57 protein-coding genes, 5 tRNA genes, 2 pseudogenes and 1 riboswitch (1 of these 65 cut by a window edge) are annotated in these 57,671 nt (G+C 40.5%); of the genes and pseudogenes, 11 read left to right on the top strand and 53 right to left on the bottom strand.

The genetic code is table 11. The features are described 5' to 3' along the window. Together MHI20_RS14465 and MHI20_RS14460 are read left to right on the top strand one after the other, a co-directional pair. Window positions 1-544: the 3' portion of a GNAT family N-acetyltransferase gene (locus MHI20_RS14465; RefSeq protein WP_213406349.1), read on the top strand. 224 nt of this gene lie to the left of the window's left edge; the window shows 544 of its 768 coding nt (coding positions 225-768); its start codon lies off the left edge, out of view; the stop codon is at window positions 542-544. A gap of 137 nt (window positions 545-681) precedes the next feature. Next, complete coding sequence (locus MHI20_RS14460; RefSeq protein ID WP_073415831.1) at window positions 682-1,059, top strand: hotdog domain-containing protein; 378 nt, start codon at window positions 682-684, stop codon at window positions 1,057-1,059. 53 nt (window positions 1,060-1,112) lie between these two features. Here MHI20_RS14460 and MHI20_RS14455 read toward each other — a convergent pair whose 3' ends face one another. Then, window positions 1,113-2,285 carry an MFS transporter gene (locus MHI20_RS14455; RefSeq protein WP_046527294.1) on the bottom strand — a complete coding sequence of 391 codons (1,173 nt, stop codon included), beginning with the start codon at window positions 2,283-2,285 and terminating at the stop codon, window positions 1,113-1,115. Between the two features lie 77 nt (window positions 2,286-2,362). Continuing rightward, a riboswitch (purine riboswitch) is annotated at window positions 2,363-2,462 on the bottom strand. 400 nt (window positions 2,463-2,862) lie between these two features. Here MHI20_RS14455 and proS point away from each other — a divergent pair. Further along, window positions 2,863-4,296: a proline--tRNA ligase gene (gene proS / locus MHI20_RS14450; protein WP_039169319.1), complete on the top strand. Its 1,434-nt coding sequence runs from the start codon at window positions 2,863-2,865 to the stop codon at window positions 4,294-4,296. A 291-nt stretch (window positions 4,297-4,587) separates the two neighbouring features. Beyond that, the gene (locus MHI20_RS14445) at window positions 4,588-4,764 is read left to right on the top strand and encodes a hypothetical protein (protein ID WP_164071373.1); all 177 of its coding nucleotides are present in this window, start codon (window positions 4,588-4,590) and stop codon (window positions 4,762-4,764) included. Window positions 4,765-4,816: 52 nt separating this feature from the next. Here the strand turns inward: MHI20_RS14445 and MHI20_RS14440 are convergent, their stop codons facing one another. The 7 genes from MHI20_RS14440 to MHI20_RS14410 all read right to left on the bottom strand — a co-directional run bounded on the left by MHI20_RS14440 (window position 4,817) and on the right by MHI20_RS14410 (window position 8,912). Further along, window positions 4,817-5,593, bottom strand: a complete 777-nt coding sequence (locus tag MHI20_RS14440) for a sulfite exporter TauE/SafE family protein (protein ID WP_008343880.1) — start codon at window positions 5,591-5,593, stop codon at window positions 4,817-4,819. A gap of 58 nt (window positions 5,594-5,651) precedes the next feature. Continuing rightward, window positions 5,652-5,882, bottom strand: a complete 231-nt coding sequence (locus MHI20_RS14435; protein ID WP_008343881.1) for a sulfurtransferase TusA family protein — start codon at window positions 5,880-5,882, stop codon at window positions 5,652-5,654. Between the two features lie 34 nt (window positions 5,883-5,916). Further along, a complete protein-coding gene (locus tag MHI20_RS14430; RefSeq protein ID WP_061417732.1) occupies window positions 5,917-7,044 on the bottom strand; it encodes an MBL fold metallo-hydrolase in 1,128 nt (375 codons plus the stop codon). Window positions 7,045-7,059: 15 nt separating this feature from the next. Beyond that, window positions 7,060-7,620: a sulfurtransferase TusA family protein gene (locus MHI20_RS14425; protein ID WP_340939096.1), complete on the bottom strand. Its 561-nt coding sequence runs from the start codon at window positions 7,618-7,620 to the stop codon at window positions 7,060-7,062. 52 nt (window positions 7,621-7,672) lie between these two features. Beyond that, on the bottom strand, window positions 7,673-8,029 hold the full coding sequence (locus MHI20_RS14420) for a rhodanese-like domain-containing protein (protein WP_039169331.1): 357 nt from the start codon (window positions 8,027-8,029) through the stop codon (window positions 7,673-7,675). A gap of 14 nt (window positions 8,030-8,043) precedes the next feature. Continuing rightward, window positions 8,044-8,526, bottom strand: a complete 483-nt coding sequence (locus MHI20_RS14415) for a DsrE/DsrF/DrsH-like family protein (protein ID WP_340939092.1) — start codon at window positions 8,524-8,526, stop codon at window positions 8,044-8,046. Between the two features lie 125 nt (window positions 8,527-8,651). Next, window positions 8,652-8,912, bottom strand: a complete 261-nt coding sequence (locus MHI20_RS14410; protein WP_003217059.1) for a metal-sensitive transcriptional regulator — start codon at window positions 8,910-8,912, stop codon at window positions 8,652-8,654. A 404-nt stretch (window positions 8,913-9,316) separates the two neighbouring features. Here MHI20_RS14410 and MHI20_RS14405 point away from each other — a divergent pair, with 404 nt between their 5' ends. Next, window positions 9,317-10,099, top strand: a complete 783-nt coding sequence (locus MHI20_RS14405) for a hypothetical protein (RefSeq protein ID WP_224562944.1) — start codon at window positions 9,317-9,319, stop codon at window positions 10,097-10,099. A 241-nt stretch (window positions 10,100-10,340) separates the two neighbouring features. Next, window positions 10,341-10,465 (top strand): annotated as a pseudogene (locus tag MHI20_RS19250) (DUF255 domain-containing protein); the annotation flags it as partial. A 68-nt stretch (window positions 10,466-10,533) separates the two neighbouring features. Here MHI20_RS19250 and MHI20_RS14400 read toward each other — a convergent pair. Continuing rightward, window positions 10,534-11,370 (bottom strand): helix-turn-helix transcriptional regulator, encoded by an 837-nt coding sequence (locus tag MHI20_RS14400; protein WP_340939088.1) that lies wholly within the window; start codon window positions 11,368-11,370, stop codon window positions 10,534-10,536. A gap of 103 nt (window positions 11,371-11,473) precedes the next feature. Between MHI20_RS14400 and fabF the strand changes: the two genes are divergently transcribed. Continuing rightward, window positions 11,474-12,706, top strand: a complete 1,233-nt coding sequence (fabF, locus tag MHI20_RS14395; RefSeq protein WP_340939087.1) for a beta-ketoacyl-ACP synthase II — start codon at window positions 11,474-11,476, stop codon at window positions 12,704-12,706. Between the two features lie 353 nt (window positions 12,707-13,059). On the opposite strand, the gene MHI20_RS14390 is transcribed toward fabF, so the two are convergent. Then, window positions 13,060-13,515 carry a hypothetical protein gene (locus MHI20_RS14390; protein ID WP_048002323.1) on the bottom strand — a complete coding sequence of 152 codons (456 nt, stop codon included), beginning with the start codon at window positions 13,513-13,515 and terminating at the stop codon, window positions 13,060-13,062. A 573-nt stretch (window positions 13,516-14,088) separates the two neighbouring features. Between MHI20_RS14390 and MHI20_RS14385 the strand changes: the two genes are divergently transcribed. From MHI20_RS14385 to MHI20_RS14370, 4 genes are all read left to right on the top strand, one after another. Then, window positions 14,089-16,152: a thioredoxin domain-containing protein gene (locus MHI20_RS14385; protein WP_340939082.1), complete on the top strand. Its 2,064-nt coding sequence runs from the start codon at window positions 14,089-14,091 to the stop codon at window positions 16,150-16,152. Between the two features lie 152 nt (window positions 16,153-16,304). Continuing rightward, entirely contained in the window at window positions 16,305-17,075 is a 771-nt protein-coding gene (locus MHI20_RS14380; RefSeq protein ID WP_008359353.1) for a SurA N-terminal domain-containing protein, read from the top strand. A 218-nt stretch (window positions 17,076-17,293) separates the two neighbouring features. Next, complete coding sequence (gene glpT, locus MHI20_RS14375) at window positions 17,294-18,628, top strand: glycerol-3-phosphate transporter (protein WP_008343899.1); 1,335 nt, start codon at window positions 17,294-17,296, stop codon at window positions 18,626-18,628. Between the two features lie 92 nt (window positions 18,629-18,720). Continuing rightward, window positions 18,721-19,602, top strand: coding sequence for a glycerophosphodiester phosphodiesterase (locus MHI20_RS14370; protein WP_340939076.1), 882 nt, complete (start codon window positions 18,721-18,723; stop codon window positions 19,600-19,602). Window positions 19,603-19,640: 38 nt separating this feature from the next. Here the strand turns inward: MHI20_RS14370 and MHI20_RS14365 are convergent, their stop codons facing one another. The 43 genes and pseudogenes from MHI20_RS14365 to MHI20_RS14155 all read right to left on the bottom strand — a co-directional run bounded on the left by MHI20_RS14365 (window position 19,641) and on the right by MHI20_RS14155 (window position 57,657). Further along, window positions 19,641-21,029, bottom strand: a complete 1,389-nt coding sequence (locus tag MHI20_RS14365; protein ID WP_041091711.1) for an amino acid permease — start codon at window positions 21,027-21,029, stop codon at window positions 19,641-19,643. Between the two features lie 219 nt (window positions 21,030-21,248). Further along, window positions 21,249-22,031, bottom strand: coding sequence for a DUF4097 family beta strand repeat-containing protein (locus tag MHI20_RS14360; protein WP_340939072.1), 783 nt, complete (start codon window positions 22,029-22,031; stop codon window positions 21,249-21,251). A 3-nt stretch (window positions 22,032-22,034) separates the two neighbouring features. Beyond that, a complete protein-coding gene (locus MHI20_RS14355; RefSeq protein WP_045034667.1) occupies window positions 22,035-22,706 on the bottom strand; it encodes a hypothetical protein in 672 nt (223 codons plus the stop codon). 28 nt (window positions 22,707-22,734) lie between these two features. Next, window positions 22,735-23,367, bottom strand: coding sequence for a TetR/AcrR family transcriptional regulator (locus MHI20_RS14350; protein ID WP_041508154.1), 633 nt, complete (start codon window positions 23,365-23,367; stop codon window positions 22,735-22,737). 130 nt (window positions 23,368-23,497) lie between these two features. After that, entirely contained in the window at window positions 23,498-24,388 is an 891-nt protein-coding gene (locus tag MHI20_RS14345) for a helix-turn-helix domain-containing protein (RefSeq protein ID WP_041508153.1), read from the bottom strand. Window positions 24,389-24,481: 93 nt separating this feature from the next. Continuing rightward, window positions 24,482-25,429, bottom strand: coding sequence for an alpha/beta fold hydrolase (locus tag MHI20_RS14340; protein ID WP_340939068.1), 948 nt, complete (start codon window positions 25,427-25,429; stop codon window positions 24,482-24,484). A gap of 55 nt (window positions 25,430-25,484) precedes the next feature. Further along, window positions 25,485-25,784, bottom strand: coding sequence for a hypothetical protein (locus tag MHI20_RS14335; protein ID WP_008343907.1), 300 nt, complete (start codon window positions 25,782-25,784; stop codon window positions 25,485-25,487). Further along, entirely contained in the window at window positions 25,781-25,996 is a 216-nt protein-coding gene (locus MHI20_RS14330; RefSeq protein ID WP_039176085.1) for a helix-turn-helix transcriptional regulator, read from the bottom strand. The genes MHI20_RS14335 and MHI20_RS14330 overlap by 4 nt, the downstream gene beginning before the upstream one ends. Window positions 25,997-26,180: 184 nt before the next feature. Further along, entirely contained in the window at window positions 26,181-26,786 is a 606-nt protein-coding gene (locus tag MHI20_RS14325) for an ABC-2 transporter permease (RefSeq protein ID WP_159145338.1), read from the bottom strand. Then, complete coding sequence (locus tag MHI20_RS14320) at window positions 26,770-27,645, bottom strand: ABC transporter ATP-binding protein (protein ID WP_327859513.1); 876 nt, start codon at window positions 27,643-27,645, stop codon at window positions 26,770-26,772. The genes MHI20_RS14325 and MHI20_RS14320 overlap by 17 nt, the downstream gene beginning before the upstream one ends. Before the next feature lie 5 nt (window positions 27,646-27,650). Continuing rightward, window positions 27,651-28,022 carry a GntR family transcriptional regulator gene (locus tag MHI20_RS14315; RefSeq protein ID WP_008343911.1) on the bottom strand — a complete coding sequence of 124 codons (372 nt, stop codon included), beginning with the start codon at window positions 28,020-28,022 and terminating at the stop codon, window positions 27,651-27,653. A 173-nt stretch (window positions 28,023-28,195) separates the two neighbouring features. Beyond that, window positions 28,196-29,323: a DUF418 domain-containing protein gene (locus tag MHI20_RS14310; protein WP_340939059.1), complete on the bottom strand. Its 1,128-nt coding sequence runs from the start codon at window positions 29,321-29,323 to the stop codon at window positions 28,196-28,198. A 146-nt stretch (window positions 29,324-29,469) separates the two neighbouring features. Next, window positions 29,470-29,667: a hypothetical protein gene (locus tag MHI20_RS14305; protein WP_144668347.1), complete on the bottom strand. Its 198-nt coding sequence runs from the start codon at window positions 29,665-29,667 to the stop codon at window positions 29,470-29,472. A gap of 23 nt (window positions 29,668-29,690) precedes the next feature. Continuing rightward, window positions 29,691-30,110, bottom strand: a complete 420-nt coding sequence (locus MHI20_RS14300) for a TlpA family protein disulfide reductase (protein WP_144668349.1) — start codon at window positions 30,108-30,110, stop codon at window positions 29,691-29,693. Continuing rightward, on the bottom strand, window positions 30,110-30,625 hold the full coding sequence (locus MHI20_RS14295; protein ID WP_144668351.1) for a HEAT repeat domain-containing protein: 516 nt from the start codon (window positions 30,623-30,625) through the stop codon (window positions 30,110-30,112). The genes MHI20_RS14300 and MHI20_RS14295 overlap by 1 nt, the downstream gene beginning before the upstream one ends. Before the next feature lie 18 nt (window positions 30,626-30,643). Continuing rightward, window positions 30,644-32,065 (bottom strand): sporulation killing factor system integral membrane protein, encoded by a 1,422-nt coding sequence (gene skfF, locus MHI20_RS14290; RefSeq protein WP_242731441.1) that lies wholly within the window; start codon window positions 32,063-32,065, stop codon window positions 30,644-30,646. Further along, complete coding sequence (locus MHI20_RS14285) at window positions 32,058-32,780, bottom strand: ABC transporter ATP-binding protein (protein WP_144668355.1); 723 nt, start codon at window positions 32,778-32,780, stop codon at window positions 32,058-32,060. The genes skfF and MHI20_RS14285 overlap by 8 nt, the downstream gene beginning before the upstream one ends. A gap of 17 nt (window positions 32,781-32,797) precedes the next feature. Beyond that, window positions 32,798-34,288, bottom strand: a complete 1,491-nt coding sequence (locus MHI20_RS14280; protein WP_242731439.1) for a CPBP family intramembrane glutamic endopeptidase — start codon at window positions 34,286-34,288, stop codon at window positions 32,798-32,800. Then, window positions 34,281-35,516, bottom strand: a complete 1,236-nt coding sequence (skfB, locus tag MHI20_RS14275) for a sporulation killing factor system radical SAM maturase (protein WP_138278025.1) — start codon at window positions 35,514-35,516, stop codon at window positions 34,281-34,283. Before skfB ends, MHI20_RS14280 begins: the two co-directional genes overlap by 8 nt. Window positions 35,517-35,580: 64 nt before the next feature. After that, a complete protein-coding gene (gene skfA, locus MHI20_RS14270; protein WP_017366484.1) occupies window positions 35,581-35,748 on the bottom strand; it encodes a sporulation killing factor in 168 nt (55 codons plus the stop codon). A gap of 262 nt (window positions 35,749-36,010) precedes the next feature. Continuing rightward, complete coding sequence (locus MHI20_RS14265; protein ID WP_079919441.1) at window positions 36,011-36,409, bottom strand: RidA family protein; 399 nt, start codon at window positions 36,407-36,409, stop codon at window positions 36,011-36,013. 125 nt (window positions 36,410-36,534) lie between these two features. Further along, window positions 36,535-37,047: a PadR family transcriptional regulator gene (locus MHI20_RS14260; protein ID WP_039169395.1), complete on the bottom strand. Its 513-nt coding sequence runs from the start codon at window positions 37,045-37,047 to the stop codon at window positions 36,535-36,537. A gap of 5 nt (window positions 37,048-37,052) precedes the next feature. After that, on the bottom strand, window positions 37,053-39,518 hold the full coding sequence (locus MHI20_RS14255; RefSeq protein WP_340939044.1) for an FtsX-like permease family protein: 2,466 nt from the start codon (window positions 39,516-39,518) through the stop codon (window positions 37,053-37,055). Next, window positions 39,487-40,206, bottom strand: coding sequence for an ABC transporter ATP-binding protein (locus MHI20_RS14250; RefSeq protein ID WP_335364761.1), 720 nt, complete (start codon window positions 40,204-40,206; stop codon window positions 39,487-39,489). The genes MHI20_RS14255 and MHI20_RS14250 overlap by 32 nt, the downstream gene beginning before the upstream one ends. 155 nt (window positions 40,207-40,361) lie before the next feature. After that, window positions 40,362-41,126: an ABC transporter permease gene (locus MHI20_RS14245; RefSeq protein WP_340939038.1), complete on the bottom strand. Its 765-nt coding sequence runs from the start codon at window positions 41,124-41,126 to the stop codon at window positions 40,362-40,364. Continuing rightward, window positions 41,123-42,040 carry an ABC transporter ATP-binding protein gene (locus MHI20_RS14240; protein WP_340939036.1) on the bottom strand — a complete coding sequence of 306 codons (918 nt, stop codon included), beginning with the start codon at window positions 42,038-42,040 and terminating at the stop codon, window positions 41,123-41,125. The genes MHI20_RS14245 and MHI20_RS14240 overlap by 4 nt, the downstream gene beginning before the upstream one ends. Before the next feature lie 14 nt (window positions 42,041-42,054). Next, a complete protein-coding gene (locus MHI20_RS14235) occupies window positions 42,055-42,246 on the bottom strand; it encodes a PLD nuclease N-terminal domain-containing protein (protein ID WP_144668365.1) in 192 nt (63 codons plus the stop codon). A gap of 302 nt (window positions 42,247-42,548) precedes the next feature. Next, the gene (locus MHI20_RS14230; protein ID WP_251211367.1) at window positions 42,549-44,297 is read right to left on the bottom strand and encodes a GTPase; all 1,749 of its coding nucleotides are present in this window, start codon (window positions 44,295-44,297) and stop codon (window positions 42,549-42,551) included. Next, on the bottom strand, window positions 44,297-46,144 hold the full coding sequence (locus MHI20_RS14225) for a GTPase (protein WP_340939365.1): 1,848 nt from the start codon (window positions 46,142-46,144) through the stop codon (window positions 44,297-44,299). The genes MHI20_RS14230 and MHI20_RS14225 overlap by 1 nt, the downstream gene beginning before the upstream one ends. Continuing rightward, complete coding sequence (locus tag MHI20_RS14220; protein WP_340939033.1) at window positions 46,141-46,455, bottom strand: hypothetical protein; 315 nt, start codon at window positions 46,453-46,455, stop codon at window positions 46,141-46,143. Before MHI20_RS14220 ends, MHI20_RS14225 begins: the two co-directional genes overlap by 4 nt. Window positions 46,456-46,742: 287 nt before the next feature. After that, window positions 46,743-47,896 (bottom strand): annotated as a pseudogene (locus MHI20_RS14215) (IS3 family transposase). Between the two features lie 722 nt (window positions 47,897-48,618). Beyond that, entirely contained in the window at window positions 48,619-50,421 is a 1,803-nt protein-coding gene (gene glmS / locus MHI20_RS14210; RefSeq protein ID WP_008360582.1) for a glutamine--fructose-6-phosphate transaminase (isomerizing), read from the bottom strand. Window positions 50,422-51,000: 579 nt separating this feature from the next. Continuing rightward, window positions 51,001-52,347 carry a phosphoglucosamine mutase gene (gene glmM, locus MHI20_RS14205; protein WP_008360584.1) on the bottom strand — a complete coding sequence of 449 codons (1,347 nt, stop codon included), beginning with the start codon at window positions 52,345-52,347 and terminating at the stop codon, window positions 51,001-51,003. Window positions 52,348-52,372: 25 nt separating this feature from the next. Beyond that, the gene (locus MHI20_RS14200; RefSeq protein WP_035704327.1) at window positions 52,373-53,779 is read right to left on the bottom strand and encodes a CdaR family protein; all 1,407 of its coding nucleotides are present in this window, start codon (window positions 53,777-53,779) and stop codon (window positions 52,373-52,375) included. Beyond that, on the bottom strand, window positions 53,772-54,593 hold the full coding sequence (gene cdaA, locus MHI20_RS14195) for a diadenylate cyclase CdaA (RefSeq protein ID WP_008344027.1): 822 nt from the start codon (window positions 54,591-54,593) through the stop codon (window positions 53,772-53,774). The genes MHI20_RS14200 and cdaA overlap by 8 nt, the downstream gene beginning before the upstream one ends. Window positions 54,594-54,796: 203 nt before the next feature. Further along, the gene (rsiW, locus tag MHI20_RS14190) at window positions 54,797-55,423 is read right to left on the bottom strand and encodes an anti-sigma-W factor RsiW (protein WP_008344028.1); all 627 of its coding nucleotides are present in this window, start codon (window positions 55,421-55,423) and stop codon (window positions 54,797-54,799) included. Between the two features lie 14 nt (window positions 55,424-55,437). Next, on the bottom strand, window positions 55,438-56,001 hold the full coding sequence (gene sigW, locus MHI20_RS14185) for an RNA polymerase sigma factor SigW (protein WP_007498553.1): 564 nt from the start codon (window positions 55,999-56,001) through the stop codon (window positions 55,438-55,440). 185 nt (window positions 56,002-56,186) lie between these two features. Further along, window positions 56,187-57,098: an arginase gene (gene rocF / locus MHI20_RS14180; RefSeq protein WP_326378356.1), complete on the bottom strand. Its 912-nt coding sequence runs from the start codon at window positions 57,096-57,098 to the stop codon at window positions 56,187-56,189. A 137-nt stretch (window positions 57,099-57,235) separates the two neighbouring features. Next, window positions 57,236-57,307 (bottom strand) — tRNA-Gln (locus tag MHI20_RS14175). A 4-nt stretch (window positions 57,308-57,311) separates the two neighbouring features. Then, window positions 57,312-57,396: transfer RNA gene (locus tag MHI20_RS14170), tRNA-Tyr, on the bottom strand. 28 nt (window positions 57,397-57,424) lie between these two features. Continuing rightward, window positions 57,425-57,497: transfer RNA gene (locus MHI20_RS14165), tRNA-Thr, on the bottom strand. Between the two features lie 3 nt (window positions 57,498-57,500). Further along, window positions 57,501-57,576: transfer RNA gene (locus MHI20_RS14160), tRNA-Val, on the bottom strand. Between the two features lie 6 nt (window positions 57,577-57,582). Continuing rightward, window positions 57,583-57,657, bottom strand: a tRNA-Glu gene (locus MHI20_RS14155). Window positions 57,658-57,671: the final 14 nt, after the last annotated feature.

Here is a 57,671-nt window from a genome sequence, read left to right as displayed (position 1 = left end):
CAGCACATGGATCACTCAAAGCCTGCTCCACCCCGATTGGTCGAATATCATGCAGAAATATGGGCTTCAAGAAGTGGAACGCAATACCATCATGATGCTTGAACATACAAACGACATCGATCAAAGGACCTCTCAATCGCTTACGATCAAGGAAGTGACTGACGATCAAACCTTTCTCGATTATCAACATTTATTTATCGAACTTTTCGAAGGATCACCTGAGGCAATCGCTTTAAACAGCTATTTCCAGCGCTTTTCGATTGAACGATTACACCCGAGTACCCGCATGTTCGTTGGATATGAACACAACAAACCGGTCACAACGGGCTTATTGATTGAAACAGCAGACAGCTACGGTATTTATGATGTCATCACAAAGGCAGAACACCGCGGAAGAGGACTTGGCAGTGACATGTTTCATTACCTTCTGACCCAAACAGATAACAAACAAAAGTGTGTGATGTTACAAGCCTCAAATGACGGCAAACATATCTATCAGCGTGCCGGATTTCAACCAATTGGAGAAATGGTTGTTTTTGAATAGAAGATGACATTTTTCCTGACTTATCGAGGGTAAAGAAAGGCATCCTGTCTCTTCTTTGCCTCTAACATCTCATCACAAAAATGAATGTACATTCATTCACTCCTTTGGTACATTTAAAAAAAGGAGCTGAAGAACAAATGGTTCGACCAGGCGATCAATTTCAAACAAGCAAAACCTATACGCATGAAGATGTGATTCAATTTGGCGAGATGACAGGTGATCTTGGCAAACATCATACCGAGCTAGATGATCAAGGCAGGCTCATGGTACACGGTTTTCTCACAGCAAGTCTAGCCACGAAGCTTGGTGGTCAGTTTCATTTTATCGGTCAAGAGATGACATGTACCTTCATACGCCCTGTTTATACAGGTGACACCATTACCTGTCAGATGGCCGTCACCAAGGTAGAACCCCTTGAAAAATACCATCGTGTCCACCTTTTTTCCCGTTATATCAATCAGCATGGAGAAGAAGTCATTACTGGTAAAAGTGAAGGTGTGGTTTTAAAAAAATAAAAAGCTGCCTATGATGAGGCAGCTAACTAACACGAAAATGTTCTTATTCTCTTCTATTCAGCCTGATGCTGACGATCCATATAAAGCGGCGGTCTCTTTAATGAAATCACTGCACAGCTAAAGGCAATCAGCACAAAAATAGCGCCGAATTTAGCCAAGTCAACGGATGAACCAGTCATTGTAAACATGACGCCGCCCACGGCTGATCCAATGGAAATCCCAATTTGCAAAGCGGATGTATTCAAACTCTGCTGAATATCAGACGTCACAGGGTCTGTTTGAATCAAATAGCTCTGCAAAGCAGGTGTCAGTGCCCAGCTAAGAGCACCCCATAGGACAACCATCACCATAAAGAGCATAAACACTCCTGCTGTATAAGGAAGGATAAACATCACAATGGCAAACGCGATTGTCACCAGCAAAATGGCTTTCCCTGATCCTAGTTTGTCACTCAGCCAGCCGCCAAACCCATTCCCGCCAATCGACGCAAGCCCGAAGACCAAATAACAAATACTAATCCAAAACGGAGTCATATGGAGAACTTCCATCAGAAATGGCGTGAAATAAGAATACAGCATATAATGACCAGCAAGCATAAACAAACTAATCAAATGTGCACTGAAAATTTTCGGATGCCCTAAAGAACGAATTTGTTCTTTAAGCGGCGTGACTTTTTCAACAGGCATTTTCTCCAATAGAAAATAAATGAGTACCATGGATATGGCTGACAGAATACTGATTCCTAAAAACATCACTCTCCAGCCAAAGCTCTCTGTAATAAAAATACCGATCGGTACACCGAGAACAAGTGATGAGCTAATCCCAATAAAAATCAGACCTAATGCTTTCGCTCGATGCGCCGGTTCCACCAGCTTGGCGGTAATCGTCAATGATAACACCACAACAAGCGCTGTACTCATGGCAATCAAGACCCTAGAGATCATGACAAGGGCAAAGGTGGAACTAAAATATGTGAATACATTGCCTAATGTAAAGACCAATAATGCGATTAAATAAAGACGCTTTCGTTCGATTTTGGCTGTGACGGTCAGTAGCACCGGTGCTGAAATAGCATACACAATCGCAAATACCGTGATCAGCTGCCCAGCTGTCGCAAGAGACACATTGAGATCCTCTGCTAAACTTGGCAAAATGCCTCCGACCACAAGCTCAACTAATCCAACCGCAAAAGTAGAAACAGCTAATAAATAAACTCTCCAGTTCATGTCTAACATCCCTTCTCTATATCATGGCTTTCACTTTTGATACAGGGTGCAGACAAACAAAAAAACCCTGATTACAAAAAAGGAAAGCGCGCTTTTGTAATCAGGATTTATCGGATCCTGGTAGAAACCCTCAAACCATATTATTGAGGTTATACAAGTCTATTTTTTTCTTCAAATATATTAGCATAGCCTTCCATAACGTGCAAGCTGCAAAAATAGAAAATGTTTGCCAATGGCTCTTCGACATAAACGACCTCAGAAAGGCATGAAATGAACTTGCGGACCAACTTGCTTTCTCCCCCATTTACAGGTAAACTGATGAAAAATCAACGAACAAGGATCAACGTAGATCTGGAATAGTAGCTTGAATTGACCTTTAACAGAGAGGGAACGGTGCTGAGAAGTTCCTACTGACATCTTCAAGTGAACCTGCCGATTTAGTTCTGTTTCATACAGCGGTTCATACCGTTATCATGATCGAGTGTAAAGCTGTGCTTTAAATTAGGGTGGTACCACCAGGAATGGTCCCTAACTTAAAGCACAGCTTTTTTGTTTTTTTAAAAGGAGGAAAAAGACCATGTCAAAGAAACAATTTGTTGAGAAAATTACAAGCATGGAAGACGACTTTGCCCAGTGGTATACAGATGTTGTCACAAAGGCGCGTCTCGTCGATTATTCAAGCGTTAGAGGCAGTATGATTATTCAGCCATACGGTTTTAAAATTTGGGAGAATATTCGCGACGAACTTGATCGTCAAATCAAAGAAACGGGTCACGAGAATGTCTATATGCCGCTCTTTATCCCAGAAAGCCTTCTCCAGCAAGAAAAGGATCATATCGAAGGCTTTGCTCCTGAAGTGGCGTGGGTGACTCATGGCGGTGATTCGGAATTACAAGAAAGACTCTGCGTCAGACCAACCTCTGAAGTGCTGTTCGCCGAGCATTATAAAAACATCATTCACTCCTATCGTGATTTACCGAAGCTATATAACCAATGGGCCAATGTCGTCCGCTGGGAAAAGACAACACGTCCATTCCTTAGAACCCTTGAATTCCTCTGGCAGGAAGGGCACACTTGTCACGAGACTGAGCAAGAAGCGATTGAAGAAACAGAAAAAATGCTCCATGTCTATGCGTCTATTTGTGAAGAGCTTCTAGCGATCCCTGTCATTAAAGGAAGAAAAACAGAGAAAGAAAAATTCGCTGGCGCTCGCTTCACCTATACGGTTGAAAGCTTGATGCATGACGGAAAAGCCCTGCAAACCGCCACTTCTCACTTCTTCGGCAACGGATTTGCCAAGGCGTTTGGCATTGAATTTTTAAATCGAGAAGGAAAATTAGAGCATGTCCAGCAAACATCATGGGGCTTCACCACAAGAATCATTGGCGCTATGATCATGGTGCATGGCGATGACAGAGGACTTGTCCTGCCGCCAAACATTGCGCCAACCCAAGTACGTGTTGTGCCAATTGCTTCTCATAAAGAAGGTGTCCTCGATCATGCCTATGAATTAAAGGATCGACTCGCCCGCATCGCACGCGCTGACATCGATGCAAGTGATAAACAGCCAGGCTGGAAATTCAACGAATGCGAAATGCAGGGCATCCCATTACGCGTAGAAGTAGGACCAAAGGATATGGAAAAAGGCCAGGTCATGCTCGCAAGACGAGACACAGGTGAAAAGCAAGCCGTCACGTTAGATGCACTTGAACAAACCATCACGGCCACGCTTGAAGACATTCAACAGACGATGTACGAAAAAGCAAAAGAACGATTACATGAAAAAACATCAAACGCCCATACAATCGAAGACATCGAGCAGCTTCTTGCCGAAGAAAACAGGTTGATCAAAGCCATGTGGTGCGGTGATGAAGACTGCGAAAACGACATCAAAGAGAGAACAGGAGCGACATCACGCTGTATCCCGTTTGAACAAGAATCCGTTTCTGACACATGTGTCTGCTGCGGGAAACCTGCTTCTGATATGGTGTTCTGGGCAAAAGCCTACTAATCATGCTTCAAATTGTTGACAAAGGGCTAAAATGAACTTTATTTTAGCCCTTTGTCTTCTTTTCAGCGTGACGGAAAGCCTTCGGACTCTTGCGAAGCGAAATTAAAAATCATGAGCGCCAGCATGCAGGGCTGACAAAGAATGCGAGGATTTGTCTATACGCTGAAGCATCTTATACGATGCTTCTTTTTTGTTAAAAAGAGCCAAATATCCATTGACCTCATTCACACAATCCCCTATAATTCATATTAATATAATCGGTTTTTAAGACTTTAACTGGAGTGGTGATCTATGAAGCGCTGGCTCTCAATATTTAACGAACGTTGTCCAAAATGTAAAACAGCATTAGATGTCTCGAAGTCCAATGCCTTGCAAGGCAAAGTCGTGAAAACATGCCCCAATCTTCATTATCAAAAAGAGTACCACCCTGCACTTGAAACGTATATCGAGCACGATGACATAAAATAAAAAAGACCAACACATGGAAAAGAGCCCTTGCTCTCAGTTGTTGGTCTTTTTCTTATAATAAATCCACCCAGATTTTGATCGCTGTGGCTGTAATCATCACGGCAAGCGCCCATTGCAAATAAACGGCATTGATTTTCTGGCCAATTTTCGCCCCAATCGGCGCGGCCATCAAACTGGCTACCATTAAGACAAGAGCAGGCATGAACATGACTTGACCAGTCAGCACTTTCCCAGCCGATGCGCCGATCGCGGAGAGAAACGTAATCGCCAGAGACGAGGCAATCGTCATCCGCACAGGGATTTTGAGAATCGATAGCATCACCGGCACTAAAATAAAGGCACCGCCTGCACCTAATACACCCGATACACTTCCGATCACAAAGGCAATACCAGCCGCCAGTCCTTTATGAAAGGTCACCTCTCCATCCGCTTCTGCCTGCTGACCTTTTTTCGGAACAAGCATTAAAATGACAGCGACAATGGCAAGCAGGCCATAGACTACATTGATGCCTTTCTCTGGAAGGAAATGTGATAAATAGCTGCCTAATAAACTCCCTGCCAATATACTGCTCCCCATATATAAAATCAATGGTCGATGTAAAAATCCGCTTTTTCGATACGCCAGCACACCGCCGAGTGTCGAAAATAGGACTTGAATGGCACCAATCCCTGAAACCTCGTGTGCCGATAATGCCATCACTCCGACTAGAGGCGGGATATAAAGCAGCATGGGATAGTTGATCACCGATCCTCCTATTCCGACCATTCCTGATAAGAAGGAACCAATAAATCCGATGATAAATAAAGTAATGAAAAATGCAAAATCCACGCTGGTCTCCTCCTTTGCAAAAGGAAAAGGGGCTCCCTCATAGATACCCCTCTCCCCTTTAGGACCCTTTTCTCACCCAGAACTTCAGCACATGCCCTTCATCTGTCTGCGTGATCAATTCATGTCCGCTTGACTTAGCCCATGCAGCCAAATCAGCTTTGGCCCCTTTATCTGTTGCATGTATTTCTAATACTTGGCCTTCTGCCAAGTCGTTCATTTTTTTCTTCGTCCGAATAATCGGCATTGGGCATGCAAGCCCGGTTACGTCTAAAATGTGATCTGATGTCATCTGATCATCCCTCGCTTCTTTATTTTATTGAACATTATCGAATCGCACAACGGTTTGGACCAATTTCCATGTCTCGCTGCGCTTCCTCGTCTGGATGCAGCTTCCCCATATTGGTAGACCGAATGTCTTGATAAGCGTTTGGTTGTGCAGGTAGATGCTGCGTGACCATTTGTCTAAATACGTCTTCATCTTCAATGTTCAGCCCGTGATTTTCTTCAAACAAAGCGCCTAGTTCCTTCCAAACGCTCCCGTCTTCATTAAGCTCATCCACGATCATAAAATGTGCAGGCAGCACAATCAATTCTGCCGAAAGCGCCGTATATCGTGTATAAAGGGTTTCTCTCAAATCACCTACCCAGTCCTCCGCCATACCGGCTAGGTCAGGTCTTCCGATCGAATCAATGAACAAAATATCACCTGAAAGGAGGTAACGACCGTCTACGATAAAAGAGGTTGAACCAATCGTATGGCCCGGTGAATAAAGGGCATGAATCTCAATCTCCGTCGCTCCAATCGTCACACGCTGTCCTTCTTCAAGGTGATTGTAATCAAATGTCACCTCTTCGGCGTCTTTTGGTGGTAGCCAATAGATAGCACCAGTCTGTTCAGACAGCTTTTTCCCGCCAGATATATGGTCCGCATGAAGGTGCGTATCAAACACATGCGTCACTGTGACTTGATGTTTTTTAGCAAATTGCGTATAGACCTCCGTCATTCTAGCCGCATCAATAATCGCAGCTTCCCCATTCGACATGATCATATAGGACAAGCACCCCTTGCCCATTCGCACAAATTGGTACAACTCTCCACCGCCAGTTAAATCACCGATCTTCACTGGCTCTAAATGCTCACTCCATGCCTTCATGCCGCCTTGCAAATAATGGACCGTTCTGCCTGCCTCTGACAACATCTCTGCCACCATAATAGAGGAGCCTTCTTTCGCACAAACGACCAGTACATCTAGGTCATCCGGTATGTTCTCCACCATATCCTCTACGCCATCAAGAAGCTCAAAGTAAGGCACATTTAAATATTCAACGGCTTTCCCTTCAATTTTCCAGTCCTGCACATCTGATTCGTTTCGTACATCCAACAAAAAGATCGGCTCTTTGTTGATAATCTTTTTTGTTAACTGTTCTGCTGTCATTGCTTTTACAGTCATTGGTTCATTCAGCTCCTATTTTTCAATCTCTCCTGTCCAGCTGTTCATGCCTGGCACTACATTGATCAATTGATGAAATCCTTTTTCTTTTAACTTTTGTGCGGCTAATTCACTTCTTCTGCCTGAATGACAGATGAGGCAAATGAGCGTCTCTCGGTTCAATTCTTCAGCACGTTGTTCCACCTCACCGAGAGGAATGTGAACAGCTCCTGGAATATGACCCGCTTCATATTCATCCGGCTCTCGTACATCTAAAATAAACAATGACTGATCTTCTTTTACCTTCTGTTGAAACATGTTCAACGACATTTCCGAAATCATTGACTGCTCCTCCTCCTGTTTCGCTCCGCCTTTACGAATCAAATGATGAAGCACCTGTCCTTCTACTTTTGTTCCTAAAAATTCATGACCGGCGCTTTTTGACCAAGCTGCTAAATCCGCTGTAGACCCTTTATCGGTTGCTTGCACTTCAAGCACATCTCCTGGCAAGAGCTCATTCATTTGTTTTTTCGTTTTGACAATGGGCATTGGGCATGCCAATCCTTTTGCATCTAGAATTGCTGTTGGTTGCTGCATTGTTTTTCCTCCTTTTATAGGGGTGGGGGTATATTTTAAAGCCTATTTATACCTATAATCGCCAAGCATTCATGCCACCCTTGATATTCGTAATGTGGGTAAATCCCTGTTTTTTTAACAATTTAGCCGCCTGCATACTTCTCATCCCGCTCTGGCAGATCACATACACTTCTTTGTCTTTCTCAAGCTCATGCGATCGATTCCTTAACTGTGGTAAGGGGATATTTTGAAAGCCTTTTATATGATTTGTTTGAAACTCTAAAGGTGATCGCACGTCTATCAGCTGTTGATGCCGACTATGCAATTTAGGTTTCAGATGAGCTGCGTCCATTTGTTTCACACCCCGTACGGGAAGAAAACGGCTCACAAGCAAAGCGATCACAATGATGAGCAAAAGCATTTGAATCATGTATGGACACCCCCCTAGATAAATAAGTTCACATTCCCGATTTCTGCCTCTGCTAAATACGCTGCCACACCGGCATATTGAATGTCTGCTAATAATTCATTCTCCTGCAGCCCTAAGAGATCCATCGTCATCGTACATGCCACGAGGTTGATCTCTTGTTCCTTCGCCATATCAATGAGCTGCGGCAGGGTCATGGCATTGTGTTTATTGATCACATGCTTGATCATCTTCGGTCCCATTCCTGCAAAATTCATCTTTGACAGCCCCATTCGATCAACGCCACGCGGCATCATTTTGCCAAACATTTTTTCTAAAAATCCCTTCTTCAGTGGCACCATCTCTTCCTTACGCAAGGCATTCAGCCCCCAAAAAGTATGAAAAATAGTCACCTCGTGATCATAAGCTGCTGCGCCATTTGCAATAATATAAGCGGCCATCGCTTTATCATAATCTCCACTAAATAAAACAATTGTTGTTCGTTTTTTCTGTTCCTCCATCATGATCCTCCTTACATAAATTACCCATGGGGGTATACAAACCGCAAAAAATATATACATATACCGGTAAGGGTATATTATAACAAGTAAAAAAATTCGTCAACCTCCAAAGGCTGAGGAATTTCTTACCGGCTTTTCACCAAGAGCTCAACCGCTTCTTTGACAAGCCCCTCTGTATCCTTGCCTTGTTCAAGACTTTCACGGACACATTGCTCAAGATTTGTACTCACAATCACACCCATTGCCCGATCAATGGCATTGCGTGATGCAGATAGCTGCGTCACCACCTCGCGGCAATCCTTTCCCTGCTCCATCATCGCAAGAACTCCTTTAATCTGCCCTTCAATCCGGCGAAGACGATTCTTCATCTGCTGATTATACTCCACGTTTAACACTCCTTTCTCTTTTCCCTATGATCAGATAGTATACCCTGATAGGTATTTAGTCAAACATGATGAATCAGTATAAAAGGCTAATGAGATAATTATCCCAGCAACTCTACTCATTACGCACTAGCTTCTTTCATAGAGTATATATTCACCTTATAAATAGAATAAAGAGCGAAACACACTATATGAAATAAAAATGAGATTAGGTTCACGTTATTGCTCTATAATATAGAAAATGGGTAGTTAAAATACGCTTTTATGGTATAATTTTACTTTGATAGGGTTAATAAAAGTTGCGACAAAATGAAGAGTCGTAAAAGGCATCTGATGATTGCTAATATGTAAATAACTTTTTCTATCCAAAAAGGAACCGAAATAATTAACAAAAAATAGGTGATGTTGTGGATAATTTTTTTGAACAATTAGATCTTAAAACAATTATAACAATCTTTGCTGGATTTGGCGCTGCTTCTACAGCCCAATTATTTTCACATCATTTCTCCCGAAAAAGGGAAGATATAAAATATCATAAAGAATCTCTTCAGAATTTATACTCTCCTGTAATTTTTGAAATAGAGAACTATATAATTGGGGAGTTTGTACATGCTAGAAATATTGAGATAAAACCATTAGAGTTATTATGGTTGCAATCAAAGAATCCAAAAAAGATTTTCAGAATGATATTAGAAAAAATAGGTTCTAATTTACAGTATGCAAAACCAGAATTAATCATGGATTATTTCAATCTGATTAATAAAGAACCAGATACTATCTATAAAAAGACAATTGATAAAGAGATAGCTCTTTGCAATACATTGTTATTAGACTATGTTCAGCTTTGCAAAAAACTTAAAATTAATTCTTATAAAGTAGACAAGTACATACAAGGACCCCTTATGTTTACTCAACTATATGAACTTTTAGGGCATACAGATCATTTTAATGCACAAGAGTTACTTATAAAACATTATTTTGAAGTTAGAGGTTTAGGATATGTTTATTTCAAAAAAATTATTAGGCTTAATCACCAATTCAAAAAAAATTTCACAATAGATAACTATTATAATGCAAAAAATAAATCGAACGAATTATTTACACAAATAGGTCAAAAACTTGGTTCAAAATCGGATTGGTGGTTCTCTGCAATCTCTAATCCATATGGATATCCAGATGATATCTCATGAAAAATAGATACCAGTTTATAATGTAAATTGTTTTTTGTTCTTGAGTATTAAAGCCTATTGTTAATTTATCAAATCTGATTATGCATCTATAATTTTGACATGCTTCAAAATATAAATGGCTCTTTTTTTAATAGTAAAATTTTACGTTTATTTTGAGTGAACGTTTACCAACTCTTTCTTGGAATAAAATAATAATCAGAAAGAAGGTGACCCATACCAAACAACTAATCCCAATCCACTCATCAATGAAAATTCAACATACTTCCTTCAACACGCTCACAAACAGTTCACTGATAACCGTGGGAGCAGCCCTTTGACAAAGCCAAACGTGAAAATAAACCCGTGCTCATCAGCATCGGTTATGCCCACTTCTCACTGACTGCATTGGATCTCTTTTATATTTAATGGCCATAATAACTTCATCCAAACGATACCTACCCTTCAATTAAACGTTTCAACTTAAGCTCCGTTCCAGTATCCTCAACTGGAGTATAGACACTGCATCTTAAATCAGTATCCCCGTACACTTGTAATGAAGTGAGATTAAACAACATTTTCCCTACCTTAGCATGACGAAATTCAATTAATACTTCAGGTGCATAACTGATCTCATTTTCATTCCATATTTTACGAAACTCAGGATATGCCTGCTCCATTTCTTCTATAAATTGCTCATACCAGTCATCCGCCACATACTGTCCATAATACGTTCTAAATATGGCGATATATCCTCTTACAAAATGCTCCCAATTCACGGCTAAACTTTTAAATTCCTTTCTTGCGAATAGTAAGCGGATGATATTTCTTTCTGCCGGGATGATTTGTTCAAAGTCCAAAAATACATTAGCTGCTGCTTGATTCCACCCAACAATCTGACTTCTTCTATCAGATACAATCGTTGGGCAATAACGAAGTTCCTGCAAAATTTTCACTAAAGCCGGACTGATTTCCTTCTCATTCTCAATGATATAGGATTGTTTCACACCTTCCTCTAACGCTAAAGCGTACAAATATCTCCTTTCATCGTTATTTAATTGTAATGCACTAGAAATCGCATCTAATACCGAAGTAGATACTTTTATATCTCTGCCTTGCTCTAACCATGTATACCAAGTAAGACTCACACCGGCTAGTTGAGCCACTTCTTCCCTTCTGAGTCCTGGTGTTCTTCGGCGGGTTCCTACAGGTAAACCAACCATTTGAGGCGTGATTTTTGAACGTTGGTTGTTTAGAAATTCTGATAATGCTTGAAGTCTTGTTTCAGGTTTCAATATGATCACCCTTTAAAATATTATTCATTATACTAGGATAAACAACAACTTGTAATAGGATAACACAATGGATAAAGTTAATAAAAACAAGGAGGGAATGATCATGAAAAGAGTTGTCATTACTGGAATGGGAGTTATTTCTCCACTAGGAAATGATATAGATAGCTTTTGGAATCAACTAGTTCAAGGACAATCGGGAATATCTCTCATTGATTCTTTTGATACGACTGATTATAAAACAAAAATAGCTGGAATCGTTCGTGATTTCGATGCAGATGAAATATTAGGGAGAAAAGAAGCAAAACGATTAGATCGTTTTAGTCAGTTTGCCTTAGCAGCAGCCGAACAAGCATTAGAACATTCACAATTACAGTTAGATCAAGTAGATCTTGAACGTTTAGGCGTATATGTTGGTTCAGGAATCGGGGGCATACAATCGCTTGTTGATCAGGTGAATGTATTAGATAAACGAGGTCCATCGAGAGTAAGCCCTAGCCTTGTCCCCATGATGATTTCAAATGCAGCTGCGGCCCAAATCAGCATCAAATTAGGCGCACAAGGGCCATCATTGGCACCAGTCACAGCTTGTTCTATCGGTAACACTTCTATTGGTGAAGCTTTCAATGCGATCCGAAATGATGAAGCAGATATTATATTTGCCGGTGGAGCAGAAGCTGCCGTCAACCAGATATCTTTGGCTAGTTTTGGAAACGCACATGCACTATCTACTAGAAACCAAGACCCAAGTCGAGCTAGCCGTCCATTCGATACAGATAGAGATGGCTTTGTTATGAGTGAAGGCGCAGGTATCTTAGTATTAGAATCATTAGACAACGCAATTCTTAGAGATGCGCCGATATTATGTGAAGTAGTGGGATACGGGGCTAGTTCAGATGCACATCATATGGTCGCTTCACACCCAGAAGGTAGGGGTGCCTACTTAGCCATGAAGAAAGCATTGAGAAGTGCAGATATATCAACAAGTGAAATCGATGTTATTAGTGCTCATGCAACAAGTACACAAGTAGGTGATCGTTCAGAAGTTCTAGCCATTAAGAAATTATTTGGTGATCGTTCAGGTGAAATTCCAACAACTGCGAACAAGTCAATGACTGGGCACATGTTTGGTGCTGCAGGCGGAGTAGAAGCGATTGCTTTAGTGGAAAGTTTGAGACGAGGAATGATTCCGCCAACTATTAATGTAGAGAAACAAGATCCAGATTGCAATTTAGATGTTGTATTAGAAGCGAGACAGCTTCCATTGAAATATGGGCTATCCAATTCTTTTGGTTTTGGAGGACATAATTCAGCCATCTTGTTAAAACATTACGATTGAAGTAGTGAAAAGAATACAATGAATTGATCAAGGGTTTATAGCCCTTGATTTTTCATGATGGGAATACCTCACAGACACTTGATCACGGACCTCAGCTATCTGATATATTAATTATATTCCTGTTTAGACGGTTTTGAGGATGAAGATAAGGATGAGAGTTTGGATTTAGTTATTAATTTCAAGACTCAACAATTTGGGAAACATTTAAAGTTCAAATCTTCTATTGGAACACAAACAATACATCTTAATTAAGAAATAAATGAGAACGCCCATAACAGTTTAAAAGTAAGGAAACTATCTTATTAGCCTCCTTACTTTTATATCAATACACTATTATTGAATACTAAATAGCATTAATCCCATTTTTCCATATGTACTTTTAATTCTGGTATACTTAATATCCTTTGTATCTCTGTATCATTTTCCGTATCTATATAACTTTCTTCTTCATGAGAAGATGTAACCAGCCATTCTTCACCATTTTTGAAGAAGGACAAGTCTTCTGGTAAATTTGGTTGCTCCCAATCATATAAAGAATTTGCGAATTCTTTTAGAATACTCTTCGCATTTTCATCTGTATAATAGTAATAAACTTTTGCTGTATTGTTAAATAGCATTGTGCTAGCCCATTCTGATTGTTCTTTCATCTCTTTCAATGAACTTTCAAGTTTTTTTAGGAAGGGATCAAAAGATTTTAAAGATCCCATATCTTTTCTTAAAACTAAATGAAACTCATCACAAATTTCGAAAGCCAAATCAATTAATTTGGAGTACTGCTCACCTTTTGGATTTTGATCAATAACTAACATATCTACACCTTCTCATATACCCATTTTTTAGATTTTTTGAATGTATGTTCTTTTCTGCTTCTTAAACTCAGATTATGCAACATAAGTAACTCCTGTAATAGTCACCGCTAGACCTATTGAAATTAAATGTGCTAAAAGTGCTTCTCCACCAAACGAAGAGATTACTAGAATGAATAGTATGCATTTATTTCCAACACCACTTTTAACACATATTTTCATAAAAACACAAAGCTATTATAACAGCTTGTTATTATTGATTAAATACACACAAGATAAATATAGTAATAAATTCCATTTAAAAGGCATTAATATAGGTTTTCATAATTAATGAAGTGAATAAAAGAATTGAAAACAAATCTATCGAAAGTTAAAATTTCCACAGCATTCCCTATAAATCTTTGACCTAATTATAGTTTTTTGATTTTTGCTCAGTTTCAAAATAAAGAACTATCGGTTATTATCCTACGTAACTTTTTTGAAGTAGTACTATCTAAATTCAAATGAAATTCCTTAAGCCCATCACCCTTTACACTCAAAAAGATTTAATAAATAAATATGAAAGGAGGAGATTCCATGTCTACTAACAATAAACCCAACAGATTAATCACTGAAAAATCTCCATACCTTCTCCAACACTCCCATAACCCAGTTAACTGGTATCCATGGGGAAAAGAAGCATTTGATAAAGCAAAAAAAGAAAACAAGCCTTTGCTGGTCAGCATCGGCTATGCCACTTGCCACTGGTGCCACGTCATGGCACACGAAAGCTTTGAAGATCAACAAGTCGCTGACATCCTAAACGAGCATTTCATTTCAATCAAAGTCGATCGTGAGGAGCGGCCAGATATTGACTCGATGTATATGTCCGTTTGTCAGATGATGACTGGGCAAGGAGGCTGGCCGCTCAACGTGTTTGTCACGCCTGATCAAAAGCCGTTTTATGCGGGGACTTATTTTCCAAAAAGAAGTGCTTACGGCCGTCCTGGCTTCATTGAAGCACTGACGCAATTGCTGGATGCGTATCACAACGACCGAGATCATATTGAATCATTGGCAGAAAAGGCAACAAATAATTTGCGGATCAAGGCAGCAGGGCAGACAGAAAATACGCTCACTCAGGAGTCGATTCACAAAGCCTATTATCAGCTCATGAGCAGCTTTGATACGCTGTATGGCGGCTTCGGTTCTGCGCCTAAATTTCCTGCGCCTCATATGCTCACGTTTCTCATGCGTTATTTTGAATGGACAGGGCAAGAAAATGCGTTATATGCTGTCACAAAAACGTTAAACGGCATGGCAAACGGCGGTATTTATGATCATATTGGTTCTGGATTTACTCGGTATTCAACCGATGAAAAATGGCTTGTGCCGCATTTTGAAAAGATGCTGTATGATAACGCCTTGCTAATAGATGCCTACACCGAAGCCTATCAAATCACTCAACACCCTGAGTACGAAAAGCTTGTCCATGACCTCATTCAATTTATCAAACGAGACATGATGAATCGTGACGGCTCTTTTTATTCGGCAATCGATGCCGATTCAGAAGGAAAAGAAGGGCAATATTACGTTTGGACAAAAAAGGAGATCATGACCCATTTAGGCGATGACCTCGGCACTTTATTTTGTGCGGTCTACCACATCACAGAGGAAGGAAACTTTGAAGGACAGAACATCCCTCATACCATTTCCACCTCATTTGATGACATCAAGGCAGCATATTCAATCGACGACAAAACCCTTCATTCCAAACTACAATCCGCTCGACACATCTTACTCACTGTAAGACAGCAGCGACCTGCACCGCTGATCGATGACAAGGTACTCACCTCGTGGAATGCGCTGATGATTTCCGCACTTGCCAAAGCAGGGAGTGTCTTTCATGTAGAAGAAGCCATCCGCATGGCAAAACAGGCAATGTCTTTTCTAGAAACACACCTCGTCCAGCAGGAACGGCTCATGGTCCGCTACAGGGAAGGGGACGTGAAGCATCTAGGCTTTATCGAAGATTATGCGCACATGCTCACAGCTTATATGTCTTTATACGAAGCGACCTTTGACCTAGATTGGCTGACAAAAGCAAGAGCCGTTGCTGAAAATATGTTTGAACTGTTTTGGGATGAACAAATCGGGGGCTTTTTCTTCTCAGGCTCAGATGCAGAAGCGCTTATTGTTCGTGAAAAAGAAGTATACGACGGGGCCATGCCGTCTGGTAACAGTACTGCACTCCAACAGCTTCTGAAACTAAGCAGAATGATCGGACGTCAAGACTGGATCGAAACACTAGAGAAGATGTTCAGCGCCTTTTACGTCGATGTCTCTTCCTATCCAAGCGGACATACCGCCTTTTTACAAGGACTATTAAGCCAATATGCCGTAAAACGAGAAATCATTATTCTCGGGAAAAAGGGCGATCCGCAAAAAGAACAGCTTCTACAAGCATTGCAAAAACGATTCATGCCATTTGATCTCATTTTAACTGCCGAAACAGGGCAAGAATTAGCAAGGCTCGCACCTTTTGCAAAAGATTACAAAACGATCAACGACAGCACGACGGTCTATATTTGTGAAAACTACAGCTGCCGCCAGCCGATCACCAATCTCGACGAAGCGATGGAACAATTATTCCAAACTTGAGCTGTCATATGATGACTATGAGAAGACAAAATGAGGACAAACAGATAAAAAACATGTCAATCCGCTAACAATTCGTCTATACGGTTTTATTTTTCCTCTAAAACGGTTAGAATGCGCACTAGATGTTCTCATACCGAAGGGAGAGAAAATAATTGAAAAAAGTATCATATACACTCATTGCTTGTCTGTTATCAGTGGGGCTTGCAGCCTGCTCATCAAACGATGCGAAACAGGATAAGCAAAACGATTCAGCCAAAAGCAAGGAAACAACACAGGCTGACCAAAAAGAGCAGCAAAAGCAAATGGAAGAGATGCAAAAGAAATTAGACGCACAAAAAATTGATGATCAAAAGGTCGTTGCGACCGTCAACAAAGATAAAATCACAGGAAGTGAATACAATAGCGCTCTATCGACCATTCAAGGTCAACTTCAGCAGTCAGGACAAGACCCAACATCTAAAGAAGGCGCTAAAGCTGTCAAGAAGCAAACCATTGATGCGCTCGTAGGTCAAGAGCTCATCCTGCAAGATGCTGAGAAGAAGGGCTATAAAGCCTCTGACAAGCAAGTCGATAAGCAGCTAAAAGAAGAAAAGAAACAATTTAAAGACAATGCTCAATTTGAAGAAGCACTCAAAAAGAGCGGACTGACAATGGATCAGCTGAAAAGTGATATTGCCGACAGCATCAAATACAGCCAATATGTCGACAAAGAAATTAAATCAGCCTCTGTGTCTGAAAAAGACGTCAAAGCTTACTATGACCAATACGCCGAACAAATGAAAAAGCAAAAACAAAAAGCACCTGATTTCAAAGACGTCAAATCACAAATCAAGAAGCAGTTAGAATCTCAAGAAAAGCAAAAAGAAGTACAAAAAGAAATTGATCAACTAAAGAAATCTGCAAAAATTGATGTATCAATTTAACCACTATTAAAAATCCGCCATTGTGCGGATTTTTTTCATCACTTCATGAACTGTTTTTCCAAAATAATGACAAAAGCCTCATCATAAACATCTTCTCCATCCGATATGATGGGAGTACAAAAGAAAGCGTTATCAATTCTTTTGTCTCTGAAAAAGTACAAGATCAAAGACAGACCTCGTACTTTTGTTTCAGTCATATCTACAAGAGGAGGATGTTTATGTTCAAATGGTTTAAACCAGCTCCGCATATCGACAGGCTCGATGATGCCAAAACAGACGAAACCTATAAACGGCTGCGGCTGCAAGTCTTTTTGGGAATCTTTATCGGATATGCGGGCTACTATTTGCTGCGCAAAAATTTCGCATTTGCCATCCCTTATTTACAGGAAGAGGGGTTCACAAAAAGTGAATTAGGCTTTGTACTGGCGGCTGTTTCAATCGCTTATGGCTTTAGTAAATTCATTATGGGGATGATCTCAGACCGGTGTAACCCAAGATACTTTTTAGCCGCTGGACTCTTTCTATCAGCTCTTATCAATATTCTTTTTGTCTCATTTCCATGGGTGACATCCAGTGTATGGATCATGTTTTTATTCATGTTCTTAAACGGCTGGTTTCAAGGAATGGGGTGGCCGCCATGCGGACGAACGATGGCGCATTGGTTTTCGGTGAGTGAACGTGGTACGAAAATGTCCATTTGGAACGTCGCTCACAATATCGGCGGGGGGATTCTTGCACCGCTTATTACATTAGGAATTGTTTTGTTTGCGACGTGGAAAAGTATCTTTTTCTTCCCTGCCATCATCGCCATTATCGTCTCCTTCGTCATCATTCTTCTCGTACGGGACACCCCGCAATCCGCTGGTCTTCCGCCAATTGAAGAATACCGAAATGACTATCCGGCACAACAATATGAAGATCAAGAAAAAGAATTAACCGTAAAAGAGATTTTGTTTAAATATGTACTCAACAATAAATTCCTTTGGTATATCGCCATTGCCAACGTCTTTGTGTACTTTGTCCGTTACGGGGTCGTAGACTGGGCACCTACCTATTTAACAGAAGCAAAAGGATTCTCACCAGAGCATTCACGCTGGTCTTATTTCCTTTATGAATATGCAGGCATTCCTGGTACATTATTGTGCGGGTGGATTAGTGACCGCTTCTTTAGAAGCCGCCGCGCACCTGCTGGCGTACTCTTTATGATTGGCGTATTAATTGCGGTTCTTGTGTACTGGTTAAACCCTGCTGGCAATCCAATGGTTGATAACATTGCCCTCATCAGCATCGGGTTTTTAATTTACGGACCCGTCATGCTCATTGGACTGCAAGCCATTGATCTCGCTCCGAAAAAAGCCGCTGGCACTGCTGCCGGGTTGACAGGATTCTTTGGATATATTGGTGGCTCTGCTTTTGCTAATGCCATGATGGGTGTCGTCGTCGATCACTATGACTGGACAGGAGGTTTCATTTTACTAGTTGGTTCTTGTATCCTTGCGATTGTGTTCCTCGCCATGACATGGAATACAGGAAAGCGCGTAGAGCAAGCTTAATGAAAATCACATAAAAGATTCATCTCCGCCCAACATGCCCTTTACATCTATTTCTTATGATGGAGGCAGTTACCGTAAAAGGAGGATAAAATATGAAGAAAAGTAGATTACTTGCTTTCGTGTTACTCTCTTTTGCTTTACTGTCTTTTGGTTGGGTGCCGACCACCATATCGGCACATGAACATCTTTTATCTCCAGATCGCATTTTAACCGTTGCACACCGCGGAGCATCAGGGTATGCCCCAGAGCATACCCTAGCTTCCTACAAGCTCGCCACAAAGATGAATGCAGATTACCTCGAACTCGACCTTCAAATGACAAAGGATGGACACCTCATCGTCATGCACGATGAAACGGTTGACCGGACGACAAACGGAACCGGCTGGGTCAAAGACCTCACACTCGCCGAAATCAAACAGCTTGATGCCGGTACATGGTTTAACGAAACCAACCCCGACAAACAAAATGCCCACTTTATTGGACAGCAAGTCCTCACATTAGATGAGGTGTTACGCTACTTCGGTAAACGAGAAAATTATTATATTGAAACCAAAAAACCAGACATCTATCCGCAAATGGAAGAAAAACTATTGGCCGTCTTAAAGAAACATCATCTTCTTGGAAAACATACGAGAAAAGGGCAGGTCATCATCCAATCTTTCAGCCAAGAAAGTCTATTAAAATTGCAGAAACTCGCCCCTCGGCTTCCAAAAGTACAGCTATTAGATAGAGCACAAATGACGTCTATTACAAATGATCAGCTCGACTTCATCAAATCGTATGCAGTGGGGGTCGGACCGAATTTTAGAGCTTTGACACTTGAAAATGTACAGCAGGTCAGAAGCCACGGACTCCTCCTTCACCCATATACGGTAAACAGCGAAGCAGACATGACACGTCTTCTACAATACGGCGTCACCGGTCTTTTCACCAACTTTCCAGATGTCTTTCAGCGTGTCAAAGCTTCTCTGTAAACGACAAAAGCCTTGCGGTTGTTCCGCAAGGCTTTTGATTATTCCACCGTTTGATCAGAAGAAGCTGTTTCAATCGGTTTTCGTTTACCAATTCCAAATACAAAAAAGCTAAGCGCCACTAAAATCAAGAACCCAATTGCCACAATGAGAGAAATTCGTGTATCCTGATTAATCAGCATAAACACAAGCACCATCAGCAAGAATCCGATTGTCAAATAGTTAGAAAATGGCGCAAGCGGCAGCTTAAACGGATGATTATCAAGCGCTGCCCCCTTCGCTTTTCTGAAGCCAATATGACTAATCAAAATGACAAACCAAGGCACCATACCAGGAAGGACACTCGCACTATACACATAAACGAAAATGTTTGGCGGAGAAACGTAATTTAAGACCACCCCAACCGCTAAACCAATCAGCACAGCAAATGTCCCAAAATACGGTACACCATTCTTCGAAATTTTTGTAAAGAAAGCAGGTGCCTGTCCATTCACACCTAATGTATAAAGCATACGTCCCGCACTGAAGATTCCACTATTACAGCCGGACATCGCTGCTGTAATGACAACAAAGTTAATAATACCTGCTGCTGCCGTAATTCCAATTTTCGCAAACGTCGCCACAAATGGACTGCCGAGCGTATTCAGCTGATCCCACGGATACACCGTCACGATGACAAAGATCGCACCGATATAGAAAATCAAAATACGCCAGATGATGCTTTTGATGGCATTTGTCAGCGTCTTTTGCGGATTTTGCGCCTCACCTGCAGTAATCCCAATGAGCTCTACCCCTTGATAGGCAGCAATCACTAGGGACAATGCAAACAAGAAACCGCTAAATCCACCTGTAAAGAATCCGCCGTGCGCCCAAAGGTTAGACAAACCAATCGCTGTTCCACCATTGCCAAACCCAAAGAAAATAATGCCTAAACCTGCAATGATCATTAAAATAATCGTCACAATCTTGATCATCGCAAACCAGAATTCAAACTCACCGAATGACTTCACCGAAATCAAGTTGGCCGCACCTAAAATGATCATGGCGATTAATCCGGGAATCCACGCCGGTAACTCCGGGAACCAATATTTCATATAAGCGCCTACGGCGATAATCTCAGACATTCCAACAATGACCCACTGGAACCAGTTACTCCAAGCTGTCATATACCCCGCAAGCGGATGAATATATTGATGCCCAAATGTAGCAAACGATCCCGTACTCGGTTCAAGATACAACATTTCTCCCATCGCACGCATAATAAAAAAGATAAAAATACCACACACTGCGTACGCGAGAAGAACCGATGGACCTGTCCATTGAATGGCTTTAGCTGACCCCATAAATAAACCAACACCAATTGTGCCGCCAAGCGCAATCATTTGAATATGACGAGCACTTAACCCTCTCTTTAATTCCTTTTGAGCCACTTCTATTCCCCCTCATCAACAAACAACATAAAAAATAAAAAATCAGAATTTTCATTCTGATTCAAAATCTTCAATCTTTCGATGTATATTATCATAATAAATCTACCCTTAAAAAACAATTGTTTTTTTGAGGAAAACACTATTAACAAAATATTCTGACATAAAAAGATATTCAAATTATTTTATATTGATATATCGAATCAGAGGATCATCATCGCTTCAATGACCATCACTTAATAGAAAAGAACCTCCCCTTATATCGACCTCAAAGCTTTTCCCTCCATTTTTATATACCATTCTATCCTGATCATCAACACAAGGAAAGTCATTGTGAAAAGTACCTGATCTTTTCTTCACATAACAAATAAATCCATCATTTTCCGGAATCGCCACTTTGACAGATGATCCAGTTGACGTCGATTTGAGCGAATGCAACATGGCCTTTGAATGTATCTGTACCCTTCTGCCTATTAAATTCAGATCAATATCTGAAAAAGCACCTACCATCTCCACTTTTGACGAAGTAGTACGCAGGCTCAATGTCTGCGTGTTGAGCTGTTGACTAGAGATAAGTCCACCCACTGTCTGCAAGTGCAGATGCTTGATTTCTCCCGTAAACATGGACTTTCCAGAAATCAATTGGCAGTCAGCCTCCTTCACCTTCAGTCCATTCAAGAATAGATTTGCTCCTTTACAATGAATAGACAAGGACTGTAACTGTGCCTGAGGGAGGTAAATCTCCAAATTCGTTTGATGAAGATGAAGCCCCAAGCTGATCGCTCGTTTTCTTTTATCTTGAATGACTAGCCTGCCTTCCTGCACTTGATGATGCAGTAAATACCGATGGGGGAATACGTGATTGGTGGTCTGCTTCATCAATAAATAAGGATGATCATGGTGATAAAGGCGAACATCTCCCACCAGCCAGTTTAACGAAAGTTCCGTTATTGCTTCTTCAATTTGAACCGTATGCTTCACATGTCTCCATCCTTTTCCCATCATGAATTACCTCGTTTGCAGCCGGCCGATGCGGCTCCACAATTCCAAGATCACAATGAGGACTGCTGCAATCATCACTCCTGACAGGATGAGGTTCATTTGATCATTGCCATAAATGGCGAGCGATACATTTCCTAAAACAGCACATAAAACAATTGCAGTCAGGACGGTCATCAAAACAGATTTCTTGCTCAACCCTATTCTCATCGCCATCATGCCAATCGCTTGAACACAAACAATCAACATAAAGAATGTTTTCATCAATTGAAACAGAGAACCTGCCGTCAGCGTATCGTGAACAATAGGGAAAAACAATTCAGTCACACTAAACACAACAAACGAAGGAATGATACTGCACATCATCGCAAACGTTGAAAGGCACACCATCCATATCATATGAGAAAGGAATCTCACTGAATTGGATGTGCGTTCCTGATAAACAGTCTTGCCTACACGCCAATACAGCATAGCTGTGATGATAGAAAAAAAGATCATCCATACTGTACTCGTTAACAAATAAATATTCGTATATTGCTGAAAACCCGGTTCGCGTTCAATTTTTGCAGCAAACGCAATAAAATAGATGAATACTAGCAGCACAATACTCGCGATGAAACTAGCTTGAATATACTGCTTCATGTGGCCTTTTCTTAGCTCAACCTTCATAAAATGAATCATACGTCATCCTCCTATCAGTTGGCATTCTTTACTTTTCGGGCAGATCATACCCGCCAATTTCAGCATAGTGCGCTGTCACCTTTTGAATAAATAGATCACTCACAATATCCACGCCAAGACCCTTCATCATCTGCTTTAAAAAACACAAACGCTGGACCGTTTCTTCATGATTGCGTACAAACAAGGTGGGATTCAACCATATATTCACAAGAAGCAAAAATACTTCTGCCACTTCACCAGGAAACGCAGTTTCCATCGAACCATCCTCAATCCCTTCAATGATTAACTGTTTGATTCTCACAGCGTCCTGATTGACACCTGTCTTCATGCCTTCAATCACAAATTGCGGATTTTTCATCTGATCAACCAAGATCCCATCAATCGAATGAGACTGCGGGTCTGCCACAAGCTGCTCCAGGATAAGCTGCAACTTCTCTTTCGCATGAGCTGCCTCCGTATGCTCAATTAACTCCTCAAGCTTCTCGGTTGCATAACGAAACTGCCGATCCATCACGCCGCGTAATATTTCATCCTTCGATTTAAAATGATGATAAATAGCCCCTTTAGACATATTCAATTCATGGATAATATCTTGCAAACTTGTCTTTTCAAATCCCTTTTCCTGAAACAACTTTGTCGACACGTCCAAAATTTGCTGCATCGTCTTTTCTGGATACTTATTTCGCGCCAGTTCAAACGCCTCCTTTTTACATACCGACCGTCGGTATGTTTAATTATATTTTTCATTATAAACGGTTCATGCAGATTTGTATACAACAAAAAAAGACCGCTCACACGGTCTTCTCAAGCTCAAAATGCAAATTCATCGGCACATCTGGCAGAGCCGAAGCCTCCACCATATTCGTTGTAGGTGTTTTCTCATCCACTTCCTCAAATCGAAAACCGTCAGCCCAGACTGTTCCATGACCGCTGAGTAGCACTCCAAAATGAATGGATTCACTGCGCGTAGGAACATCTAATACGATCGCATATTGATTCCATTCCGTAGAATCTGTCACAGGTCGATTCTGCATATTATCAAACTGCACCGTATCACCCTTTCCGTCATCTACCCGCATCCAAATTCCTGCTGAAGATACATTCTCTGTTTTCAAGAAAGCAGAGAGCTTCAACCGCTTGCCTACATACTCTTTTGCTTGAAACCCCTGCATCATCGTCGCAAACTGTCCTTCTTGTACGCCTTCTTTAGATGATAAAACACCTGATTGCTTTCCCGTATGAAACTCTGCTGTATCAACACCCATCTCATACATATGCGGATGTGAACCACTCAAACCCCAGCCAGGTACTGCTTCATGTAATGTCATCGAATCTTCCTCCTTTTTCATTTGCATGTCTCTCATCATGGACCTGTACATTCCGGGAGGTAAAGAATAAAGATGCTTAAAAGCACGCGTAAAGGCTTCCTGCGATTGGAATTGTAACGAAAAAGCGATGTCTAAAATCCCTTGATCCGTATACAAAAGAAGCTGTGCAGCCGTAGCTAATCTTCGTTTCCGCACATATTCCCCCATCGACAGCCCGGTTTCTCGTTTAAATACACGCAGCAAATGAAAATGTGAATATCCTACTTTCTCATGCACCTGTCTCAGCGACAGCTCATCCATCAAATGCGACTCCAAATAAGAAATCACCTCTTGCGTCACCCGACTATACATCATCTCCCTCACCTCTTCTTGATCATAAAACAAATCAGTTCACTCGTTTTGATCAAAATTGCGATGTTTCATCTGTCCAGCTGAGGAGGAAAAACGCTAACGTGAGCGCTCGTTGTTCGATAGAAACTCCCTCACATCATCTGCGATTTCTTTTGATTTCGTATGATGCAAATAATGGCCGCCTTTGAAAGTAACGACTTTTCCGTGGTCTACATTTTTCAGCAGCTCTTCATGCATTGGTTTCCAGTTTGGTGTTTCTTTCTCCGTTTGATCCGCTAGATAGAAAGCAACAGGGAGCTTCTTAGGGAAATGTAGGCGTTGAGCGTTTTTAAAATTGTTTCTAAAGTTTTCTGCCTCACTAGCTTGGCTTTCATCCAAGAAATTTCGGAAAGTCAGCATTTTAATCTGAGCTTTCGTTTGATCATCTACTTTAGGCATCACTAGTTGATCTGGATTCATTTTCACTATCAATCTGTAAAATCCGGATTGATGAAGCAGCTGTAAGCTGGAGACTGGTAATTCATCTGCATCCTCCTGCTTAGGAAAACTACTATCAATTCCAACAAAGGCTTGGACTTCTTTTTCGTATTGATTCACATATTCTAATCCATAGATGCCAGAAATCGAATGACCCATCAGCGTATATTTTTTAATGTTGAGTTTCTGCAAACATTCATGAATCTCATCCACAATGTTTTGACTTGTCCTTACTTTATCTGTGTCGTCACTTAAACCATAACCAAACGGTTCAATCACAACGACTCTATAATCTGGCGATAACTCCTTGACTAACGGTTCAAAATCCAGCACGGGTGAAGCAGTTCCATAGCCTGGTAGAAGGACAATCGTTTCTTTCCCATCGCCTTGAATGAGCACATTCATCTGCTTCCCATCCACCAAGACCTTTTGCCCATAATCTTCTATTTTCCCTTTCTCCCGTTCATTACTAATGAGGTTTACAAAATAAACAGTAGCTAGAAAAACAACCATGACCGTGATAATGGTGCCTATGGAGATCAACATGATTCTCAATATTTTTTTCATTGGTTTTCTCTTCCCTTCATGATGAAGAACTCTAGCTCACATCCATCGATGAAAATTAATATTTTCTTTCACAATAGATGATGCCGATTGTATTTGCGCAAACACTTGATACATACATAAACGTAATTGCTATATAAAACCACTCTGTTGGAGATGAGAATTGATGGACCAAAGATTGAACGACAGCAACCAATATATAGGCTAAAGCCACACCTATAATGGAAAAACTTCCGGCTTTCGCTAAAATAAATTGACCTCGTTCATCATGTTTATATTCACGGTTTTTCTTAAATTGAAAGGCCGTGCTTAAAATAGAAAGGGTAATGAGAGAATAAAGTATGATCGTCGTTATCATTGTTGTTCCTCCTTGTCGACCTCTTGAAATACGTCATACAAATCAACTTCAAATGTCCTAGCAATTTGAAATGCTAATTTTAAAGACAAAGAATATTTACCATTTTCAATCGCTGCCACAGTTTGACGAGTCACACCTAACTTCTCTGCCAAATCCTTTTGTGTCCAGTCTTTTTCTGCCCGTAATACCTTAATTCTATTTTTAATCTCCATTTCAAATTCCTTTCTTAAAGGATGATTTATTTAACAATATGTTAAATATAATTAACATTATGTTAATTAACAATAACCTCTTTTCTTCTGTATGTCAATTTCACCGGATGCAAAAAAGAATCATCCATTTTGAAAGGCCTACCTCAAAATGAATGATTCTCTATAAATGATGTGATCATCTGATTTAAAACACTTTCCTCTGGTAAATAGCAGTAGAAAGTCCCCAAGACAGCAAGTAGATGAGCATAATCAGTACAGTTGACCCCGTATAGACAATAGGGATCGATAAATTCATGATAAAATTAGTGATCCCACTGAATTGCTCTGCTAAATAGAGAACAACAGGCGGTCCCATAGCAGATAAGACGATAAAGCCAATGATCACTGCCGTTGTGATATAACCAGGCTTTAAGATATAAAACAATGGAAACGTACATGCTGCGAACAATAAAAACAACCCGCTGCCAATCGCAATATCTGACAGCGAAAACAGCTTCCCAAACACAAATAATGCAGCACTTGTCAGCACGATCGCAATACTCATATAGAAAATGGCGCCAAGATAACGTGATGCGATAATTTCTTTACGTGTATAGGGCAAGGAATTTAATAGAATATTCGTTTCTGCCTTCTCATCATAAGCATATGTGTTAAATGGAATAAAGACACTAGCGACTAGAAACGTTAAAACTGGGTGGACATCCATGAAAATGAAAAATAAGATAAACGGAATAAAAATAAGTAACTGCTTCTTTTGCAAAATCACATCACGCTTAATTAAATGAAACATGCGCAACCCCGCCTTTCAAATAAAACATGATATCCTCAAGCGACGCCGGTTCAATCACAACAGCATCCCCAAAAATAAGTTTCACCTCATCAACCCGATCTGTTAATGCTTCAAATCCGGCTGCCGTACGCTGAATATGGATAAACGCCTTTTCTGTGTCTCGATCCAGCAAATCCAGGCTCCCCTTCACCAGCGCATAATTCTCCGCCACCTCATGAATCGACTGTTGAAAGACCAATCTTCCATTTTGTATAAACGCAATATAATCCGCGATGCGATCTAAATCAGTCGTCATATGCGTTGAGAAAAAAATCGTTCGATTTCCATCAATCATCAATTCTTGTAACGTGCCGAGCAGCTCTCTTCTAAAGACCGGATCTAAACCAGCAGTTGGTTCATCCATGATAATCAGCTCTGCATGGTGCGACAGCGCAATCGCAAGCGATGCCTTCATCTGCATCCCTTTTGAAAATGTTTTAATCGCTTTATTCAGCGGCAGACCAAACTGTTCATTATATTGATAAAATAGTCTATCATCCCAGCGTTTATAGGCAGGTGCCACAATTCGTTTGATGTCTTTTAAATTCAATCCTGGGAAAAAAACGTTAGCATCGTAAACAAAGCCAATTCGTTCCTTAATCTCTTTTTCATGGGTGCGATAATCTAATCCAAAAATTTTAACCTCACCAGAATCTGGTTTTAACAAATTCATGATCATTTTAATCGTGGTCGACTTACCGGCTCCATTTTCTCCAATAAACCCAGTAACAAAGCCCTTTTTGACCTGTAAATCAAGATTCTGCACAGAAAAGTCTTTGAACCGTTTTGATACTCCTTTGAATTCAATCACGTGCTCCACTCATCTCACTCCTCATACAAGAACTTTAATAACTGCTGCAATTCATCAAAAGATAAGCCTAATTCCTTGCCGTTTGTAACAACCGCTCCAAGCTGTTCCTCAATCACCTTCAATTTTTTCTCTCTCATGACCTCTAGGTTTTGCTCGGCAACAAATGATCCCTTACCGACAATCGAATAAATAAATCCTGCCTTCTCTAACTCTTCATATGCACGTTTTGTTGTGATGACGCTGATTTGTAAATCCTTCGCCAGCTTTCGGATAGACGGCAGTCCCGCACCTTCTGCAAGCTCCCCCGTTAAGATCAACGATTTGATTTGCGTCGTAATCTGCTCATAGATAGGCTCCTTAGAATGGTTAGAAATCGTAATTTGCATATAAAAACCTCTTTTTTCTGTACTGGTATTCGCAATGAAATATTGTATATACTCTATATATACATTATATACACACTGAAAAAATATTCAACTCCTTTTATGAACTTTTTTGAATGCGATCCAACTAAAAAACCGCACAGCTCTTCAGCCATGCGGTTCCTCAACAAATCAATTTATCTCCAATATACCCATTTTCCCATAAGCCATTCCACAGGCCCTCTTCTCCACTTTTTCAAATAGAGATAGCTGATGAACAGCTGAGCTGTGTAAAGTCCAACAGCAAGTACCAGTCCAAACATTGAGCCCATTTGTCCGAATAACCCAAGTCCGTAAGAATAGAAAATCGTTGTACAAATAATAGATTGAGCCAAATAGTTTGATAAAGACAATCGGCCCAGTCCTGCAAGCAAACGTTTCAACCCTTGTGCAGCATTTGAATAGTAGAAGACAATGAAAGCTTGAATATAACCGATCGTCAGGACATAGGCTCCTAACGTCAACACCATTTCGCTCCAAGGAGCATCACTGAACGTCGCACATTTTAAAGCGAGCCCGATGATAATCATCCAAACCCAGCCTTTACGATAAGCCATGCCTCGATCTTCTTCTGTCAAATGACCTTTTTTCCCGATCGCCATGCCAAGCAGTGCAAATGGACCGATCATGATAGGAGCATAGAGAAGACTTAAAATTGGTGTCAGAGTAAGTGTTACAATTGCCATCATGATGGAGACGATTACCATATCATCTTCGATTGTAATCCGGCTCAACACAATATCGCCATATGTACCAGTTCCATATACATTTGTTAATAATTCAGAATTTCCGTAAATAAAATTCATTAGAGATGGATAAATCACTAAAGATACGGCACCTAAAATACCCGACCATATAAACACTGTTTTGATTCGACTATTTATAAACATCATCAAGAAAAACGTACATGCTCCATAATATAAGAGAATATCACCATTCCAAATGAATATGTAATGCAGCATCCCAAGCACAATAAGACCAAAGCCGCGGCGAACGACGATGGCATTCGTATTCAGCCCCTTTGCCTTCGTGGATTCAATCAACTTGATAAAAGAATACCCAAACAAAAAGGAGAAAATCGGATAAAATGACCCCTGAAACAAGATCTCCGTCACATATACCCCAAACTCCTGCCCCCATATGCTCGGATCAAACATCTTCTCAAAATCATAATCATATTGAAAATTAAGCATATTCACAATCAAAATACCTAATAAACTAAAACCACGTAAACTATCAATAAACTCAACCCTAGATCCCTTCAACACGACAGCTCCTTCGGAAAATATAAAAATAAAGCATATTTATCCTACCACACTTTTAAAAAATTGGATCTCATCCCCATGTGAAAAATCATGTTTTAAGGTAAATTTAATAAAAAAACCTAGAATTTATATTCTAGGTATCCTACTTATGATTGATGACTCTTTTCATCCTTCCAAAGCACACGCTTCACATAAAACAAAATCCCCAATCCAAACAAAATCAACGGCAACTCCCAGTCTGCAGAAATCGGCAGCCATTTCAACAGCATGAGAATCAGCAAAACAGCTCCCACACTTGCATAAAAGACCACCGTTTTTTTCAATTCTTGGTTTGATTGAAACAAAGCACTCTCCTCCACAACTCTAATTATGATCGTTTTTCTAGTTTTTTTAATATTTTTTCCCAGCCGGTATCTCCCATTTTCCGATCAATTAATTGTCCCTCTTTATCTATGAGGCAAAAACTTGGTAATCCTTGAATTTTATATTTTGTGACAATCTCATAATCTTGATCCAACACAATGGGAGCAATGAGATTCTTTTCCTCCGCATATTTCGAAACAACCTCTATCGATTTTTCTTCTTCCGTATATGGAACATGGACACAGGTTAAATGGATACTCAACTGATCCACACTATATAGAATGTGATCGGTTAATTCTTCACAATGCGGACAGTTAACTGACCAAAAATAAAGAAGCTGAGTATGCTCTTCAGGTAAACACCGCTGATGTGAAGAATGAATCCAAGGAAGGTGCTCAGGCCATTTAAGTATTTGCGTTTCCACTACTCATCCCCCTTTTCTTTTAATTGAAAGGCGATGATTTTTCCTAGTGCCTCTTCTGCAGCAAAAGGTGCCACATTTCCTGATGGATTCTCTTGTTCCTGTTTTAGGCACTCGTACATATTTTTTTCGATTTTTGATGGATCAATCCAAGAGATACACCACGACGCCCAAAAACAAGTAGGACCCTTATAGCGTTTTGCCAAAGGCAGAAGAAATGGCAAACTAGGCTGACCAATTCTCATGAGTGAGATCGCAGCCGCCATTCTTGTCTCCTCTTCTTCACTTTCTAACAGTTTGGCAAGAGCTTCTGCTGCGTCCCCTGCATCTGCTCCAAATTCACCAAGTACCGCTGCTGCAATATTCCGCAAAGAACCCTCTACTTTTAAGGCTTCAACAAGCACTGGCACTGCCTCTTTTCCTGATTTCCTTAACTCCCCCATGGCTTGAACGATCGTTACTTCATTGGTATTGACTAAACGTTGAACCGATTGGGATAGCTTATCTTCTGGTTTCATGACAATCAACTCCTCTTTTTAATGAGTCCCACGGCATCGATAACACATCACATAACATACACATCCAGCAAATACACATGTCATCGTTGTAAACCAGCCATTAGTGAACAGATGAATCCCAATGATGACCGCAGCACTTATGACAGATCCGATGAGCAATGATCGATAATAGATGCCCAAAGAAAGACTCGCTTCTCGTCTCAAAGGCTGCGTAAAGGCAAAGAGACGTATGGTCAAAAACCAAATATAAACCCCTACCCCATAAATGGCCCAATACAATACATCATGAATCTCTAACAAGATAAGAGAAATCAAGTAGACACCATACAACCAAAAGGTTTGAAACACTTCCAATAGAAGAATTTTTTGATATAAAGCACCCGGAAAAAGATACAGCAATCCCGTTTGCCCGTGTCTTACAATCCCAGCGTAATATGAACTGAGCAGGACAGATGCACCAATGACCAGAAAGAATAGAGTCAACCAATCTGAAAAATAAGAACTGACGACATAGTAAGTACCGATCAACAGCATGGTAGATAACAGGTGGAAGGTAGCATACTTTTTGATCATCAATATTTCTAGCCAAAGGAAAGCCCAGATGCCCGTTAATGTTGAAAGCCCCCACCACGTCTTGCTTTTCTTTGGACTTATTGGATTTGCATGAACCTGTTTCCCCTCAAATTCCTCCCAAAATGCCGCCTCTTTGACTAACGACTCCATCATCTCTATACGATGACTCGACCTGTACATCATCATGAAAGATAGAATCATCGCTCCAAGTAATATCAATACAGAAATGAATGAAAACTCCTCTATCATGCGTCCGACTTGATACATCAAAGAAGCAGATATCTCCATCATTGACGACTGTTTCAATATCAATTGATTCAAAGTGAGCAATGAAAGACAACCAAACATCAGTATAAAACCAATGAAGAGCACTCGTTTATATACTTGAATGGTTCTTGCACAAGATACCGCAATCATCCATGTTTCGATCATACATAACAGCGCTGTTAACAGGAGTGATTTACCAAGTAGAAAAAAGTACTGCTGCGTTAAACAAAGAAGGAGGATATCAGCCATCACAGCAGAAACAACGAGAAGAGCACATCGCCAAAAAATGTGATATACCCATACACTCATCACAACTGTCCATAAGGAAGCACCACTTCCATACAACCACATGATATCGTTCATCTGACTAGGCAGCCTATTCGAAAACAAGCCAAAGCCAGTATAAAGAACAAATAAAACGACAATGATCCATCCAGCTGTACTTGCATTCCAATCGCCCATACCTGAGACTGCGCTCAGCTGAAAACCGATGGCAGCCATCATAAGTAGCAAGATCAGAAAGGGCATTTTCTTTTCTTGATTTTTACTGATCAAGCGCCTTTGGGATTTCATCCATAAAAGGGAAAGCGTGTTATTCACTAGACCACTCCCCTAGAAGTTGAATGACTTCTGTCCGCCACTTCATTTGTTCTTCCTGCTGCTTAGGAACAGCGATACTTTTCATGATGGCACCGTCTCGAATCAATATCACCCTACTAGCCGTATCAAGAACAAACTCTAGACTATGAGTGGACACAAGAACCGAACCACCTTGAAGGCTCTTCTGTATCAGCCAATCTGACAGCCATTGTTTCGAAGGGATGTCTAACCCAACAGTCGGCTCATCTAAAATAAAAAGGGAGGCATCTTGCACAATGGCCCCTGCTAAGACGACACGCTGTTTTTGACCTCTTGAAAGCCTTCCGCACAATTCGTTCATCTTCATTTCGATATGTACTTCTTTCAACGCCTCAAATACCTTTTCTTTGATCTGTTTTAAACCTTTATGATAGCCCCTCGCACGGAATTGAACATGTTCAGCAACCGTTAAATCTGGGTACAAATATGGCTGATCTGGAATAAGAGCTACTTGTTTTTGGACATGGGAATGACCAGGAGGAAATCCCTCTATGAGTATTTCCCCTTGATCAGGTTGATAGAGACCTGTTAAGCATCGAATGGTTGTCGTCTTCCCCGCACCATTAGGCCCAAGCAGCGCCACAACCTCCCCTGCTTCAATGGAAAATGAAAGGCCCTCTATCCCATCACCATTGCTATATCGTTTGCTTACATTCTGAACCTCCATGAATGGCATCAAATCTCTCCCTTTTATTAGAGTGATGTATGCTGAGGCTTTTTGGTATGTAGATATCTTTGAAGTTTAAATTGCCATAAGGGCATACAAACGAGCACAAAATTGTGAATAAAATGTGCCGCCAGTACACAAATAAATCCATAATGCATAAAAAGAAAACCAAGAAAACATCCAAAAACAAAAAGATGCGCCCAGCGAATCCATCTTGGATCATAACCAGTAACCTGATGCATAATTGCCCATAAAAAAGATGATATTAAAATGGACAATATCGCATTCCCACTAAACCAAAATATAAGAGAAATCATTAAGAGTCGGTATATCACTTCTTCCCCAATAGAACTTTGTAGACTCATATTAAGCCCTTGTCTTAAAGTAAATCCAGATAAAAACATACTTCTATTCGATAGTTCCGGAGAAATACGTAATTTATTCATTCTCTCTAACAGGTAAAAGACCAGTGATGTGATGCCTAGACTAATTAACCCAGCGCTAAGACCAATAAAAGTTTGTCCAACGATTTCATCTAAAAATTTCATTTCTAATTCATTCGCAAGAGCGCCTCCTGCCAATGAACATATAAATACTACAAATCCTGTCAATAATCCTGCAAACAAAGTAGAGAGTATACCAAGTAATTTAACAGTTTGAACACTCATCCTAGCATCGTAAGCATTTACTATCGTTAACTGTATATCCTCCTTAATTGTGAGAGATTGCACTAGTACAATCATGAAACCCAGCATAAAACTTAATGTGAGGTTAATTTGAACATTCATTAAGACTAAAACTAATATAGCCATGATCATCGCAGCAGCTGACCCTAACATACCTGAGAGACCAAAAGTAGACTCAACTTGTTCATCTCTTATTACTTTATTCATCTGATCCGTTAAAATCTCTGTATCTGTGCCGATATATGTGATCACACCAGATTGCATTTCAACTGTTACCTTAAGTCGGATATCTTCCTTTTCAGCGAGATACCAATATGTTTTAATTTCACGAAAATCCTCTTCTTTTGAACCAGAACCAGTTGGTTTTGTCTTAGCCCATAATCCCTTTGAAGAACAAGTTAATTTATCTTTTAAACCTTCTAGTGAAATCTGACCGTCTTTTTTAGATAATGAAGTTTGCCTTACATCTGCATAAAAAAAGGTCACTTCCCGTTTAGCGTTTACTCCTATCACGAATGATTGGTTTTGGTGAACAAAACGAACACGCCAAGACTCAACCAATCCCATTTCATGAAGTATATGTCGATTTTTTTTAAGTAAACCTAAATGATGTAACTTATTCACTGTTTCATGATCATACCAATAGACTGAATATACCTCCCAAGATTCCACGTCTATGCCCACAAACTCTCTAATAAAATCGATACCCACTTTTCTTGCCTCAATTTTATCTAAAAGGTTTGATTCTATTGTTGACACTCTATACTTCGCAAACAGGAAGAGCCCTATCACTCCAAGACCTGACCACAAAATAAAAGTCATACTATTCATGAGTGATGCCTGCTCTCTTTTCATTTTCAAAGGGGAGATCTGGCTCGGATAGTTCAACTTTACCTATACATTTACAGTTTTTCGCTTCACATTTCAATTTCAATAGACGTGTTGGTGAACCAATATCAGAAAAAGAATCAGTTAGAATATGACCTAAAGGAATATCCTCTAATTGACAAGGTGTCACATAACCGTCTGCCCTTATATACCAAGCCAAATAACCCGGTGTACAAAAATCAGTTGTAAAAGAACTCTCTTCATGCTCCCAATCAATTATATTCAAATGGTGTCCCCACTTAGAACGCGCCTGCTGTAACTGGCTTTGAACACGATGTTCAAATGAAGTTTCTAGCGCTTTAAAATTCTTTGTAGCACGTCCTACGGATAATGTCTTACCAGCACGGAAAATAGAGGCATTTGCTTTTGCACAATGATCAACAACCTCCGCTACTTGATCAGCGTTCATTTCATTGATGGTCATTGCAACAATTACAGGAACATTCACTTCTGTTAACCGCTGGATGGTTTCCATACTTTCCTGAAAAGCACCTTTCCTTCCCCTTAAGGAATTGTGAGTGTCGCTCGTACCGTCAATACTAATTTGTACAGATACATTTCCTAGATGACTGAGTAATTCCACTTCTTCTTGTCTCCAGTTTAAGCCATTGCTAAAAACGTTTACGTTCGTAAATAATGAACTCGCAACCATCACAATTTCTTTAAAACCCTTTATGAGCTTGGCTTCGCCCCCTGTTAAAGTCACATCAGCCACACCTTGCGCAGCTAGTTTTTGCATCACATTAATCCACTGGGAACATGTTAACTCTTCAGGATAGGGCTTACCGGAACTAGCATAGCAAAAGGAACAACCTAAGTTACAAGCGTTTGTTAATTGGAGAGTACAGCTAATGGGCAAATAGGACTGTAAAGATCCTGTAAATTGAATAGGTTGATCCAATAACCCCTGTGTCCAAGCTTCTGTAAAAGGATGAGCACTCAATTCTTCACGCAACTGATCAGCTGTTAGCTTTTCCTTTTTAACGATTTCCCAGATACGAGCAGTTTTGCTCACGTCTTTATTCTTAGATAATAAAAATGCAAGCTGAGCCCCTCTTCCACTTAATCTAAAGTAATACATTGATTTTCTATCTATCATGACTGCGCCATGAGGCTGCAAATGAATCGCTAGTTCAGGTAAATCGTATTCTGTTAGTTGATTACTTGACATAAATAGACACCCCTTTTATAGAATAAGGAGCTAGCAATATATGCTTAACTCCCTATGTTATTCATTAAATAGCTCTCATTGCAGGATGTGGTAGTGCACAAACTCGTGTCATTGCAATACTCTTTGAGGCCCAGCACCCCATACATCCAGCTGCCTTAACAATTGAAGTACCACCTGGACGCTTAAGGCTTTTTTTACTCACAGATTCCCATTCTTTTTGGTTTCTTGTCATAAGTAAAACCTCCTCTAGAAATTTGCATAGTGTCAATAGTCCCAATCTCTATGCACCCTGATATTACCATATGAAAAATGTCGAAGTAAGGGGAATTGTGTAAAATATTCTAAAAAAATACTTAAAAGGTATTTATATCAATAAATTAGAGAGAACTAAATATAAAAAAGATTGGATATGAAAATCCAATCTTTTATCCATACTTCCCTTATGCAAAAATTTTTCATTATCTACCTCATCAAGACAATCATTAAGCCAACTCTTAAACCGAATCCATATCCCGACAAGCCCAAGCATCCACCTCAACCTTTAAAGCAGGTGAAGCCAAAGCCACCACATAAATCATCGTCATACAAGGCAGGTGGTCTCCTAAAAACTGACCCATGACTCGTTTTCTACTCTCAGCATCAAACTCACCTACCAAATAAAACACAAGCTTCGTTATATCTTCCACTTTCATATCTGCCGCTTCTACATTGCGTTTTACATTCTCTAACGCTAGCTCGAGCTGTTCCATCGGGCTCGCTGGGATGGTCCCATCGACTTCCATCCCCACTTGCCCCGATAAGGTTAACCACCGCTGCGGCCCTGTTGTCTCTATTTGATGAATGTACGGTGCAACTGGCGCGTGAATGGTCTCAGGATTACGTGATGTTTTCATTGATCAAACCCCTTTTCTGAAAATACAATCAATTTACACCTATCATACCAAACTTTCTTCCCATCCTATTTGCGTATGCTCCGAACGAAGCCAAAAAAAGACCTTTCTTCAAAAGAAAGACCTCTCTAAAATGATGCTCCGCTCCGATGCTCAATTTGATGAATCCAATTCAAATCCGCCTCTAAATGAAGCAGCGTGCCAGAAATCAATAAGTACCGACTCTCATCACCTTGCACAAGACATTCCGTTTTCAGCTTCGTGAGTTCCATCACATCTTTCATGATGACGGCTTTCTGCTGCTGAAGCATTTCTTTTTCTTGATGAAATCTGATTTTCCGTGCACAGCCCCATTTAAAGTGAAAATCATCCTTTACAGCATGATACGGAACAGGCGCCAACAGCCATGATTCCAGCTCTAGTCTGCCTTCTTCCGTCACGTCGTACAGCTTTCGATCTTGGTCATCTATTCCCACTGCTGTCACCAATTGATCACGAATTAACCGATCAAGCGTCGTGTAGATTTGACCCGGGTTGATTTTTCCTTTTATTCCGAGCAATGACTCCAGCTCTAGCTTTAATTCATATCCATGATGTTGCTGCTGACAGAGCGATGTTAAAATTCCGTATTTCACTGACATATGATTTAACCTTCTTTGAGAGATGATATCATCTCTATTTTACTCGCTGTCGCACTAGAAATCCACGAAGCCGCTAAACTGAGTGCAATTCCTGCAATCACTGCCAGCAGTAGATGCAAAAATGGCAGCTGAAATGAAACAAATCCACCGAGCCAATCAGATTGGCTTGAGACATATAGAAGAATCACACCAAATAAAATGCCGCCAATCACACCTGATAACCCAATGAGCACACCTTCTCCGACGATCATTTTTCTCACCTGCTGCTTTGTCAGTCCAAGCGCACGCATGGTGCCAATCTCAGATGTACGTTCAAGCGTATTCATCAGCAGTGTATTGGCTGTTCCAATGCTCGCGAGCCCCATAATGAAAATGAGCATCATAGAAATTAACTCGTTCATACCAGTTAAAGCCGATGTCGTTGATTCAATCTCATCCTCTACTGTTTTCACCTTTGAAAGCCGCTGCCCAAAGTCTTCCCATAGCTGATCTCGTAAAGACTCACCGGCACCTTTGTCTTTTAACGTAAGCAGGATATCAAGGGGCTGCGTCCACCCTAAATCCTCTTGTAAAAATGTCTGATCGACAAATGCCACATAACCCGAATGATGAGAAGTCTTGACCACATCAATGACTTGTAACTGCTGCCGGCCAGAAGGTGCATTGAGATACACACTCTCTCCAATACGCCCACCCCATTCATCAAACGCACGCTCTCCTAACACGATAGAGGGCTTTTCTGCTAAATGTTGATACAAATCGCCTTTATTGTCATCTTCTATAAAAGACGGTCCCTTTTCCTCTACGCCGATCAGAGAAAATTGTCTTTTCTCTCCATCAGCCGTTTCCCATGTCAAAGGAGCCGCTTCCATCATCGGTTCCACCCGCTCAACAGCCTCATAGGATGACAGCTTTTCTTGATCCGCTTTCGTCCATGGGGCTTCAGAAGTAACCCTGAGATCGCCTCCATACGTTTGACGAATCTCTTTTTCGTAGCCATCTGGAGCCGCTTCAATGACCGCACTTAAAAGCAAGATCACAGCAATCCCAACAGCTAGAATCGCCGCCGTATTGGCATTTCGATTCAGTTGCTGCGTGACATGCTGCGCTGATAGATGACCTGGATAGCCAAAAACAAGCTTCAAAAGGGGCGCCAACAAACGGTTCAAAAAGAGCAGGAAAAATGGGAATAACAGAACCATGCTGGCTAAAATGGCAAGATAAGCAGCCGGATGATCCACCCATACAAATGAAAGCAAGCCTATCCCTATCGCCGCTCTAATGACCGATTGTTTCTTCGGTGCAGAAGGTTGGGTGGTGGATTTTAAAGTCAGCAGCACAGACGTTTTCCCTGCATGATAGATCGGAAATAACGAAAACAGCACAGGGAACACAATACCAACGATCACTGCTATTACAACAGGCACTTGCCAATCTAACGAATACACCATATCAAAAGCAAACACACCAAGCAGTGTTTGCATGAACACATCCCCAAGCCAAACGCCAATCGGTACCCCAATGACGGTTCCAATACAAGCCAAGATCAAAACCTCAATCAACATCAGCTTAGAAACAGAGCCCTGTGTATAACCGAAGCTCTTCATAATCGCAAATTCTTTTTTTCGTTCCATCACACTCGTATAGATCATATTAAACACGATAAAACCGCTCATAAACATCGACAGCCCTGCGATGAGGTAAAAGAACGTGTACAACCCGCCAATGTCATTACTTTGCCGGTCATCCGCCACCACAGGCTGGACAAAAACATCTGCATCCTTGAACTCTTTCTGTAAAGATTGAAAGAGCTGTTCCCCGCCTTCATTTGTCTGAAATCTCATATAAGAAAGCTGATCATCCATTCCCGTCCAGTCTCTCAATATATCAAGCGGCGCCATCACACGAAAGCTCGATGATTCTGCACTCTTCCAGTCACTCGGACTTGAAAGCAGCTGTGTATATTCCACAATGGCAGATACCTTCGCTTCGCCCAAATCAGAAAAACGAATGGTATCTCCCACTTTTTTATTCAACAGCTTTGCCACAACATCTGGTATGACCAACCCCTGATTATCCAAACGCCCTTCAATCACAGGCAGCTTCAGTAAAGAGCTCGTTTGATCTTGCACCCCGGTAATTCGCACCGCCCGTTGGTTAAGAGAGTGATCACCTTCTACATCAAAAAACGTCTGTTTATCCAGCGCTAATAATGATCCTGTCACATCAGGATGCTTTAAAATGGAGGAGATCTGTTCCTCATCATATGTATGATCATCACTCAACACCCAATAATCTGCATCAGCGACATACATTTGCTCATAGTAATGAAACACATCATTTGTCGTTCGATCGGCAATGAGCATTGACGTGACAAAAGCGATCCCCACCATGATGCCTAAGACAGAAATGGCGAACCTCTTTTTATGCTGAATCATGTTACGCCATGAAATTCGCCACATACTGAGCATAATCATCATCCTTTCTAGAAATCACTTGATCAATAACACCGTCTTTAAAAAGGATGATTCGATCCGCAAACCCCGCTGCGAAAATATCATGCGTCACCATAATAATCGTCTGCTTGCTTTCTCGATTGAACTTGCACATTAACGCCAAAATATCCTCCGCTCTATGTCGGTCCAAGTTCCCCGTCGGCTCATCTGCTAACAGCACTGACGGCTGATTGACTAGAGCTCTTGCAATCGCTACACGCTGCTGCTGCCCGCCGCTCAGCAAACTAGCCCGTTTCCGTCCAAGTCCATTCAAGCCAACAGCCTCTAACAGCTCTACAACCGTCTGTTGATTCTCCTTTGTTAAACGTCCATCTGCATGCAGCGGAAACGCCACATTTTCTTCGACAGTTAACGTAGGCAGCATCTGATAATTTTGAAACACAAACCCAATCTGTTTTCTGCGAAAAATCGTTCTCTCTTTCTCATTCATCTCACTCAACTGATGCTCATCTATCAAAATCTCTCCATCAGTAGGCAGATCAAGCCCGCCTAACAGCTGAAGTAATGTACTTTTTCCAGAACCACTCGGTCCCATCACCGCTACAAACTCCCCTTCTTCTACCGTCAAATCAACGCCCCTCAGCACCTCAGTCCGCTCCTGGCCTTGAAAAAATTCCTTCTTCACATGCTTGATCTGAATCATCTGCAAACTCCTCCCATCCCTTTACGGAGTAATTATATACTAAGTATATATTATTTCAACATCCAAATCATGATAATATGCATTTATGTCTTATTTTTTACTTACTAAATACATAAAAAACCCTTTAGATTTTCATATCCAAAGGGTACACCATGCTATAATTCTTGTTTTCTAAAAAGAAACCCTCCGATGAGAAAAAAGAAACCAATCAATACCGATACACCAAGAAAGCTTGTAAGCGCCTGATCCGAATAAGTCCCTCTATGAATCATCTCCTCAGCCGCACTTGTGACGCCTTTAGGTGCAAACTTCCCTAATGCATCCTCATAAAACGAAGGAACGGTAAACAGGATGAGGTTGATCAAAAGGGAAACGCCGCCCGCAGTCACTGAACGCTTAAAGAATGCCGATGCACAAATGGTCGACACCACAATAAGCAGTAGGTTTGGATAATACAAAAGCGTTCCTTTTAACACATCGCCCCAAGCCACATGCCCAAATTGAATGTTCACATAATAAACGGAAGCTAGCACCGCCACTATCAAACTAAACAAAGTTAAACAGGCATAGGCGCATAGTTTCGAGACATAATAACTCATTCGACTGATCGGTTTCACCATAATCATGGCTGTCACACCAGATGCACGCTCTCCAGCAATCGTCCCCATCACGATCATAATGAGGATAAACACGCCGAGCGAATCAAATTTACTCAATGCACTGGCTAAAGCTTCTCCAGCACTAGGCTCTGGTATATAAAATGTAGACCCTTCAGGTAGATTCGCTGATTTCGACAAAAGATCCGGCAGCATTTTGAGCGTAATAGGCTGCGTAATCATTAAAATCGTGAAAATGATCGGCACAAATAAGATTTTATAACTAGTGAATAACTCCCTAAATTCCTTTTTCAACATCATCATGCCGTCACAACCTTCATAAAAATATCTTCAAGCGTCAGCTTAGATAGTCGATAATGGAGAAGAACACCGCCAGTTTCAGTGATGAGAGCCGGCAGTTCCTTCAATGCCGTTTGTTGATTGTTGACTCGCACCTGATAAGCGTCTCCTGTTTCCATGCATTCCTCCACCCAATCCCGTTCTTTTAACAAAGCCACTAGTTTCGTATTCTGTTGTTCTAATTGAAATTCAATCACGGGCTGGATATAGTCTTCTTTGAGCTGTTTCATCGAAGAGGACATCTCAATTTTGCCGCTGTTGATCATGATAATATGATCCGCCACACGTTCAATGTCATCTAAAATATGGGTCGACATAAAGATCATCATCTCATGCTTTAGACGCTCAATCAAAGTCAGGACGTCTTTTCTCCCCATAGGATCAAGTGCAGACACAGGCTCATCCAGGATGAGAACCTTCGGGCTGTTGATCAGTGCCTGCGCAATAGCAAGCCTCTGCTTCATGCCTCCACTATAGCTGCCAATAGCACGATCCTTCGTCTCATACACACGGCAAAGCTTCAACAGTTCCTCTGTTTTGGAACGAATGGTGTTTTTCTCTAAATGAAATAACCCGCCAACCCAATGCATCCATTCCTGCCCCGTCATATCCTGATAAAATGCAGGATGCTGCGGACAGTACCCAATCACCTGACTGATTTGATCCATGTCCTTTTCGACATCAAAACCTGCCACCTTCACAACGCCAGACGTAGGACGAGCAAGCCCCGTCAAAATGCGGATCGTCGTTGTCTTCCCCGCTCCATTGGCTCCTAAAAAGCCAACACATCCAACCTCCCCAACAGAAAACGAGACATCTTTTAACACTTCATGCCGTCCATACGATTTCGTCAGCTCGTGACACTCCAACATATTCAAGCGAATCCCCCCTACTAAGATTGTTTACGACCAAAAATGAAATACGCAATAGGACCAGCACTCGCCACAAACACAATCACCAAAGCCCAAACCCACTTCACTTCTCCCCTAATACTCGATGGATCTCTTTTCAACAAATCAAACAAACCAATCACCATCAAAATCGCTTGCAGCAAAATAAGAGGGAAAATCAACTTCATATCCATCCACACCACTCCCTTTTCAAACGTCAATTTGTTTTGGTATTACTTCTTTTGACGACATGAAGAGCGACTTCGTTCAAATGTATTTTATTTTTATTGGTCGAATGGTCTATAAATATAAAAAAGCCCAGTGAAGGTTATTCACTGGGCTTGCTTGTGATGATCATGACGAATCTCGCAAAATCTTTTCCATTTTCTTTCCCTTGGCTAACTCCATCAATCAGCTTATTTAGAAAAAAGATTATCGAGTGCGTACAATAATAACGGTTATGAAATTAAGTGTAGATGATTTATTTTTGAATCCTTCACATATTGCCCTCAATATCCCTTGAAGTACGTTCGACTTCTTGTTGAAGTTCTAATAATAATTTTGATTGTTTTGTTTGAAGCTTTTCTTTATCTCTGAGCGAATGAATACGACTATTAATAGTATCCAATTCCTTATCATGTACTGAATTCAACAAATCTGCTCTTTTCTCTTGAGCATTTCTTTTTATTTCATTAGCCCATGTTCTGAAGTTATTTCTAACTTCATTTCTCGCTTCTAACAACCGTTTTTCATTTGCTCCTTCTTGGTATTCATCGTAGGCCGCCATTAACGGAGACGCCACCGCAGTAACAACACTCACTTTTGTACCAACTTTAGTTAGTACCTCTCCAGCTTTTCCGAATTTGTTTACTATCTTCAAGGCTTCATAGGGTCGAAACTTCTTACCAAAAAAGTGTCCAACATCTAAAACAAACTTATGTGCTTCACTACCTGATAGTTTTCTCAATCCATTTCCGGCTTTTTCTGCATTTATACACCAACTTTTAAAACCCTTACCTGCCACACCTAAAAACTTCCCTATATCTCTTATAGATTCAGGAGCTTTTTTAAAATGATTTGCATCCTTTTTGTCTTTAAAATTAACGTGAAAGTCTACATCCATATTAAACTCTTTTATTAACTCTTTAAAGACTGGAGTATCTTCTAACGCATTTATTTTTTTTATTAAATCGTCTAATTCTTGGTCTACAATATCTGCTATTCTTTCACCAACTTCACTACATAATGTTTCAACTTTTTCTTTTGTAGTCTGAAAATTATAGTTCAATTCACTTGAATTTTTTTCACCAGTAATTTTTGATAGAAACTCATCAGAAACTATCATGACGCTATTGTATAGATTTTGAATTTCATTCTCAATTTCCCTATTTATATTCTTTCTGCTTTCAACTACTAAAAACTTTTTCCTTATTAATAGTTCTTGAACTTTCTTTTCTTTTTCATTCGTAGAAGTTTCAGTTATAACTTTATCTATATATGTATTTAACACATTTAAAGGTGATAACAGTCTTCCCACAATCCCTTTGTCTTCACTGAAATCGTTTAAATTTAAAATCAGATTGTTTAAATTACTACGTTCTATCAATGGACTACGAAATTTTTCATTCTTTGGCTTCAAAGCCTCTAAATAACTATTAGCATCAGTAAACGTCACCCTAAACTCTTCTAAGGTATAGGGTGTTAATACTTTTCTAATATCTTCTTCCCAGTATGATTTATTGGCCAGAGACTCTAAAGAAGTTTTATTTACCACTAACATCATCTTTGAAGATTTCTGTTGTGTAAAAGCAATATTTTTAAAATCTTTTGCAATTAATTCATCAAAACCTTGAGTTGTTACTACATATACTAATAAATCTGCTAAATCCATATATCTATATGCTAAGTCAGAGTGTTCTTGATAATCAGTTCCAATTCCAGGAGTATCTATTAAAACGATATTATTCCACTTATATTCATTAACTTTATCTGTTGTTATGTTCTGTCCTGTTTTTATATTCATATTCTCCGTTAAAGAAGATATTAGTGTTGACTTTCCAGCAGAGTATTGCCCTATAAAGGCAATTTCCAATTTATCTTTGTCTTTAATTTTCGCAATATCATTTTTATATTCACTCATTAAGGAATAGCATTTTTCATTGTCAACTCTGTCAATGATGTTATCAAAATCTTCTTTTAACTGGTCTATTTTATTTGCGTACTTAACGTATTTTATTTCTTCCATTATACCATCTCCTTCACCGTAATGCTTATGTCGTCAAACAGCCTATTTGTTAATTTTATATTCCTACCTTTTTTACCAATTATCCCACTAATTTTACCTTTGCTTGCTCTAATAATAACTTGTGGTAAATTGATTTCTAATTCAATATCTTCGGTTTTTGCTGGAAATAGTGAACGTCTAAAAAGTTCACTCGGTTCATTTATAAATTCAATATAAACGAGCTTTTCTCCTATAATATTCTCTAACAATCTTCTACTATTATTTTGCTTTAGATTTTTATCCTCATGTGTCATAATTTTAGTCATCACACCTTGTTCCCTTGCAACTTTCAACATTGAATTATTATTAAATTTTGATAGATATGTTTGTTCATAAAGTAGTTTAAAAAGATTAACGTTTTCTTGCTGTTCTTCTTTTCTAATACGGATTGCTGACTCCTTTATTAAGTTTAAATATGCAAATAACATTTCTACATTTTTATCCCACTCAATATTTATTTGTTCATATAATGGGTTAATGATATTTTTCTTAAAGGCACTTCGTAACTGCTTTTTTGTATCATTAGACATTTTGTTAACTGACCTTTTTATATCAGTTTTTATTTCTGATTTTCTTTTATCAAATTTTTTGCTATCGTTTCCTGAAAAAATGCTTATGACACCCATTAATGCACCGCCAATTCCAATTACACCAGAAACCCAACCTGCTGGATTCCAAAAATTACTTACGGTAAATAGCCATGTGACACTTAAGGCCGCACCACCCCAACGTGCAACCTTCCCCATTACACCCCTCTTTAATTCGCCAACATCCTCTGCCATACTATCGAAATTAAGATTGTTTACTTCGAATGTAATTTGACGTGAAAATTCATTCAAATTTCTTTTCGCCTCATTTGATAAACTTTGATAAATCTCATTGATTCTTTCATGTAGCTTATAGGACTCTACCTTTTCGTTCCATTTTCTTTCAGCATTTTTATTCCCTGCATAACTATCTACAAAAGCATCCACTTCTGATGACAATTGCGTGAAAATCTGTGATACTTCACCATCAATTGTATTTAATCCATTTGTTTTAAAATCTTCAAACCAACTCTTTATTGCCTTGTGCTTTCCACGAATATAATGCACTCTCGGTTTTATCTGTTTAAAATTGTTCCAATAAACGCTTTCTAAACTTCTTAAATAATAAATATAGTCATCCCTGAAACTTAATACTCTTTTTTGTTTACCTTGGTTCACCACTAATTCTCTAAGCATAATCTTAACTTTATTGAGATTGGAGGCATTGTATAATTTCCGCTTTAAATCCTTATCTTCCTCTTTTGTACTTCTAAATGCAGATAATGCGTGTATAGGAATAATTTTAAAATTATTCCTCCCTAAGTATTTCTTAGAGTATTCTTTAATTCTCTCAACATTACCCGCCTGACCATTTAAACTAATAGTATCCTTATAATTCTCAAGAAATATCTCTCTGAATAATTCATCATCAATGTCCTCTTTCACATTGAGCAATATTATTATTGGCTTATTCTGAGACCTTAACTGAACTAACTTTTCAAATTCAGTTTCCTGTATACTGTCATTGGTAACTAAAAACATAATCAAATCTGATTCATCTATAACGCTTTCGGCAATTTCAACATCCTCTTCTCCTTCGTAAGCCGAAATCCCTGGAGTGTCTATAATTCTAAGATTGTTCCAATAGTATTCTCTGATATCTCTTGTTGTTCGTTGTGAGCCTTTACCAATACTCTCACCATTTCCTTCAGTTAAAGCCTCTCTTATTGTGCTTTTCCCTGCTTTTGTTCTTCCAAATAGCGTTACTGTAAACGTACTCAGATTTTTTTCTTTTTATCTATAGATTCCTCTATGTTTTTGATTCCTGAATGTAAATTATTAGAGATAGTATCGTTAAAACTCTCTAACATGGTCATTAATGATTCATCTTTCAATTCTGTTAAATCATTTGCTTGGTTAATAAAAAGTTTCAATTCTTCGTTATTTTTTTTAAGCGTTTTTTTTAAATCTTTAATTCTACCAGAAACATATGTGGCTTGTTTTTCAGCTACATACTTACAGTCAGTCAATGCTTGTTTATACTCATCGTAATCGATTCTTCTTTTGCTAAAATTATTTACAACTCTAAGCAATGATTCCACCTCCAACATGGATATCCATATATCTTCATAAATTCATAATACTATTCTAACTCACCTCTATATGGAAAATAATACTTATTAACTAATTTTGTTTAATTACGGTCCTTAACGCTTACGAAATTATTGTTCATCCTTACGCTCTCTCCCTGTTCTTTCTTCCCCACTTATTTTACACCATTAGTTTGGCGAGCTCTTCCTACTGCTTTTTTGATAGAGGATATAAAAAAGCCCGAAGCTCGGGACTGACCCCCGTTTTTGAGACAGGGATCAAAACACCTTTATGAAACAGCCAATTGCCGATAGTTTATCGGTGATTGGTTGTTTAGTTTCGTTTGAATACGAATGTTGTTATAATAATAAATGTATTCTTTGACAGTGCGTTCTACGATGGTGGTCGTAGTGCGATCAATCCTGTTAAGATAGAACGTTTCAGACTTTAGTGAGGAATGAAACGATTCGATGGAGGCATTATCAGCGGGCGTCCCTTTACGGGACATGCTCATGGTAATGCCTTTTATATGAACAGCTTTCTGATACTCGTAAGATGTATACACAGAACCTTGATCGCTATGTAACACGCAATTCTCAGGAAGTGCTGGGAGCTGATTAAGTGTGTTTAAGATAAAGTCTGTGTCCTGCTTATCACCAATTGTAAAAGCAATCACTTCTCCATTATATAAATCCAATATACTGGAAAGGTACAATTGTTTCTGTCCATAAGGCAAATACGTGATGTCCGTGACTAGTTTTTCAAGAGGGCGATCAGACTGAAAATTCCGATCCAGTATATTACCGGCTACGGCATAAGGCTGCCCACTCTTCTTACGCTTTTTCATTTTAACCCGGCATTGCCACTGGTTTTTCTGCATGATACGTTGAACAGTTTTATGGTTAATACGCATTCTCATTTTTAGTATGGCTGTGATTTTCCGATAACCATATCGATATTTGTGCTTTCGGCACAACGTGCCGACCTGTTTCTCTAGTTGTCTTTTAGGATGATTCTGAGTCAGATTCTTTTTCCATCTATAATACGAAGTGCGTGAGATGCCTAAATGGACACAGATGTCCTATACCGTCATCGTTTTGCACAATTCATCTACCAGTTTGATTGACGTTTCCTTATCAACTTCCTTTCCAATTCGTTGTACTTTTTTAAAACCTCATTCTGTTGACTCAAATAGCGATTTTCTGCCTGAAGTCTCTCTAATTCTGAAGAGTACTCGGGACCCTTTCCATAGGTATATTGTTTTCCAACAGGTTGTTCGAACCTGTGTGTATCCCCAGTTTTATGCCATCTCACCCATGTCTGAACCTGCGTCTTATTCTTGATATTCAATTCCTGCATGATCTCTTTCATAGGTACGCCTGCCAATCTCATTTCCACAGCCTTCTGTTTAACTTCAACCGGATAACTCACTCTTGTCCCCATAGAAAAAACACCTCCATGTTTTATTTCGGATCACAACGATCCGTTTTCAAACTTGAAGGTGTTTTTTATTTGTCTCATCTTAGGGGGTCAGTCCCCTCTATCAGGCGTTTTACCTGACATTGCTTCGGGCTTGGACAGACATTTTTATTTAAGAGCATATTTTTTGTTTAAGGATAAAGACTGTCAGGTGTATACAACTTGTTCCACATTCTCCGTTATGACGTGACATTCTCTCTTGGATGTCTCCAAAAAATTGCATGATTAATCTTTTAATAAAAAAGGCGGCTATAAGATTTTTCATCTCCTTATCCTCCTTCTTCCTTAAAATCCTGCCCTTCTAAGTACCCGTAAAATAAAGTCGTTCCCTGACCTTTTTTCAAACCCTTTCCCAGACTGATATTCCATATATTTCAAGCGTATTTATTGTTCCCTAATTCGCTCTTTTTTGTCCTACTTTTTGTCAAATTTCAGGTTTTTCAGGTAAATAAGTTGTTCCCTGAAACGCTGGATTTGTTCTGCTTTTTCACACATCTTCTCATGCTTTTCCCCAGTTTTTTGTTGCCTGGCTTTTTCCTAGCTCTTTTTATCCAACAAAAAACACGAGGAAAATCGGATGGTGATTCCGATTTTCTCTCGCGGTTTATTTGACCAACAATACAGTTTATTTTGCTAAGGAACAACTCGATTTTGTTGGTACAATCAAAATCCAATTTTATTGAAACCTACTCCACCGTCACACTCTTCGCAAGGTTACGTGGTTTATCCACATCACACCCGCGGTGAAGGGCTGCGTAGTAAGCGATCAGCTGTAATGGCACAACAGATGCAAGTGGTGCAAGTGCTGGGTGTACAGCTGGAAGGACGAAACGGTCGCCTTCGTCTTCTAGGCCTTTTAGTGAGATGACACATGGGTTTGCGCCGCGTGCAACGACTTCTTTGACGTTACCGCGAATGCTGAGGTTTACGTGCTCTTGTGTTGCAAGGGCAATGACCGGTGTGCCTTCTTCAATTAAAGCAATCGTGCCGTGTTTCAGTTCTCCGCCAGCAAAGCCTTCTGCTTGGATGTAAGAGATCTCTTTTAGTTTGAGTGAACCTTCAAGGCACACATAGTAGTCAAGTCCTCTTCCGATAAAGAATGCGTTACGTGTCACTGTGAAGAAGTCACGAGCGATTTGTTCCATTTCATCCTTTTGATCGACTAGGGCTTCCATTGCGTTTGCTACAATCCCAAGCTCTTTCACAAGATCAAAGTCAAGTGATTGACCATTTAATTCAGCTGCAACAGATGCAAGGATCGCAAGAACAGCGATTTGTGCTGTGTAAGCTTTTGTTGAAGCCACTGCGATTTCTGGTCCTGCATGAAGGAGCAATGTGAAGTCTGCTTCACGAGAAAGCGTAGATCCTGGTACGTTTGTGATCGTTAATGCTTTATGACCAAGCTCTTTGACTTGAACAAGTACAGCACGGCTGTCCGCAGTCTCTCCAGATTGAGAAAGGAAGATGAATAACGGTTTTTTCGATAGAAGCGGCATGTTGTAAGAGAATTCACTTGCTACATGGACTTCTACAGGTACTTTTGCCCAGTCTTCAATGTATTGTTTACCGACAAGTCCAGCATGGTAGCTCGTTCCGCAAGCCACGATGTAAATGCGGTCTGCTTCTGCTACTGCGCTTGCGATATCGCCAGCGACTGACAGCTTGCCGTTTTCGTCTTGATATTCTTGGATGATTTTGCGCATAACAAGCGGCTGTTCATCCGTTTCTTTTAACATGTAGTGAGGATATGTGCCTTTCTCAATGTCGCTTGCATCAAGCTCAGCGATATAAGAAGGACGTGTCATGATATCACCGTCAAGGTTTTTAATGATAACCTCGTCTTTTGTGACAATGACCATTTCTTTATCCATTAATTCCGCATATTCGTTTGTTACTTGAAGCATCGCCATTGCGTCAGAAGCCACAACGTTGAAATCTTCGCCGAAACCAACCAATAATGGGCTTTTGTTTTTCGCCACATAGATTGTTTCTTTGTTTTCGTTATCGAAAAGGGCAATTGCGTAAGAGCCTTTTAGTTGAAGAAGCGTTTGACGGAAAGCTTCCTCTGTATCAAGACCTCTGTTCACAAATTGTTCGATGACTTGAACAACAACCTCTGTATCTGTGTCGCTTTTTAGTGTGACGTCTTGTAAATATTCGCGTGTCAATTGTACATAGTTCTCGATGACACCGTTATGAACAAGCGTAAAACGGCCAGAAGCACTTTGATGCGGATGCGCATTTAGATGGCTTGGTACACCGTGTGTTGCCCAGCGTGTATGTCCAATTCCTGCTGAAGATGCCACGTTTGCATCAACGACTTCACGAAGCTCAGCGATACGTCCTTTTTCTTTGAACACATGCACGCCTTCTTCGTTTGCCACAGCGATACCTGCTGAGTCATACCCACGGTACTCAAGCTTCTCTAAACCTTTTAATAAGATTTCCTTCGCATCATTCTGACCAATATAACCTACGATTCCACACATAAATATTCTTCCTCCCGATCATGTGAAAGGGACAAAGAAAGCCTACTAAAATAGAAGGGACATTTCTTCGTCCCTCTCTACATGTTTAATTTGGGAGATCATGTGTATTCCCTTTGTACAAAGAGTCACCTCTTTGCTTTAAAGAAACACTTACGGCTGTGATCTCTATATTTGATCAGCCGGGAGGCATCCGCCGAAAAATTCGATAACCTCCATCCTCGTCAACTAAGCATCTGTCTCGTTCGATCGCTTAGTTCGGGCGCTATAATTATAAGAGTGGCTGAACATCTACCCTGCCTTTCCTGCTAGAATAAAAATCCAGTAACACAAGGATGATTGTACTATAAGGTCTGACCTCCGTCAATCACAATTTAGCGGATGATCCCTTTCATGTTAGAAAGTAAGACCTCCCTACACTATATGCGATGAGGCTTGTCACGTTCTACCTTTGATGTGCTCTCTTATGTATGAAAGCAAGCAGCAAATTGCCCTCGCTTATATCATTCGTATAGAACTTTCCTCTTATGACGTTTATTCGAAAAAAAAGCAAACCGCTACTTTGCGATTTGCTTTGATCAATTACTCAATACCCATTTCTTCTTTGACAACAGCCGTAATGCGAGCCACGTATTCATCACACAGCTCTTTTGTTTTCGCCTCTGCCATGACACGTACAAGCGGCTCTGTTCCAGATGGACGAACAAGGATACGTCCGTCACCGTTCATCTCTTTTTCAACCTCTTGAATCACAGCTTTTACTTTTTCATTTTCTTCCACTTTATACTTATCAGATACCTTCACATTCACTAGAAGTTGCGGGAATTTCTCCATTTCAGCTGCAAGCTCTGATAATGTTTTTCCTGTTGCTTTTAGTGTATTCACCAGCATGATCGCTGAAAGCATGCCGTCACCTGTCGTATTATAATCAAGGAAAATCAAGTGGCCTGACTGCTCGCCTCCGACATTATAGCCATCCTTTTTCATCGCTTCGACCACATAGCGGTCACCAACAGCGGTTTGAATGCTCTTAATGCCTTGCTTCTCAAGCGCTTTATAGAAACCAAGGTTACTCATGACCGTTGACACGACCGTGTCATCTTTCAATCGGCCTTCACCCTTTAGATAACGTGCGCATATGTACATAATTTGATCGCCGTCTACAATATCACCTTTTTCATCGACTGCAATTAAGCGGTCGCCGTCACCATCAAACGCAAGCCCAATATCCGCTCCTTTTTCTTTCACAAAAGCAGAAAGTGCTTCTGGATGAGTAGAACCTACGCCATCGTTGATATTCAATCCGTTTGGTGATGTTCCCATTGTTGACACATCTGCATCTAAATCTGCAAATAAATGTGTTGCAAGAGAAGAGGTTGCACCATGTGCACAGTCAAGCGCTACGTGAATACCTGTGAAATCCTCGTCTGCTGTCTGTTTCAAGAATTGCAAGTATTTCTGACCGCCTTCAAAGTAGTCATTTACTGTTCCAAGGTCCGCTCCAACTGGGCGTGGCAATTGATCGACCGGCTGATCCATCAGCTGCTCGATTTCATTCTCCTGTTCATCTGACAGTTTAAAACCGTCACCGCCGAAAAATTTAATTCCGTTGTCTTGAACTGGGTTATGCGAAGCTGAAATCATGACACCTGCTTCTGCATCCATTGCTTTCGTTAAATAAGACACACCAGGTGTTGAGATCACACCTAAACGCATGACTTCAGCCCCAATTGAAAGTAAGCCTGCTACGAGTGCTCCTTCTAACATATGACCAGATACACGCGTGTCTCGTCCAACGAGTACCTTTGGACGTTCTTTATCCTTCGTGAGCACATAGCCGCCAAATCTCCCAATTTTAAATGCGAGCTCTGGCGTTAATTCGCTATTAGCCACACCCCTTACACCATCAGTTCCAAAGTACTTGCCCATGTTTCAATCGCTCCTTTTTTACCATTCAAGAGGACGCTGCGTCCTCTTTATTATCTTCTTTGACCCGCTGTCTTTGACTCGATTCTTTTTTTGCTTTATCTTGTGTTGATTCCTTTTGACTCTTCTCTTCCTGATCATCATCGGATGATTGATCTTTCCGATCATTCGTAGAAGCCGGCTGATCTTCTGTATCAGTAGAAGTCAGTTTCACTTTGACCTTCGATCTAGATAATGTCCACGTCACATTTTGAGGGCCATTCACTTGTACTTTGACCTCATGTGTTCCTTCGTTTAAGTCCCCGACATTGATATAGGCTTCAATATCTGAAGCCTTTAGTTTATCAATTGCACTCTTTGAACCTTTTGCTGTTAGTGTGAGACGCCCAGAAGACGGACTCACAAATGCAGAGCTGAGATCCTTGCTCAGACCCACGACAGAAATTGGGACATTATCGATCTTTTTTTCTTCAGCTGTTGCAACCTTCACTTTGATTTTAACAGTTTCAGGTGATACCTTTTTCACACCATCTGGCAGTGGAATGTCGGCATCAATCTCTGTATCATCTTTAATCTTGCTTAGGTCGAGCTTAACGCCGTCAATAAAATCAAGTGCATCCAACACCTTTTGAGAACCGTAGACTGTAACCTCACTTGGGCTTGTCTCGATGCTTGAGATACTGATCCCATCTGGCAAGCTGCCCGTCCGCTCAATCTTAAACGGAACTTTCTTGCTTGGACTCGTAATCGGGACCGTAATATCTACCACAGACGGACTCACTTCGACTGGTAGCTCATTCCCACTGCTATCATACACAGTGAGCTTCGCTTCTTTCTCAATTTGCTGATCAACATCCTCTAAGTTCACAAATGCTTTAATGACAGAAATTTTGTCGATCACGTCTTTTGAGCCAGTAACCGTGACATTTTTCGGATTCACAATAGGCTGCTCTGGTGAATAACCGTCTTTGATTTTATTTTGATTATAAAATTCAGTTTCAACAGGGAATTCAGCTGTCGTTTTTTCCTGTATCGTCACAGTCGTCACAGACGGATTGATCGTTAATGTGATTCCTTTCGATACATCTCTTGCCTTCAATTCGACTTTATGTGTACCTGTCGTCAGGTTTTGCATATCTGCGTAAATTTCAAAATTTTTCGTTTGTCTTGCTGTTTTCACAGCACTAGTTGATCCTTTAATCGTGACATTGACTGTCTGCGGCACACCAGTGACTACATACTTTTCGTCGTCATAATATGCTTTAACAGGAATGTCCGTTAAGGTTGCTTCGTCTGTTGTCGATGTTGGGAAAAAGGATTCACCGATTTTTTTCGGCGTGGGCGCTTGCGCTGAATTGACTGCACCATACAGCAATAAAGCGAAGACCAATGCAAGAAACTTAACGGCCCAGCGATTATTCAAAATCTTATCCATTTTTCTTGCCCCTCCAATACCATTTGGTCGAGGAAGCATCTTTGCTGTTCTTACTAAACTCAGCAATCAGCATTTCTTCAAGCGCTTCTTCTGTCAATTCTCGATGGAGATCACCATTTCTTGCGACACTAATGCCGCCTGTCTCCTCGGAGACAATGACGGTTAAACTGTCCGTTACTTCACTAATACCAACTGCCGCGCGGTGACGTGTACCGAGCTCCTTAGATATAAAAGGACTTTCAGACAGCGGTAAATAACACGCTGCAGCTGCAATCTCATCACGCTTCATAATCACAGCGCCGTCATGAAGCGGTGTATTCGGAATGAAGATATTAATCAGCAGCTCAGAACTGACCTTTGCATTTAAAGGAATTCCGGTCTCTATGTAATCATTCATTCCAGTGTCGCGCTCAATCGTTAATAGCGCGCCTATTCTTCGTTTTGCCATATAGTTAATTGCTTTTGTAATTGCCTCGATCGTTTTCTGCTGCTGTTCCTCTACAGGTGTTCCGCTTCTAGAGAAGAAACGGCCGCGCCCAAGCTGCTCAAGCGCTCTCCTTAGCTCTGGCTGAAAAATAATAATGATCGCAAGGAACCCCCACGTAATCGCTTGATCCATCAGCCATTGAAGTGTGTTAAGACCGAGATACGCACTCCCCATCCTGACGAGAACAATGACGACAATTCCCTTTAAAAGCTGAACCGCTTTTGTTCCGCGGATGACCATCATTAATTTATATATCACATACCAAACAACGAGAATATCAACAGCATTACCGAGGTACTGCAAAAAAGGAATATCCCCTAAAGCCATGTCCTCGTCCTCCAGAATTTTCAGTTATTCTTCGTTCGATTTATTTTTTATAAAAAAAGAGCCTATGTGTAAGTACATAGCGTGGCTATTATACCACATTTTGTTTCAGCAAGGAAAATAGTTGCCATATCTGGCTGGCATTCAAGTCTGTCCATCAATAGAAAAAGAGCAGTCCCTTAGAGACTGCTCTCAAACTGTTTGATTTACTTTTGCTCCTCTGGCCCAATGACCCGCATCACGTCTTGTGCTGTAGACTTCATTTTGTACCAAACCCAATCAAACACTTCATTAATTTCATTGATTTGACCAGTGACTTGTCCGGCAGAAGCAGTCAGCTGTTCTCCATTAACGACTGTTACGTTTCCATCAACCTTGCCTTCTACAATCAGCTTGCCATTTTTCACAGTGACGTCACCTTTGACGGTTTCCCCTTTAGGTACCGTCACTGTATCATTTTCAACCACGAGATTCGGCTGCTTTGACACACTGAAATTATGATCCGTATTCCAGCTAGTAAACAGACTGCCTCCCATCAATATGACAAAGAGGGCAGCGGCGACCATTAGCGGATGAGCTTTAATCCATCTTTGAATCGACACACGCTTTTTCTCCTTTGGAAGACCTGCCATCACCTTTGCAGTAAAATCAGATGGTGCTTCTATATGAGATGTACTCTGCACGAGCGCGATGGATTTCTCAATTTGTTGAAAATGAGTACGGCATTCCTCACACGATTGCAGATGGCTCTTTAATTCTTTTTCATCTTCGGGCTCAATGTCCCCGTCTAAATACTGATGCATAAGCAGGACGATTTTTTCCTGACAGCTCATCAAAATCACCTCACTCAAAGGTCTCTCAACTGTTTCCGGAGAGCCTCTCTACCCCTGTGTATTCTCGTTTTCACCGTACCAACTGGTATATTCAGAATCTCACTAATTTCTTTTAACGAGAGTTCATCAATATACTTTAATACGATGACCGAGCGATATTTATCGGGTAATCTTAAAATTTTTTGCTGAATGGTGCTCGATAATTCAAGCGACACCACCTCGTCCTCTGGCAAAATGCCGTCAGCCGCAATTTGAGAATACATATTCAGTCCTTCTGTCCCTGCCACCTCTGCATCTAAATAATAATCCGGCTTTTTTTTACGAATACGGTCGATGGTCAGGTTGGTTGCAATGCGGTACAGCCACGTGGAAAACTTACGATTCACATCAAAGCTCTCAATATTCACATAGGCACGAATAAACGCCTCCTGCGCAATATCTTCTGCTTCATGTGCATTCCCAAGCATACGATAGCACAGCTGATAAATTTTGTCTTTATACAGGTCTACGATGTCTGCAAATGCGTTCTGGTCGCCTTTTTTCACTTGCTTAATTCTCTTTTTAATCATTGTTTCCATAGTATATTCAACCTCTGCCTTCACCGGTCTTTATGTATACGAACCTCGTTCCAAAAGGTTTCATTCTCCTCTAAAAAATAGTGTAACAAATTTTTGACAGCATGTTTCGCTTATCAGCCGGTAAAAACCTTAACATATCCTTAAATTTCCCCAAAATTAAAAAAAGAACGGGAACAAGTCCCGCTCTATAATAGCTTTTCACCCATTAAAGAACCAATTAATGCAACTGCCGCTTCTGCTGTTTTATTTTTCTCATCTAATACCGGATTCACCTCAACAAACTCAGCAGAAGTCAAAATACCTGCTTCCTCTAAAAGCTCCATTGCAAGATGACTCTCTCTATAACTGATGCCGCCAGCAACCGGCGTTCCCACGCCAGGGCACTCTGCAGGATCTAGCCCATCTAAATCAAGCGACAAATGAACACCATCTGTTCTTTCTTTTAAATAGGCAATGGCTTCCTCCATTACTTTCGTCATCCCTAATCGATCTATTTCATGCATCGTATACACTTTAATGCCTTTTTCTCTAATCAATGCCCGCTCTCCTTCATCTAAAGAACGAGCACCGATCAAGATCACATTCTCAGGCTTTACTTTAGGGGTATAACCGCCAATATTGATTAGATCAGCATGCCCAAAGCCGAGACTGACAGCGAGCGGCATCCCATGAATATTTCCAGAAGGAGAAGTTTCCTCTGTATTTAAATCACCGTGCGCATCATACCAAATGACACCCAAATTTTCATAATGTTTGGCTACACCGGCTAGTGTACCAATTGCAATGCTATGATCCCCGCCTAAAATCAGCGGAAACGAACCTGACTGCACAATACTGCTAACCTTTTCAGCAAGAAGCTGGTTTGCGCCAGCATTCTCCGTTAAGTTTTTCAGTTTTTCACTTGTATAGAGACCTTTCTCATCATCTCTTTGCTCAACGGGAATATCCCCTAGATCTTCGACATCAAATGAAAGCGATTCCAATTTTTCTTTTACACCAGCACAGCGAATGGCACTCGGCCCCATATCGACGCCCCTTCTCATTTGACCGAGATCCATCGGCACCCCAACAATCGTGACCTTCTTTTGATCTCCCATATGTACATCCCCTTTCCGTTCATGCTTATATTTTACTTTCTCGGTGCCTTCTGACTCAACTCAACAATATTTTGAATAGTTATACATTCCAATCGTCAAAATAAAAAAAAGACACCTTTTTAAAAAAGGTGTCTTAACTGGGCTAGCTGGATTCGAACCAACGCATGACGGAGTCAAAGTCCGTTGCCTTACCGCTTGGCTATAGCCCAAAAATGGTGGAGGGGGGCGGATTCGAACCGCCGAACCCGGAGGGAGCGGATTTACAGTCCGCCGCGTTTAGCCACTTCGCTACCCCTCCACATATGGAATTGATAAAAGAAAAACAGTGCCGGCAAGAGGACTTGAACCCCCAACCTACTGATTACAAGTCAGTTGCTCTACCAGTTGAGCTACACCGGCATATGGTGGAGGATGACGGGCTCGAACCGCCGACCCTCTGCTTGTAAGGCAGATGCTCTCCCAGCTGAGCTAATCCTCCACATGATGGTGACCCGTACGGGATTCGAACCCGTGTTACCGCCGTGAAAGGGCGGTGTCTTAACCGCTTGACCAACGGGCCAGTTTGTCAAGTTT

Origin of the sequence: Bacillus sp. FSL K6-1106 (assembly GCF_038005245.1) — a bacterium.
In the GTDB taxonomy this organism is placed as follows: domain Bacteria; phylum Bacillota; class Bacilli; order Bacillales; family Bacillaceae; genus Bacillus; species Bacillus altitudinis.
Note: the sequence above shows the minus strand (reverse complement) of the source record. Positions and strands in the feature narration are given on the sequence as shown.

What these genes read in the sequence shown, in the direction of transcription:
- MHI20_RS14460 (WP_073415831.1), top strand. Translation starts at nt 682, where the DNA reads ATGGTTCGACCAGGCGATCAATTTCAAACAAGCAAAACCTATACGCAT.
- MHI20_RS14455 (WP_046527294.1), bottom strand. Translation starts at nt 2,285, where the DNA reads ATGAACTGGAGAGTTTATTTATTAGCTGTTTCTACTTTTGCGGTTGGA.
- proS (WP_039169319.1), top strand. Translation starts at nt 2,863, where the DNA reads ATGTCAAAGAAACAATTTGTTGAGAAAATTACAAGCATGGAAGACGAC.
- MHI20_RS14445 (WP_164071373.1), top strand. Translation starts at nt 4,588, where the DNA reads ATGAAGCGCTGGCTCTCAATATTTAACGAACGTTGTCCAAAATGTAAA.
- MHI20_RS14435 (WP_008343881.1), bottom strand. Translation starts at nt 5,882, where the DNA reads ATGACATCAGATCACATTTTAGACGTAACCGGGCTTGCATGCCCAATG.
- MHI20_RS14430 (WP_061417732.1), bottom strand. Translation starts at nt 7,044, where the DNA reads ATGACTGTAAAAGCAATGACAGCAGAACAGTTAACAAAAAAGATTATC.
- MHI20_RS14425 (WP_340939096.1), bottom strand. Translation starts at nt 7,620, where the DNA reads ATGCAGCAACCAACAGCAATTCTAGATGCAAAAGGATTGGCATGCCCA.
- MHI20_RS14420 (WP_039169331.1), bottom strand. Translation starts at nt 8,029, where the DNA reads ATGATTCAAATGCTTTTGCTCATCATTGTGATCGCTTTGCTTGTGAGC.
- MHI20_RS14415 (WP_340939092.1), bottom strand. Translation starts at nt 8,526, where the DNA reads ATGGAGGAACAGAAAAAACGAACAACAATTGTTTTATTTAGTGGAGAT.
- fabF (WP_340939087.1), top strand. Translation starts at nt 11,474, where the DNA reads ATGAAAAGAGTTGTCATTACTGGAATGGGAGTTATTTCTCCACTAGGA.
- MHI20_RS14390 (WP_048002323.1), bottom strand. Translation starts at nt 13,515, where the DNA reads ATGTTAGTTATTGATCAAAATCCAAAAGGTGAGCAGTACTCCAAATTA.
- MHI20_RS14385 (WP_340939082.1), top strand. Translation starts at nt 14,089, where the DNA reads ATGTCTACTAACAATAAACCCAACAGATTAATCACTGAAAAATCTCCA.
- glpT (WP_008343899.1), top strand. Translation starts at nt 17,294, where the DNA reads ATGTTCAAATGGTTTAAACCAGCTCCGCATATCGACAGGCTCGATGAT.
- MHI20_RS14370 (WP_340939076.1), top strand. Translation starts at nt 18,721, where the DNA reads ATGAAGAAAAGTAGATTACTTGCTTTCGTGTTACTCTCTTTTGCTTTA.
- MHI20_RS14360 (WP_340939072.1), bottom strand. Translation starts at nt 22,031, where the DNA reads ATGATGGGAAAAGGATGGAGACATGTGAAGCATACGGTTCAAATTGAA.
- MHI20_RS14355 (WP_045034667.1), bottom strand. Translation starts at nt 22,706, where the DNA reads ATGATTCATTTTATGAAGGTTGAGCTAAGAAAAGGCCACATGAAGCAG.
- MHI20_RS14350 (WP_041508154.1), bottom strand. Translation starts at nt 23,367, where the DNA reads ATGCAGCAAATTTTGGACGTGTCGACAAAGTTGTTTCAGGAAAAGGGA.
- MHI20_RS14345 (WP_041508153.1), bottom strand. Translation starts at nt 24,388, where the DNA reads ATGATGTATAGTCGGGTGACGCAAGAGGTGATTTCTTATTTGGAGTCG.
- MHI20_RS14340 (WP_340939068.1), bottom strand. Translation starts at nt 25,429, where the DNA reads ATGAAAAAAATATTGAGAATCATGTTGATCTCCATAGGCACCATTATC.
- MHI20_RS14335 (WP_008343907.1), bottom strand. Translation starts at nt 25,784, where the DNA reads ATGATAACGACGATCATACTTTATTCTCTCATTACCCTTTCTATTTTA.
- MHI20_RS14330 (WP_039176085.1), bottom strand. Translation starts at nt 25,996, where the DNA reads ATGGAGATTAAAAATAGAATTAAGGTATTACGGGCAGAAAAAGACTGG.
- MHI20_RS14325 (WP_159145338.1), bottom strand. Translation starts at nt 26,786, where the DNA reads ATGTTTCATTTAATTAAGCGTGATGTGATTTTGCAAAAGAAGCAGTTA.
- MHI20_RS14315 (WP_008343911.1), bottom strand. Translation starts at nt 28,022, where the DNA reads ATGCAAATTACGATTTCTAACCATTCTAAGGAGCCTATCTATGAGCAG.
- MHI20_RS14295 (WP_144668351.1), bottom strand. Translation starts at nt 30,625, where the DNA reads ATGAAACCAGAAGATAAGCTATCCCAATCGGTTCAACGTTTAGTCAAT.
- MHI20_RS14285 (WP_144668355.1), bottom strand. Translation starts at nt 32,780, where the DNA reads ATGCCATTCATGGAGGTTCAGAATGTAAGCAAACGATATAGCAATGGT.
- MHI20_RS14280 (WP_242731439.1), bottom strand. Translation starts at nt 34,288, where the DNA reads ATGAATAGTATGACTTTTATTTTGTGGTCAGGTCTTGGAGTGATAGGG.
- skfB (WP_138278025.1), bottom strand. Translation starts at nt 35,516, where the DNA reads ATGTCAAGTAATCAACTAACAGAATACGATTTACCTGAACTAGCGATT.
- skfA (WP_017366484.1), bottom strand. Translation starts at nt 35,748, where the DNA reads ATGACAAGAAACCAAAAAGAATGGGAATCTGTGAGTAAAAAAAGCCTT.
- MHI20_RS14265 (WP_079919441.1), bottom strand. Translation starts at nt 36,409, where the DNA reads ATGAAAACATCACGTAATCCTGAGACCATTCACGCGCCAGTTGCACCG.
- MHI20_RS14260 (WP_039169395.1), bottom strand. Translation starts at nt 37,047, where the DNA reads ATGTCAGTGAAATACGGAATTTTAACATCGCTCTGTCAGCAGCAACAT.
- MHI20_RS14255 (WP_340939044.1), bottom strand. Translation starts at nt 39,518, where the DNA reads ATGCTCAGTATGTGGCGAATTTCATGGCGTAACATGATTCAGCATAAA.
- MHI20_RS14250 (WP_335364761.1), bottom strand. Translation starts at nt 40,206, where the DNA reads ATGATTCAGATCAAGCATGTGAAGAAGGAATTTTTTCAAGGCCAGGAG.
- MHI20_RS14245 (WP_340939038.1), bottom strand. Translation starts at nt 41,126, where the DNA reads ATGATGATGTTGAAAAAGGAATTTAGGGAGTTATTCACTAGTTATAAA.
- MHI20_RS14235 (WP_144668365.1), bottom strand. Translation starts at nt 42,246, where the DNA reads ATGGATATGAAGTTGATTTTCCCTCTTATTTTGCTGCAAGCGATTTTG.
- MHI20_RS14230 (WP_251211367.1), bottom strand. Translation starts at nt 44,297, where the DNA reads ATGGAAGAAATAAAATACGTTAAGTACGCAAATAAAATAGACCAGTTA.
- glmS (WP_008360582.1), bottom strand. Translation starts at nt 50,421, where the DNA reads ATGTGTGGAATCGTAGGTTATATTGGTCAGAATGATGCGAAGGAAATC.
- glmM (WP_008360584.1), bottom strand. Translation starts at nt 52,347, where the DNA reads ATGGGCAAGTACTTTGGAACTGATGGTGTAAGGGGTGTGGCTAATAGC.
- MHI20_RS14200 (WP_035704327.1), bottom strand. Translation starts at nt 53,779, where the DNA reads ATGGATAAGATTTTGAATAATCGCTGGGCCGTTAAGTTTCTTGCATTG.
- cdaA (WP_008344027.1), bottom strand. Translation starts at nt 54,593, where the DNA reads ATGGCTTTAGGGGATATTCCTTTTTTGCAGTACCTCGGTAATGCTGTT.
- rsiW (WP_008344028.1), bottom strand. Translation starts at nt 55,423, where the DNA reads ATGAGCTGTCAGGAAAAAATCGTCCTGCTTATGCATCAGTATTTAGAC.
- sigW (WP_007498553.1), bottom strand. Translation starts at nt 56,001, where the DNA reads ATGGAAACAATGATTAAAAAGAGAATTAAGCAAGTGAAAAAAGGCGAC.
- rocF (WP_326378356.1), bottom strand. Translation starts at nt 57,098, where the DNA reads ATGGGAGATCAAAAGAAGGTCACGATTGTTGGGGTGCCGATGGATCTC.